Genomic DNA, 57671 nt, shown 5'->3' on the forward strand with positions numbered 1-57671 from the left:
ACGAGCGCGGCCGCCAGCACCGCGGTGACGTGGATGGGCGCCGGCGTGAAGGACGCGGCCAGGACGAGGACCGCCGTCACCGGGAAACCGATGGCGATCGGGCGGCACTCGTTGGTCGGGCCGATGTGCAGCAGCCACACGCTCAGCAGGAACACCGCGACCGGCACCGTGGTCGGCAGCGCCGCGGCCACCCCGCCCAGGTGCAGCTTCCCCGTGTCGTAGGCGACCGCCACCTCGAGCCCCGCGCCGACCGCCGCGGCCGAGCCGAAGATGAAGTAGTGGCCGTAGCCCCAGCTCATCGACGTGAACATGGTCGGGCGGCGGACGAGCCGCGCGTGGCCCGGGCGGTCGAAGTACAGCCACCACATCGAGAACACCAGGACGAGCGCGGCTGCGGCCAGCGAGATCAGCGCGCCGAGGTGGCCCGGCTCGGCGGTCCCCTCCTTGAGCGCGTTCGTCGCGCTGAGGATCACCTCGCCGAGCACGATCAGGGTGAACAGGCCGTACCGCTCGGCGATGTGGTGCGGGTGCCACGTCGTCCCCTGCCGGCGTTCCGCCCACACCGGCACGGCCATCTCCAGGACGGCGAACACGACGAACGCGGCCACCTGGGCACCGTGTGGCACCCACAGGAACGCGACCCACAGCAGCTGGACCCCCGTGATCCCGGCCGCGTACCGCAGCGCGGCCGGCCGGCACGACGGGTCGGACCGCGCGGCGCGCAGCCACTGGACCACCAGGGCGAGCCGCATCAGGACGTAGCCGGCGACCATCAGCCGGAAGTCGCCTTCGAAGGCGCTCGACACCGCCGCCGCCACGGTCAGCCCGCCGGCGATCTGCACGAGCGTCGCCAGCCGGTACGGCACGTCGTCGGTGTCGAACGCCGAGGCGAACCAGCTGAAGTTCAGCCAGCCCCACCAGATCGCGAAGAACACCATCGCGAACGACACGACGCCGTGGCCGGTGTGGCCTTCGGCGAGCGCGTGGTGCAGCTGCGCGGCCGCCTGGCCGACGGCGACCACGAAACAGAGGTCGAACAGGAGTTCCAGCGGCGTCGCGACGCGGTGGTGCTCACCGCGGTCGCGGGATCGCATGGGGCGGCGCCACACCCGGATCTCCGGCCGCGACGGCTGCTCGGTCATCGGTGCTCCCCGGGCTCGTGCCTGTCGGACGCCGTCATCCCACATGATCACGAGCCGGTGCGCAAAGCACGACACGAAGAACGGACGGGCCCGGTTCCCCCTCCCCCGGGCCCGCCCGCGCCGTCACGCGCCGGCGGCACCGGCGGGCAGCCCTTCCGCGAGTGCCGGACGGTCCCCCGCGGACGCCGACGACTCACTGGACGGAAGGTGACCGAGTGTGTCCATTCCCTCGAACTCCGGACGCCTCGATCGCTCAAGCCGGTCACCCCATCCCCGGGTGGCCGACTGATTGCCACTGTCGGTAGCCGAAGCCGCGCAGTGAAGGCTCCATAAGATCTACCCGGTTGCTCTGCGTAGCACCAGGGAATTCGCGCGCTCGTCACCCGGATGGAGCATCGCGAATCTGCGGAAAGTAGTGTCTCAGCCCCGCTGGACGTCCGCGGCCGAGGTTTCGGCCTCCCGCGCCTCGCGCTCCTCTACCGAGGCGCGCTGCCGGCGCGCCCGGAGCTCGGCGACCGCCAGTGCGAGCGCGACGCACGTCATGGCGGCCGCGCAGCCGAGCGCCACGGTCAGCGCGACCGGGTACGCCGACCCCGCGCCCACGACCGCGCCGAACACCGAAGCGAGCACCGCGGTGCCGATCGCGGTGCCGATCCGCTGCCCGGTCTGCAGCGCGCCGCCCGCGACGCCGGCCATCCGGACCGGCACGCATTCGAGCGTCAGCGTCGTGTTCGGCGAGATCACCATCCCGCCGCCGACGCCCGCGAACAGCAGCGGGAGCGCGAAAGCCCAGCCGGACGCCGAGGGCGGGACCAGCTCGGCGAGCAGTGCAACGGCCAGCAGGCCGAGGGCGACCACGCCCAGCCCGGTCACGGTGAGCAGCCTGCCGAAGCGGGGCACCAGCCGCCCGGCGACGGCCGCGGAGACCGCCGAGCCGAGCGCGAACGGCGTCACCGAGAGTCCCGACTGCAGGGGTGAGTAGCCGAGCCCCTGCTGGAAGAACACGGCGAAGACCAGCCAGATCCCGGCGAACCCGCAGAAGTAGAGCGCCCCGACCGCCGCGCCGGCGGCGTAGCCGGGGGTGCCGGTGAACAACCGCGTGTCCAGCAGCGGCGTCCGGCCGCGCCGGGACACCGAGTGCTCCCAGCGCACGAAGACGGCGCCGAAGACGAGGGCGACCGGGAACAGCCACCAGAGCCGCGCGAGACCGCCTTGGTCGGATTCGATCACCGGCAGGAGCACCCCGAGCACCGCGATCGCCAGCAGCACGATGCCGGCGAAGTCGATCTCCGACCGGATCCTGAGCCGCTTCTTCTCGCTGCGCGGCAGCAGCCGCAGGGCCAGCGCGAACGCGAGCACGCCGATCGGGACGTTGACGTAGAACACCCAGCGCCAGCCGTCCTGGGCACCGAAGGCCGCGATGATGGCGCCGCCGAGGATCGGGCCGACCGCCGTCGAGATCCCGACGACCGCGCCGAACATGCCGAACGCGCGGCCGCGCTCGGCGCCGCGGAAGAGGTCCTGGATCAGGCCGGTGTTCTGCGGGGTCAGCATGCCCGCCGCGATGCCCTGGGCGAGGCGGGCGAGGACCAGCGTCGTCTCGTTCGGCGCCGCGCCGGCCAGCGCGCTGGTGATGACGAACGCGGCCAGGGCGCCGAGGAACATGTTCCGGCGGCCGAACGCGTCCCCGAGGCGCCCGCCGGTGACCAGGACCAGGCCGAACGCCAGCGCGTACCCGGACACGACCCAGCGGATGCCGCCGCTGCTCGCGTGCAGGCCGGCCTGCATCGACGGGAGGGCGACGTTGACGATGCTGACGTCGAGCAGGCCCATGAACCCCGCGGTGAGCGAGACGGCAAGCGCTTTCCAGCGGCGGGGGTCGGGTTCGTGGGTCATCGTGTCCAGCAAACACGAAAGGCGGGACCCGCGCGCGTTGTGGCCGCGGATCCCGCCTCGTCGCGGGCTCACGTCGAAGCGGTGATGCCCCGGATGCCCTTGAGCTCGCCGATCAGCATCGAGCTGACCTTCACCGGGTAGTCGTGGAGCGCGAACACCGTCTGGTTCCGCCCCACCAGCTTGAGGTGGACCATCGTGTCGCCCTTGTGCGCCAGCAGCGTGGACCGCAGCTCGCTGACGACCGACTGGTCGATCTTCTCCGCCGCGGCCAGCAGGACCAGCGGCGGTTCGTCGTCGCCGCTGCCGGTGCCGACCTCGGACAGGTCGAGCGTCGCGAGGCCGCCGCCGAAGACCGACATCTTGTCTTCGCGCCAGTTGACCCGGCCTTTGACCAGCACCGCGTTGTCCTCGATCAGCTCACTCGAGAACAGCGCGTACGACTTCGGGAAGAACAGCACCTCGAGCGAGGCGTCCATGTCCTCGACCGTGCAGATCGCCCAGGGCTCGCCCTTCTTGTTGACCCGCCGCTCCAGCGACGTGATCAGCCCGGAGATGACGATCTCGCCTTCCCGCGGCGGATCGGCGAGGATCCCGGCGATCGGCTTCGGGGCGTGCTTGCGCAGGATCCGCTCGGCGCCGTCCAGCGGGTGCGCCGAGACGTACAGGCCGAGCATCTCGCGCTCGTAGGCGAGCAGCTGCTTGCGCGGGTACTCCTCCTCGCCGAACTTCAGGTGCGCGAGCGGCGACGACGAAGGGGCCGCCTCGCCCTCGTCCCCGCCGAAGCCGAACAGGTCGAACTGGCCCATCGCCTCCTGGCGCTTGAGCGGGACGACGGCTTCGACGGCGTCTTCGTGGACCTGGATCATCGACAGCCGCGTGTGGCCGAGCGAATCGAACCCGCCCGCCTTGATCAGCGACTCGATCACCCGCTTGTTACAGGCCACGAGCTCGGACTTGTCGAGGAAGTCGGTGAAGGAGGCGTACTTGCCCTTCTCCTCGCGGGTCTTGATGATCGACTCGACGACGTTCGCCCCGACGTTGCGGACGGCACCCATGCCGAAGCGGATGTCGTCCCCGACGGCCGCGAACCGCAGGGCCGATTCGTTGACGTCCGGCGGCAGCACCTTGATGCCGAGGCGGCGGCACTCGGACAGGTAGACCGCCGACTTGTCCTTGTTGTCGCCGACCGAGGTCAGCAGCGCGGCCATGTACTCCGGCGTGAAGTTCGCCTTGAGGTAGGCGGTCCAGTAGGAGACCAGGCCGTACGCGGCCGCGTGGCTCTTGTTGAACGCGTAGCCGGCGAACGGGAGGATCGTGTCCCAGAGGGCCTTGATCGCCTCTTTGGAGAACCCGCCGGGGACCAGCTCGCTGGCCCGCATGCCGGCTTCGAAGCCCTCGTACTCCTTGTCGAGGACTTCCTTCTTCTTCTTGCCCATCGCGCGGCGGAGCACGTCCGCGCGACCCATCGTGTAGCCGGCCACCTTCTGGCCGATGTGCATGATCTGCTCTTGGTAGACGATCAGGCCGTAGGTGTCGGCCAGGATCTCGCGCAGCGGCTCGTCGAGCTCCGGGTGGATCGGCTTGACCTTCTGCCGGTTGTTCTTACGGTCCGCGTAGTCGTTGTGCGCGTTCATGCCCATCGGGCCGGGGCGGTACAGCGCGCCGACCGCGACGATGTCGTCGAAGACCGTGGGCTCCATGCGGCGGAGCAGGTCGCGCATGGGCCCGCCGTCCAGCTGGAACACGCCGAGCGTGTCGCCGCGGGCGAGCAGCTTGTACGTCTCGGGGTCGTCGACGCCGAGGGTGTCGAGGTCGATGTCGATCCCGCGGTTGGCCTTGATGTTGTCGATCGCGTCGCCGATGACCGTCAGGTTCCGCAGGCCGAGGAAGTCCATCTTCAGCAGGCCGATGGCCTCGCACGACGGGTAGTCCCAGCCGGTGATGATCGAGCCGTCGTCGCGCTGCCAGAGCGGGATCGCGTCGGTCAGCGGGTCGCAGGACATGATGACCGCGCAGGCGTGCACGCCCGCGTTGCGGATCAGGCCTTCGAGGCCTCGGGCGGTCTCGAAGATCGTCTTGCACTCTTCGTCGGTCTCGACGAGCGCGCGGACTTCGGCGGCCTCGCCGTAGCGCTCGTGCTTCGGGTCGACGATGCCCGAGAGCGGGATGTCCTTCGCCATGATCGGCGGCGGCAGCGCCTTGGAGATCTTGTCCGCGATCGCGTACCCGGGCTGGCCGAAGTGGACGCGCGCGGAGTCCTTGATCGCGGCCTTGGTCTTAATGGTGCCGAAGGTGATGACCTGGGCGACCTTGTCCGCGCCGTACTTCTCGGTGGCGTACCGGATCATCTCGCCGCGCCGGCGGTCGTCGAAGTCGATGTCGATATCGGGCATCGAGACGCGCTCGGGGTTCAGGAACCGCTCGAACAGCAGCTTCTGCGGGATCGGGTCCAGGTTGGTGATACCGAGGACGTACGCGACGAGCGAGCCGGCGGCCGAACCACGGCCCGGGCCGACGCGGATGCCGACGCGGCGGGCGTAGCTGATGAGGTCGGCGACGATGAGGAAGTACGCCGGGAAGCCCTTGCCGATGATGACGTCGAGCTCGATCTCGATGCGCTCGTTGTAGTACTCGTCCGGCACGCCGTCCGGGAAGCGCCACTTGAGGCCGCGCTGGACCTCCTCGCGCAGCCAGCCGCCCTGGTCGTAGCCCTCGGGCACCTCGAAGAACGGCAGCCGGTCCTTGTGCGCGTAGACCTCTTCGTAGGACTGGACGCGCTCGGCGATCATCAGGGTGGTGTCGGCCGCGCCGGGGACCTCCTTGTCCCAGTACTCGCGCATGTCGGCGGCGGACTTGAGGTAGTAGCCGTCGCCGTCGAACTTGAACCGCGTCGGGTCGTTGAGGGTCTTGCCCGCCTGGACGCACAGCAGCGCGGAGTGCGTGTCCGCCTGGTCCTTCGTGACGTAGTGCGAGTCGTTCGTGGCGAGCGGCTTGAGGTCGAGCAGGCGGCCGATCTCGAGCAGGCCCTCGCGGACCGACCGCTCGATGGGCAGGCCGTGGTCCATCAGCTCGAGGAAGAAGTTGTCCGCGCCGAAGATGTCCTTGTAGTCGGACGCGGCCTGGATCGCCGCCTCCTTCTGGCCCAGCCGCAGCCGGGTCTGCACCTCGCCGGACGGGCAGCCGGTGGTGGCGATGATGCCGGAGTGGTTCTCGGAGATCAGCTCGCGGTCCATCCGGGGCTTGCGGTAGTAGCCCTGCATGCTGGCCAGCGAGGACAGCTTGAAGAGGTTCCGCAGCCCGGTGGCGTTCTCGGCGAGCATGGTCATGTGCGTGTAGGCACCGCCGCCGGAGACGTCGCCGCCCTCACCGAACTCGTCCGAGCCGCGCTGGTTGGCCTGGCCCCAGAAGACGGGCTTCTTGTGGAACCGGCTCTCCGGCGCGACGTAGGCCTCGATGCCGATGATCGGCTTGATGCCTGCCTTCTTGGCCTGCTGGTAGAACTCGTCGCCGCCGTACATGTTGCCGTGGTCGGTCATCCCGACCGCGGGCATGCCGAGGCGCGCCGCCTCGGCGAAGAGAGGGGCGATCTTCGCCGCACCGTCGAGCATCGAGTACTCGGTGTGGACGTGCAGGTGGACGAAAGAATCGTTCGACACCAGCGAAAACCTCCCCTGTCTGGATCGGACCGGCGCGCCCGGGTCCCCCAGCCTATCCCGCACTCGCCGGGCTCGATTGTGCGCCTCCGGGGCCCGCTCCGGGTGGCGCGACGCGCCCTCATTTCGGGCGGTGGTGATCACGGCACGGGGTGCGGCCGGACGGTCACTGGAGGCTTCCGGTCGGGAGCGTCTTGAATGAGTCATTCAGGTCTTGGGAGGTCCTGAATGACTCATTCAAGACCTTTGCCGGGGAGCCGGGACCGGGGTCGGGGCCGCGGGTGCGCCTCGCCGAGCACGAAGGGCCGGACCGGTCCGACGCCATGAACGAGTCGTTCATGACCTCCGGCGCCAGGGTCCCGGCAAAGTCGCGTCAGCACGGCCGATCCGGGTGCCCGCACGTCATGAACGGGTCGTTCACCTCGCCAGACGACATGAACAAGTCGTTCACGACATCACTGCCGGGGTTCCGGCAAACTCGCGCGGCCGGGCCACTTCGCCGCCGGTAACCCGCTCGCCCCACGTCTTGAATGACTCATTCAGGTCTTCGGACGTCCTGAATGACTCATTCAAGACGCCGGCGCACCGCTGCGGGCCGCACCTACCCGACTTTGCCGGGGCCCTGACCTCCGGCGCGGTGAACGACCCGTTCATGACGTCCGGTGAGGTGGGCCACACCCGCCCGCTCCCGCGTTGACAGCGACACCCCCGGCACCGAGCATTCCCCGCATGAACCTGTCTGACAGCCAGACAGCCGGACAAGGTGGTCCTCGCCGGGTGAGTGCCATGGAAGCCGTGCTGGCCCACCTGCGGCAGCTGATCGAGCGCGGTGACTACCCCGTCGGCGCCAAGCTTCCCTCCGAAGCGTCCCTGAGCAGGGAGTTCGAGGTCAGCCGGTCGGTCATCCGGGAGGCGCTGCGCGGTCTGCAGGCCCTCGGCATGACCGAGTCGAAGACCGGCAAGGGCACCTTCGTCACCGCCACCGGGCCCGCCGAGAACCCGACCTTCGGGCCCTACTCGGCCCGCGACCTCATCGAAGTCCGCCGGCACGTCGAGATCCCCGTCGCGGGCTACGCGGCCGTGCGGCGCAGCCAGGACGACCTCGACCTGCTCGGCCACCTCCTCGACCGGATGGACGCCGAGACCGACAACACCGCGTGGGTCGCGCTCGACTCGCTCTTCCACATCACCATCGCCCAGGCCTCGGGCAACCCCGTCTTCGGGAAGGTGATCGAAGAGATCCGGGACGCGCTGGCCCGCCAGTCCGCCTTCCTCAACCAGCTCGGCGACCGGCGCGCGCAGTCGAACGCCGAGCACCGCGCGATCGTCACGGCCATCGAACGCGGTTCCGAAGAACAAGCCGTCGAAGCCATGACCGCGCACCTCACGCACGTCGAAGCCACTCTCACCAGCATCGTGAACGGGGACCAGTGACCGAGCAGACCCTCACGGCCACCACCGCGGACGCGGGCGACGCCGGCTACCGCAAGGCCCTCAAACCGCGGCACGTGAACATGATCGCCATCGGCGGGGCCATCGGCACCGGCCTGTTCCTCGGCGCCGGCGGCCGGCTCGCCCAGGCCGGGCCGGCGCTGGCCATCGTCTACGCCGTCTGCGGGCTCTTCGCGTTCTTCGTCGTCCGCGCGCTCGGCGAGCTGATCCTGTACCGGCCCTCCAGCGGCGCCTTCGTCTCCTACGCCCGCGAGTTCATGGGCGAGAAGGGCGCGTACGTCGCCGGGTGGATGCACTTCCTCAACTGGTCGACCACCGGCATCGCCGACATCACGGCGATCGCGCTCTACGCGCACTTCTGGTCGTTCTTCTCGCCGGTCCCGCAGTGGGTGCTCGCGCTGATCGCGCTCGCCGTGGTCCTGACGCTGAACCTCGTCTCGGTGAAGCTGTTCGGCGAGATGGAGTTCTGGTTCGCCATCGTCAAGGTCGCCGCGCTCGTGCTGTTCATGGTGATCGGGATCTTCCTGCTGGTGACGCAGACGCCGATCGACGGCGCCGCGGGCGGTCCGCAGCTGATCACCGAGCACGGCGGGATCTTCCCCACCGGCCTGCTGCCGATGGTGCTCATCGTGCAGGGCGTGGTGTTCGCCTACGCGTCGGTCGAGCTGGTCGGCGTCGCGGCCGGCGAGACCCCGAACCCGGAGAAGATCATGCCGAAGGCGATCAACTCAATCATGTGGCGCATCGCGGTCTTCTACGTCGGCTCGGTCGTGCTGCTGACGATGCTGCTGCCGTGGAGCTCCTACACGAAGGACCAGAGCCCGTTCGTCACCGTGCTCTCCCACCTGGGCGTGCCCGCCGCGGACAGCGTGATGAACCTGGTCGTGCTCACCGCCGCGCTGTCCAGCCTGAACTCCGGCCTCTACTCGACCGGCCGGATCCTGCGGTCGATGGCGACGGCGGGCTCCGCGCCGAAGTTCACCGGCGTGATGAACCGCAACCACGTGCCCTACGGCGGGATCCTGCTCACCGCGGCCGTCTGCGTGCTGGGCGTCGGGCTCAACTACGTCGTGCCGAAGGACGCCTTCGACATCGTCCTGAACTTCGCCGCGATCGGCATCCTCGCCACCTGGGCCATCATCGTGCTCTGCCACCTGCTGTTCGTCCGCAAGGCCGAGCGCGAGGGCTTCGAGCGGCCGTCGTTCCGCTTGCCGTTCTCGCCGTACACCGAGATCGCGACGCTGGTGTTCCTCGCCGCCGTCGTCGTCCTGATGGGCTTCGACGAGACCGGCCGGATCACCCTCCTGGCACTGCCCGCCATCCTGGTCGCGCTGGTCGTCGGCTGGTTCGCCGTGCGCAAGCGGATCGACATGCGCGCGTTCGACGAGGAGGGCGTGTGAGCCACGAACCCCTGGTCGAGCTGGTCCGCGACGGTCTCGTCGAGGGCGTGCACCACGGCTCGCTGGTCGTGCTCGCCCCGGACGGCACGACGCTGTTCGCCGCGGGCGACCCGGACGCCGCGATGTACCCCCGTTCGACGGCGAAACCGCTGCAGGCCACGGCGATGGCGCGGCTCGGTCTGCGCCTGTCCCCCGCCGGCTTCGCGATTGCGGCCGCCAGCCACTCCGGCGAGGAGATGCACCTCGACGCCGCGCGGGACGTGCTCGGCGGCCGCTCCCCCGACGTGCTCGGCAACCCGGCCGACTTCCCGTACGACCCCGTCGAGCGCGACCACTGGCTCGCGACCGGCCGCGCGCCGAGCCGCCTGGCGCACAACTGCTCAGGCAAGCACGCGGCGATGCTCGCGACCTGCGAGCTGAACGGCTGGCGCACCGAGGGCTACCTCGACCCGGCCCACCCGCTGCAGCGCGCGATCGCGGCCACCGTCGAGGACCTGACCGGCCGCGGCATCGAGCGCGTGGCGGTCGACGGCTGCGGGGCGCCCCTCTTCGCGACGACCCTGCGCGGGCTCGCGACCGCCGTCTCGAAGATCGCGACCGCCGCGCCCGGCACGCCCGAGCACCTGGTGGCCGACGGGATCCGGAGGCACCCGGCGCTGGTCGGCGGCAGCCGCCGCGACGTCACCGCCGTCATGCGCGCGGTGCCGGGGCTGATCGCGAAGGACGGCTTCGAAGCCGTCCAGGTCGCAGCCCTGCCCGACGGCACGGCGCTCGCGGTCAAGATCGCCGACGGCGGTGACCGGGCGCGGTACCCGGTGCTGGCCGCGGCGCTGAAGCTGTGCGGGGTCGACGTCCCGCCCGGCCCGGACAACCTGCGTTTCACCGGAAACCTTTCTGTGGGGAGCCTGCGATGACCACCCGCCGCGAACACGACCTCCTGGGCGACAAGGACGTTCCCGCCGACGCGTACTGGGGCGTGCACACCGCCCGCGCCCGCGAGAACTTCCCCATCACCGGCACGACGATCGCCGCCTACCCGCACCTGATCGAGGCGCTGGCCGCGGTGAAGGAGGCCGCGGCGCGCGCCAACGCCGAACTGGGTCTGCTCGAACCCGAGATCGCCGACGCCATCTGCGCGGCCAGCCGGGAGATCCGGGAAGGCGCGCTGCACGGCGAGTTCGTCGTCGACGTCATCCAGGGCGGCGCGGGGACCTCGACCAACATGAACGCCAACGAGGTGATCGCCAACCGCGCGCTCGAGCTGCTCGGGCACGCCAAGGGCGACTACGACGTCGTGCACCCCAACGAGCACGTCAACCTCGGACAGTCGACGAACGACGCCTACCCGACCGCGGTCAACGTCGCGACGATCCTCGCCGTGCGCGAGCTGGCCGAGTCGATGGTGGTGCTGGAAAAGGCGTTCGCGGCCAAGGCCGTCGAGTTCCACGACGTGCTGAAGATGGGCCGCACGCAGCTGCAGGACGCGGTGCCGATGACGCTCGGCCAGGAGTTCGGAACGTACGCGGTGATGCTCGGCGAAGACCGGCAGCGGCTGACCGAAGCCGTCGCGCTGCTGCACGAGATCAACCTCGGCGCGACCGCCATCGGCACCGGCCTCAACGCCGCGCCGGGGTACGCCGAAGCCGCGTGCCGCCACCTGCGCGAGATCACCGGGCTGCCGGTCGTCACGGCCGCGGACCTCGTCGAAGCCACCCAGGACTGCGGCGCGTTCGTGCACCTGTCCGGCGTGCTCAAGCGGATCGCCGTCAAGCTCTCGAAGAGCTGCAACGACCTGCGCCTGCTGTCCTCGGGTCCGCGCGCCGGGCTGAACGAGATCAACCTGCCGCCAGTGCAGGCCGGGTCGTCGATCATGCCCGGCAAGATCAACCCGGTGATCCCCGAGGTGGTCAACCAGGTCGCGTTCGAGGTGATCGGCAACGACGTCACCGTGACGATGGCGGCCGAAGCCGGGCAGCTGCAGCTCAACGCGTTCGAGCCGGTCATCCTGCACGCCCTTTCCGAGAGCATCACGCACCTTGGCGCGGCCTGCCGCACCCTGGCCTCGAAGTGCGTCTCGGGGATCACCGCGAACGTCGACGTCATGCGCTCCTACGTCGAGAACTCGATCGGGCTGGTGACGGCGCTGAACCCGAGCATCGGCTACGCGGCCGCGACGGAGATCGCCAAGGAGGCGCTGGCCACCGGCCGGGGCGTGGCCGAGCTCGTCGTCGAGAAGGGCCTGATCCCGGCCGAGGAGCTGGCCAGGCTGCTGCGTCCGGAAACCCTCGCGCGCGCGAACTGAGGTACGGTCGGATCCGGAAGGACCGACTCCACTTCGGATGACCGGGGGGACGCCCGTGCTGGACCGACTTGTCGACAAGCTGCTCGGGCTCCCGCGTGCCGAAGGACCGAAGCCGGTCGTCACGCGTGACCTGGCCGTGCCGATGCCCGACGGCGTCACGCTGCTGGCCGACCGGTACGCCCCGGCGGGCACCACGTCGGCGCCGGTGGTGCTGATCCGCACGCCGTACGGGCGCGCGGGCCTGCTGTCCAAGCTCTTCGGCGACACGTTCGCCCGGCACGGGCTGCAGACGGTCATCCAGAGCACCCGCGGCTCGTTCGGCTCCGGCGGCGAGTTCCGGCCGTTCCACCTCGAGCGCGAGGACGGCGTGGCGACCGCGGAATGGCTGCGCGCCCAGCCGTGGTGCGACGGGACCGTCGCCATGGCGGGCGCCAGCTACCTCGGGCACACGCAGTGGGCGGTCGGCCCGTACCTCGACCCGCCGCTGGCCGCGATGTGCCTCGGCGTGACGGCGTCGGAGTTCGTCTCGACGTTCTACCCGGGCGGCGTGCTCGCGGCGGACAACATGGTGTCGTGGTCGGCGATGATCGGCCGCCAGGAAGAGCGGTTCGCCGCGCTGCCGAACCCGGTCCAGAAGCGGAAGACGCGGCGCGCGATGGCGCACCTGCCGCTCAGCGGCGCCGACGTCGCCGCGATCGGGAAGCCGGTGCAGTTCCTCCAGGACATCACCACGCACTTCGTGCCGGACGACGACTACTGGGTGATGTCCGACCACAGCGCCGAAGTCGCGAAGCTCGACGTCCCGGTGACGATGGTGACCGGCTGGTACGACCTGTTCATCCGTGGGCAGCTGCGCGACTTCCGGATCCTCGCCGAAGCGGGCAAGGAGCCGCGGATCACCATCGGGCCGTGGGCGCACGGCGAGCCGGCGAGCATGGGCCCGATGATCCGCGACCAGCTCGGCTTCCTGCGCGCGCACCTGCTCGGCGACCGTGCCCAGCTGCAGCGCTCGCCGGTCCGGCTGTTCCTGCAGGGCGCGAACTCCTGGCTGGACTTCGAGTCCTGGCCGCCGCCCTCGACGCCGACCGCGTCGCACCTGCGGCCGGTCGGCGGGCTCGGCGAAGTCGCCGAGCGGGCGCTCCCGGCGACGTTCACCTACGACCCGGCCGACCCGACCCCGGCGGTCGGCGGGCCCCTGCTCACCGGCGAGACGAAGCAGCGCGACAACCAGGCGGTCGAGGCCCGCCCGGACGTGCTCGTCTTCACCGGCGAACCGCTGCCCGCGGACCTCGACGTCATCGGCGACGTGGCCGCGACCGTGCACGTGCGCACCGAACTCGGCCACGCCGACGTCTACGTCCGGCTCTGCGACGTCGACCCGGACGGCGTGTCCCGCAACGTGACCGACGGGATCCTGCGGCTGCGCCCGGGCTTCCCCGCGGCGGACGCCGACGGCGTGGTCACGGCGGAGGTCACCCTCGACCCGACGGCGTACCGCTTCCGCCGCGGCCACCGCCTGCGCGTCCAGGTGGCGGGCGGCGGCTTCCCCCGCTTCGCGCGCAACCACGGCACGGGCGAACCGGTCACGTCGGCGGTGGACGGCAAGCCGAACCGCTTCGAGGTCTTCCACGACGCGGCCCGGCCGTCCCGGATCACGCTGCCGGTCTTCAGCCGCTGACCACGCGGTGGTGGCTGGTCACCCGGCCATCGTCGTGCAGGACGTGCAGCAGCAGCCCCGGCGGGCGCTCGTAGTCGAGCGGGCCGCCGTCGTCCCAGCCGCGGTCCGCGCCCGGCTCCACCGGCAGCAACGACTGCGACACCACACCCGGCGCGATGCGCAGCGGCACCCCGGCGAACGTCGTCGACGCGCCGGTGTGCACGTGCCCGGCCAGCAGCGCCTTCACCCGCGGGTGCCGGGCCAGCACGGCGGCCAGCCGGTCTTCGCCGCTCTGGCGGATCCTGTCCACCAACTCCACTCCCACCTCGACCGGCGGGTGGTGGAAGGCGACGATCGCCGGGCCGTCGCCGCCGGCGAGCGTGTCGTCGAGCCACGCCAAGGTCGAGTCGGCCAGGAAACCCGCGCCGCGGCCGGGAATCGTCGAGTCGCACAGCGCGAACAGCACCCCGCCGACCTCCTGGGCGCGGTCGATCGGCTCGTCCGACGGCGGCAGGCCGAGCAGACCGGTCCGGAATTCCGCGCGGACGTCGTGATTCCCCGGGCAGACGAGCACCGGCGCCGGGTACTCGAGCAGCGCGGCGGCACGCGCGTACTCGGTGGCCGCGCCGTGGTCGGTGATGTCCCCGGTGACGACGACGGCATCGACCGGCCGCGCCAGCCCGCCCAGGTAGGCCATCACGGCGGCGACGCGGTCTTCGGCCCGCGGCTCGCCGTCCAGGTGCAGGTCGCTCAGGTGCGCGATGATCATCTTGTGTCCTTCCCCAGGTAGGCCAGGGCTTTCACCCAGTTGCGGACGAGCACCGCGGACGCGGTCGGCAGGTCGCCGTCGCGCAGTGCCGCGGCGATCCGGCGGTGTTCGGCGATGCTCTCCCCGGCGCGGCCCGCACCGCCGAAGTAGCACGATTCATACCGCTTGAGCAGCGGCTTGGTCTGCCCGAGCAGCCGCAGCAGGTGCGGGTTCGGGCAGCGGGACAGCAGCAGCGCGTGCCACCGGTCGTCCACATCGGACAGATCGCCGCCGCCGGCCAGCGCCGCGTCCATCTCGTCGGCGACGGCGTCCAGCGCGTCCGGCAGCCCGGCCAGCTCCAGCGGCGACGTCCAGCGCAGCGCGAGGGCTTCGAGCTCGGCGACCAGCGGGTAGAGGCGGCGGGCCTCGTCCGGGTCGAACGGCGGCACGAGGAACCCGCGGCCGGGCGCGGAGACGAGCAGGCCGCGGTCGGCGAGCCCGATCAGCGCCTCCCGCAGCGGCGTCCGGCTGACACCCAGCTCACGCGCCAGGTGCACCTCGTTGACGCGGCTGCCGGCGGCGAGCCTGCCGTCGAGCACGCGCGTGGTGATCTGCTCGATGAGGTCGCTGCGCAGCGGGGTCCGGGCCATGGCGGCAGTATTGCATACAGTACTGAACTACTGTATTCAGTTGGGCATGACCTTCGACGTCGAACGCGCGCGCCGTGAGACCCCCGGCTGTGCCGAGGTGGTCCACTTCAACAACGCGGGCTCCGCGCTCCCGCCGTCCGTCGTGACCGACACCGTCGTCGACTACCTGCGCCACGAAGCGCTGGTCGGCGGCTACGAAGCAGCCGCGGAGGCGTCCGACAAGCTCGCCGCCGTCTACACGTCCGCGGCGCGGCTGGTCGGTGCCGAAGCCGACGACATCGCGCTCACCGACAACGCGACGCGGTCGTGGCAGGCGGTCTTCTACGCGCTGCCGTTCGGCCCCGGCGACCGGATCCTCACCTCCCGCGCGGAGTACGCCAGCAACGCCATCGCCTTCCTTCAGGTCGCCAAGCGCACCGGCGCGGTCGTCGAGGTGATCGGCGACGACGAATCCGGGCAGCTGGACGTCGAAGAGCTGCGCCGGCGCGTCGGCGACGACGTCAAGCTGATCGCCGTCAGCCACGTCCCCACCCAGGGCGGCCTGGTCAACCCGGCCGAGGAGATCGGCGCGATCGCCCGCTCCGCCGGGATCCCCTTCCTGCTCGACGCCTGCCAGTCCGCGGGCCAGCTCGACCTCGACGTCGCCCGCCTGAACTGCGACGCGCTGTCGGCGACCGGCCGCAAGTACCTGCGCGGCCCGCGCGGCACCGGGTTCCTCTACGTCCACCCGGCGCTGCGGGAGCGCCTGGAGCCCGCGATGCTCGACCTGCACTCGGCGAGCTGGGAGTCGCCGACGGAGTACGTCGTCGACCCGACCGCCAAGCGCTTCGAGGTGTGGGAACGGGACTTCGCCGCCGTGTTCGGCCTCGGCGCCGCCATCGACTACGCGCTCGACTGGGGCCTGCCGGCCATCGAAGCCCAGGTCACGTCCCTGGCCGCGACGCTGCGCGAACGGCTCACCGAAGCCGGCGCCCGCGTGCACGACATCGGGGCCCGCCAGTGCGGCATCGTCACCTTCACCGTCGAGGGCACCCCGGCCAAGGAGATCAAGGCGCGGCTGGCCGCGGCCGGCATCAACACGTCGGTGTCGTCGCGGACGTCGGCCCAGTACGACTTCACCGCGCGCGACCTGCCGGACCTGCTCCGCGCTTCGGTGCACTACTACAACACCGAGGACGAGATCGACCTGCTGGTGCGGCAGGTCGAGAAGCTCTAGAAGGCGTTGACGCCGGTGAGCTCGGCCGACACCGTCCACAGGCGCTCGGCCAGTGCCGGGTCGATCGCGTAGTCCTTGACTCCAGCCCGCACGTCACCGGCGGGTTCCGCGACGTCGCAGTCTTCGAGGTAGAGCCCGCCGAGGCCGTCGAGCTGCGGGGACGTCGCCGCCCAGACCTGCGTCGCGGCGCCCTGCTCCGTGGTCTTCGCGCCGCCGGTCACCCGGCCTTCGGCGTCGACCATCCCGGCGTCGATCAGCTCCTGGCGGTCGAGGTGGCGCACGAGCTCGGTCAGGATCCGGCCCGGGTGCAGGGCGAACGCGCGGACGCGATCACGGGCGAGCCGGTCAAGGTGCACCGCGAAGAGGACGTTCGCGGTCTTCGCCTGGCCGTAGGCGAGCCACTTGTCGTAGCCGGTTTCGAAGTTCAGGTCGTCGAAGCGGACCGGGCCGTAGTGGTGGCCGCGCGAGGACACCGACACGACGCGGGCGCCGTCGCCGAAAGCGGGCCAGAGCCGGTTCACCAGGGCGAAGTGGCCGAGGTGGTTGGTCGCGAACTGCGCCTCCCAGCCCGGTCCGACGCGGGTCTCCGGCAGCGCCATGATCCCGGCGCTGCCGATGAAGACGTCGATCTCCCGGCCCGTGGCGAGGAAGCGCTCGGCGAACGCGCGGACGCTCTCGAGATCGGCGAGGTCCAGCTCGTCGACCTCGACGTTTCCGATGTCCTGCAACGCTTCTTCCGCGGTGGCGCGGCGCCGGGCCGGGACGACGACGTGCGCGCCCGCGGCCGTCAGGGCGCGCGTGGTCTCGAGGCCGATGCCCGAGTAGCCGCCGGTGACGATCGCGAGTTTGCCGGTCAGGTCGATCCCCGCGACGACCTCGGCCGCGGTGGTCTCGGCGCCGAACCCGGAGCCGATCTTGTGCTGTGCGGTGGTCATGCTGCCACGGTAAGAGCTGGAGTGAACTCCAGCGCAACTTCAGTCCTTGAGCAGCTGCCGCGCGATCACAAGCTTCTGGATCTCGCTGGTGCCCTCGTAGATGCGGAACAGCCGCGCGTCCCGGTAGATCCGCTCGACGGTCACGCCGCGGACGTACCCCATCCCGCCGTGCACCTGCACCGCACGGTCGGCGACCCGGCCGAGCATCTCGGTGCAGAACAGCTTCGCCGACGACGGGCCGAGCTTGCGGTCCTCGCCCGAGTCGTACTTCGCGGCGGCTTCGTGCACCATCGCGCGGCCGGCCGCCAGCTCCGCGTGCGACTCCGCGAGCAGCGCCTGGACCAGCTGGTACTCGCCGATCGTCCGGCCGCCCTGGCGCGCGGTCCGCGCGTACTCGACGGCTTCGGCGAGCGCGCGCTCGGCCATGCCGACGCACAGCGCCGCGATGTGCAGCCGGCCCCGGGCGAGCGAGGCCATCGCGATGCCGAAGCCCTTGCCCTCCTCGCCGACCAGCGCGTCCACCGGCAGCTCGACGTCGTCGAAGACCACCTCCGACGTCCACGCGCCGGCCTGGCCCATCTTGGTGTCGTGCGGGCCGACCGTGACGCCGTCCGCCCCCGCGGGGACCAGGAACGCCGAGATGCCGCGGCTGCCGGTGCTGTCGAGGTCGGTGCGCGCGAAGGCGACGAAGACCTCGGCGAGCGGCGCGTTCGTGATGAACCGCTTGGTGCCCGAGAGCCGGTAACGGTCGCCGTCGCGGACCGCGCGGCTGGTCAGGCCGCCCGGATCCGACCCGGCCTCGGCTTCGGTGAGCGCGAAGGAGGCGATCGCCTGCCCCGCCGCCAGCCGCGGCAGCCAGCGGGTGCGCTGGTCCGGCGTCCCGTAGTGCACGATCGCCTGGCCGGCGATGCCGTTGTTGGTGCCGAACAGGGACCGGAACGCGGGCGTCGTCCAGCCGAGCTCGATCGCCAGCCGGACGTCTTCGGCCATGCCGAGCCCCAGGCCGCCGTACTCCTCCGGCAGCGCCCAGCCGAACAGGCCCAGTTCGGCGGCTTTGTCCCGGATTCCGGCCGGGATCTCGTCGTGCTCGTCGATCTCCGCCTCGCGCGGCACGACCTCCTTGCGCACGAACTCCCGCACCGCGCCGAGGACCTGCCCGAAAACGTCCGCGTCCATGCGTCGCACGGTACCCGGTAGCGTGCGGTGCGTGAGCACCTTCTTCGACGTCGCCGAGCAGTACCCGGACCGGCTCGCGGTGCTCGCGCCCGACGGGACCGCCGCGACCTTCGGCGAGCTGGCCGCGCGGGCGAACCGGCTGACGCACGCGCTGCGCCGGCTGGGGCTCGAGCCGGGCGACGGCGTCGTCGCGATCGTCCACAACGGACTCCCGTACTTCGAGTTACTGTTCGCGACGCTGCAGGCCGGGATGTACTTCACGCCGGTCAACTACCGGTCGTCGCCCACCGAAATCGCTTATGTGGTGGCGAACAGCGGCGCGCGGGTGGTCGTCGCCGAGGCGGACATCGCGCGGGAATGCGACGTCGACGTGCCGCGGTTCTCGATCGGCCCGGCCGAGGGCTGGGGCGACTACGCGACCTGGGGCGAGGACGAGCCGTCGTCGCCGCCCGAGCCGCGGACCGCGGGCCAGACGATGCTCTACACGTCGGGGACCACCGGGCGGCCCAAGGGCGTCCGGCGCGCGCTCAGCGGGAAACCGCCGTCGCTGCACCCGATCCACCGGAATCTGCTGGCGATGTTCGACGTTCACCCGGGGACGGGCGTGCACCTGGTGGCGTGCCCGCTTTACCACGCGGCGCCCGGTTCGTTCGCCGTCAACGCGATGCACCTCGGGCACAGCGCGGTGCTGATGGACCGCTTCGACGCCGAAGAGACGTTGCGGCTCGTCGAACGGCACCGCGTCACGAGCACGCACCTGGTGCCGACCATGTTCCACCGGATGCTGCGGCTGCCCGAGGACGTCCGCGCGCGGTACGACCTCTCGAGCCTGGTGAGCGTGATCCACGGGGCGGCGCCGTGCCCGCGCGAGGTCAAGGAACGGATGATCGGCTGGCTCGGCCCGGTGGTGCACGAGTACTACGGCGCTTCGGAAGGGCTGATCTGCGGCGTCACCGCGTCCGAGTGGCTGGCCGCGCCCGGCACCGTGGGACGGCCACTGCCCGGCGTGCGCTTGAAGATCCTCGACGACGACGGCGCCGTGGTGCCCGGCGGCGAACCCGGCACGATCTGGTTCAGCTCGGCCCACACCGCGCTCGACTACCTCGGCGACCCGGAGAAGACCGCGGCGAACCGGTCGGGCGAGTTCATCACCGTCGGCGACTTCGGGTACCGCGACGGCGAAGGCCGCGTCTTCCTGCTCGACCGCCGCACCGACCTGATCCTCTCGGGCGGGGTCAACATCTACCCGGCCGAGGTCGAGGCGCGGCTGCTCACCCACCCCGACGTCGCCGACGCGGCGGTGATCGGCGAGCCGGACGACGAATGGGGGCAGCGCGTGGTCGCCGTCGTCGAACCGGTGCCCGGCGTCGCTCCGGGCGACGAGCTGGCCGCGCGGCTGGCCGAGCACTGCCGTGCCGCGCTGGCGGGGTTCAAGACGCCGAAGCGGTTCGACTTCACCGATCGCCTGCCGCGCACGGAATCGGGCAAGATGGTGCGGCGCACCCTGCGCTCGTCGTGAGGAGTACTGCCCGATGCGCAAGACCTGCACGATCTTCGCCACCGCCGCACTGGCTCTCGCGCTGCTGCCCGGGACCGCGTCCGCGACGCCCGGCAGCGGCGTCACCGGCACCATCCTGGCCCAGAAGACCGTCGGCCACACCGACTACACGCTGCGGGAGATCACCATCCAGCCCGGCGGCTACACCGGCTGGCACTTCCACGACGGCACGCTCTACGCGTACGTCAAAGCCGGGACGCTGACGCACAACCTGGCCGACTGCAGCATCGACGGCATCTTCGGCACCGGGCGCGCGTTCAGCGAAAAGCCCGACCAGGTGCACATCGGCCGCAACCTCGGATCGACGCCGCTGGTGCTCGAAGTCCTGTACGTGCTGCCGGCGGGCAGCCCCCTATCGGAGGACGCGCCGGACCCGGGCTGCGGCTTCTAGCTCGTGAACCACCCCGCGGCGTCCAGGCGGTAGGCCGCGGGCCCGACGACCTTGCGCAGGTCGGCTTCGAGCGCGCCGATCCGCTCGGCGCCGACCGCGCGCGCCCACTCCGCGCGCAGGTCGTCGAAGATTTCCGCCGACTTCGTGAGCGCGTCGATGCCGTGCGCGCTGAGCCGCACGATCTTGCGCCGCGCGTCGGCGGGGTCGTCGGCGCGTTCGGCGTACCCGAGTGCTTCCAGGCGCTCGACGGTCTTGCCCGCCGCCTGCTTGGACACACCGAGGCGGCGGCCGATCTCCGACGCCGTCGCGCCCTGGACGCCGATGGCCTGCATGGCGAAGCCGTACGACGGGCGGACGTCCGGGTGGCCCTGGCGCGCGAGCTCGGCGTGCAGACGGTCGATGAGCGTGCGGAAGCCGCCGAAGAGCAGGAACGGCAGCTCGTAGCCGGGTGGTTCGGCCATTACCCCTTGCCCTTTTCGACAACCAGGTTTACTGTTTCGACAACCACGTTGTCGATAATACGTCTGGAGACGTCTTGTTCCCCGATCACACCCCGGAGTCTGCACCCCCCGCCGCCCGCCCGACGATGGCGGCCACCGCGAAGAAGTTCGGCCACGTTCCCCCGGCCGTCGCCCGGATGGCGACGTCGCCGGAGACGCTGAACGGCTTCCTCAAGCTCAACGCGATCTTCGAGGCCACGACGCTGCCGGCGCTGGAGCGCGAAGTCCTGATCATGACGGTGGCCACGCGCAACGGCTGCCACGTCTGCGTCGCGATGCACACGGCGTCGCTGGAAGCCCTGTCGGCGCCGCCGGAGCTGGTGACGGCGTTGCGGGCGCAGGCTCCCCTGCCGTCCGCGCGGCTGGAAGCGTTGCGGCGGTTCGTCTTGACCGTGATGGACACGACGGGCGACGTCCTGCCCGCGTCGCTGGCCGAGTTCGTGGCGGCCGGGTTCACCCCGCGCAACGCGCTGGAGGTGGTGCTGGGGATCGGGACGTACACGGTTTCGACGTACGCGAACCGGCTCATCCAGGCGCCGCTGGACGAGGCTTTCGCCGGTCACGCCTGGGATCCCGAAACTGTCGGTGCCTCGCGGTAGCTTCCTTCCACCGGCGGCATGGGGCGGCCGGCGAAGGGGGATCCACCATGGAGTTCCGGCGAAGAGCGGCGGTTCTGGGCGCGGTGGCCGCGGTGCTGACGGGCGTGCTGGCCGGCCCGGCCGCGGCGGCGGCGGACATCGGGGAGCTGCACGGGCTGGTCTGGTTCGACCGCGACGGCGACTTCAGCCACGACCCGGGCGACCCCGGCCGGGCGGGCGCCAAGGTCATCGCGCACCTGGTCAGCCCGGCGACGGACTACGTGACCGTCACCGACGCCCAAGGCGGCTACTCGTTCACGGGCTTGCCGTTGGGCGACTACAGCATCCACGCGCCGGACGACGGCTACCGGTCGATCAGCTCGAGCACCCACGACCGGACGCTGACGGAGCAGTACTGGTCCGGGTACGACGAGTTCGCGCAGATCGGCGCCCGCATCCACGGCCGGGCCTGGGACGACACGAACGGCGACGGCATCCGCCAGAGCACGGAACCCCGCCGGGAAACGCAGATTTCCCTGGTGGGACCGAGCGCGTACGAAGGACTGCTGAACCGCACGGTGACCACGACGGGCGGTGAGGACTACTACTTCGAAGACGTCCCGCAGGGCACGTACAAGCTGCGCACCACTCCCCCACCGGGATTGACGGCGACCAAGTTCCACGCGGCCACGGAGTGGTACCTGGACTCCGACTTCCACGGCGGCCTGGGGAGCACGCTGTCGACCGACCCGATTCCGGTCTGGCCGGACGAGTACAAACCCAACAACGACGTGGGCTTCGTGGTGCGCTGACCGGGGTTGCCGCGGGAGGGGTTCCGGGGGCCGGTGGGCAAGGGGGTGGAGGCCGGGGGCTGGGGGCCTGATCCAGCCTCACCGCAGGTGCCGACCCGGTCACCAAGGCAAGTCGGCCGCCGGCCACCTGCGGGCCCCGGCCCACCCGACGGCGGCGACCCGGCGACCGAAGCGGGGGCAAACACCCACCACCTCGCGGCTTACCGACGGGCGTCAGCCGGCCACCTTCGGCCCCCGGCATCCCGGTAGCCCGGCTCGGCGCGCACCCACGCTGAGCCGGGCTACCGGGGAACGACAGTGCTGCCGGTGGCATCCCCTTCGACGAGCCCGCGATAAGCCTCGGCGACGACCGCCACCGGCGTCCCGCGAGCACCGTCCTCGCCCATCGCCTCGAGGGTCTCGCTGATCCACCCCGGGCTCACGAGGTTGATCCGCACCCCCCGCGGCAGCTCCGCGGCGGCCGAATGAACGAACCCTTCGAGCCCGGCGTTCACCAATGCGCCGAGCCCGCTTCCGGGGATCGGCTCGGTGAACGTGCCACCGGTGAGCGTGATCGAGCCACCGTCGGTCAGGTGCGCGGCCGCCCGCCGGGCGAGCGCGACCTGGCCGAGCAGCTTGCCGCGCAGGTCGTCGAGCACCTGCTCGTCGGTCAGCCCGACCAGCGGCCGCAGCGGCACGTTGGCGGCGCAGCACACGACGGCGTCGGCACCGGCGCCGAAGAGCGCGTCGAGCGTCGCGGGTTCCCGGAGGTCGGCGCTCACCGCCGACGTGCGCGAAACGGCGACGAGGTCATGCCGCGTTCCGAGGGCGGCGACGACCGCCCGCCCGACGAGCCCGGTCGCTCCCAGCACGATGATCTTCACCCTGCCGACGCTAGCCGAAAAAAACTTCGGGGCACCGTGTCCGGTCGCCGCGACCGGCTCCGACCTCCTGGTGTGACCGACCACGGAGAAGGAGTCGAAATGGACAAGCCGGCCGGACGGCGGGAGTGGCTGGGCCTGGCGGTGCTGGTACTGCCCACCCTGCTCGTCGCGATGGACATGACCTCGTTGTTCCTCGCGTTGCCGCAGCTCAGCGCCGACCTCGGGGCGAGCGCCACGGAGCAGTTGTGGATCACCGACAGCTACGGCTTCGTGGTCGCCGGGTTCGTCATCACGATGGGCACCCTCGGCGACCGCATCGGCCGCCGGCGGCTGCTGCTCACCGGCGGCGCGGCTTTCGGGATCCTCTCGATCGTCGCCGCGTTCTCGACGAGCCCGGAGATGCTCATCGTGGTCCGCGGCGCGCTCGGCGTGGCGGGGGCGACGCTGATGCCGTCGACACTCGCCCTGATCACCAACATGTTCCGCGACGGCCGCCAGCGCGGAAAGGCCATCTCCATCTGGGCCACGTGCCAGTTCGCGGGCGGCGCGGCCGGCCCGGTGTTCGCCGGATTCCTGCTCCAGCACTTCAGCTGGGGCTCGGTGTTCCTGGTCGCCGTCCCGGCGGTGGCGGTGCTGCTGGCCGCCGGCCCGTTCCTCCTCCCGGAGTTCCGCGCCCCGGCCTCCGGCCGCCTGGACCTCCCCGGCGTCGCGCTCTCCCTGGCCGCGGTGCTGCTGATCGTGTTCGGCCTCAAGCAGCTGACCACGGGCTCGCTGCTCCTGCCCCTGACCGCGATCGCCGCCGGCGCCCTCCTCGGCGCGGCGTTCGCCCACCGCCAGCTGACGACGGCATCCCCGCTGCTGGACCTCCGCCTGTTCCGCAACCGCCCCTTCACGGCGGTCCTGGTGTCCCTGGTCTTCGCGGGCGTCGCGATGGCGGGTGTCGGCCTGCTGGTCACGCAGTACCTGCAGAGCGTCCTGGGCTACTCCCCGCTGCTCTCGGCGGTCCTGTTCGCCCCGATGGGCCTCGGCGTGGCACTGGGCACGATGACGGCCCCCACCCTGACCCGCTGGCTCTCCCCAGCCACCGCAATCGCCGGCGGCCTCCTCATCTCGGCGGCGGGCAGCCTCCTCCTGGTCGTCACCCACGGCCCGGCACTGGTGATGGCGGCCATCGCGATCCTGACCCTGGGCACGGGCCCGCTGTTCGCCCTGGGCATCGGCCTGGTGATGGGCTCGGTCCCGCCGGAGCGAGCGGGTTCAGCGGCCTCGATGGCAGACACCGGCAACTACCTGGGCGGTTCCCTGGGCCTGGCCCTGATCGGCCTGACGGCAACAGCGATCTACCACGCCGTCTTCCCGACCGGCTCGACGCTCGCGGTGGACGTGACGCGCCCGGAGCTGGCGGCCCAGGCGAAGGAAGCGTTCACGACGGCCCTGAACGTGACGGGCGTGATCGCGGCAGTGCTGTTCATCGGCCTGGCGGTGCTGGTCCGGACAATGCGCTCGGCACCCGTTCCGGAAGCCGCGATGGCCGGGTGAAAAACCGGACATCCCGTCATTCCGGCGCTTGCTCGGCAAGCTTTCGATAAGCGGCGAGGTTCCGGGCACCGGCGAGGGTGTCGGGGTGATCGTCGCCCAGGACCCGCTTCGAGCGGATGAAGGTGTCCTCGTCCAGCTCGCGAGCCCGCCGGAACTCGCCCAACGCCCAGAGATCAGCGGCGAGGAAGCCAGCGGATGCGAGGGTTTCGGGATGATCATCGCCCAGAACGCGCCTGCAACGGGCGAAGGTGTCCTCGTCCAGCTCGCGAGCCCGCCGGAACTCGCCCAACGCCCTGAGATCGGCAGCGAGGTGGTTGGCCGCGATGAGGGTATCGGGGTGGTCATCTCCCAGGACGCGCCTGCAACGGGCGAAGGTGTCCTCGTGCAAGTCCCGAGCCTGCTGGTGCTCACCCAATGACCTGAGGCTGGAGGCGAGTTGGTTGGTCGAGATGAGGGTGCTGGGGTGGTCGTCGCCCAAGACGCGCTTGCAACGGGCCAGAGTGTCTTCGTGCAGCTCCCGAGCTTGCTGGTGCTCACCCAACTGTGTCAGGTCGGCCGCGAGGTTGTGGGCTGCGATGAGCGTGCTCGGGTGATCGTCACCCCGCACCCGCTTCGACCGGGCGAAGGTGTCCTCGTGCAAGTCCCGAGCCTGCTGGTACTCACCCAGCGACCTGAGGCTGGAGGCGAGCTGGTTAGCCGAGACGAGCGTGCTGGGGTGATCGTCACCCCGCACCCGCCTCCACCGGGCGAGAGTGTCCTCGTGCAATCCCCGAGCCTGCTGGTGCTCGCCCAAGTCCCGCAGCACGACCGCGAGGTTGTTGGCGGAGGCGAGGGTGCTCGGGTGGTCGTCGCCGAGCAGGTCCTTGTGCCGTTCGTAGGCACGCCGGGTCAGTGGCAAGGCCGCACGGGGATCGCCGTGGCTGTGCACGTAGGTCGCGGCGCAGTCGAGAAGGTGGCTCACCTCTGGGGTCGCCAACTGCCGCGCGTACGCGGGATCGCACACGAAAAGCACGTGCGGCAGGACCGCTCGCCATTGCGGCCAGCCCGACGGATTGCTCGGCGGGCTCTCGGGTAGCCCGGCGTACACCAGACGGATCGCGGTGACGGGCCAGGTGGCATCCTCATCGTCTTCCATCGTGATGTCCCGCCGAGTCCGCGCGCGCAGCAGTGCGGCGGGAACGCGGTGGAGCTGGATGGTCGTCGTGGTGACGTCGGCCATGCCGCGCGTACGCAGGGCTGCGGTGATGTCGGCGAAGGCCAGCGGGTCCCGCGCCGCGGCTCCGGCTTCGCCGGTCTGGTGGGTGAGCAAGGTCAGCGGCACCGGCTCGGGAGCCAGCCAAGCCACCAGGGTGAGTGTGTTCAACGCGGCGGGGTGGTCCCGGGCCAGCTGGTCGAACGACACCGCCCACGCCGCGGCCAGCGAGACCGGGTAGCTGCTGCCGCTTCCGTGGCGAGCCAGCAGTTCTTCGGTGCGCTGGGCCAGCAGCTCGAGGTAAGCGTCAGCCGTCCAGCCGGTCGTCGCCAGGAGGCGAGCGGCCTGGTCGACGGCCAACGGCAGATCGCCCACGGCTTCGGCGACGCGACCGGCGTCGAGATCGGTGAGCTGGGCACAACGCGATCGCAGCAGCTCGACCGACTCCGCACGGGTGAACTCCCGCACCGGCAACGCCGCCCCGACGTCGTCCCATTCGGGGTTGCGGGAGGTGATGACGACGTGCCCGTCCCCGCCGGGCAGCAACCGCCGAAGCGACGCGGCGCCCTCGGCGTTGTCGAACACCAGCAGCCACCGCCCGCGCGACTGCAGCGCACCGCGGAGCCGCGCCAGGGCGACGTCCGGCGGATCCTGGCCGGTGGCCAGGTTCAGCGCCTGGGCTAGGTCGGCCAGGTGACCGGCGACGAGGCCCGGATCTTCCGACGGGATCCACCAGGCCACGTCGTACTCGTCGGCGTAGCGGTGGGCGTACTCGATCGCCGTCGTGGTCTTCCCGACCCCGCCCATCCCGTTCATCGCCTGCACCACCGCCGGCCGGCCCGCGCACAACGCCTCACGAAGCCGCGTCAGGAGCTCGTCTCGCCCGGTGAAGCTGACGCTCCGGGCGGGGATGTTCGAGATCCGGCCCGCGGGCATCGACTGCTGCCGGGGACGGCGGAGTTCGGTCAGCGCCTGAAGCAGCTTCGTCTCCAGCTGCCCCGGCGACGACACCTTCGTGACGGCGACCCCGCTGTCGTGAAGCCGGCGCCGGAAGGCTTCCTGCCGGGCGCCGTGCCGCAGGTCCCGGAACAACGCCGGCGGGCCCTCGGTGTCCTCGGCCAGCACGAACACCAGCCGCGGCAGGCCCGCGTCCGTCGCGATCTGGAACTCCTGCTCGGTGTAGGACACCTCCGGGCGGTCCCGGACCGGCGTGCCGTAGCGGAAGCCCGCGATCAGGACGTACACGTCCGCGTCGGCCAGCATTTCCCGGTCGAGCTGCTCGGGTGTCACGTCCCGGGCGGTGAAGTGGGCCATGTCCACCACCGCGTCCCCGGCCGCGGCCACCGCCGCCTGGGCGGCCGCCACGAACGAGCGCGGCTCGGGCAGCTCACCCAGCTCGCTCGTGTGGCTCAGGAACACCCGCCGAGGTGACGGCTTCCCCGCAGGCACCGCCCGCACCCCCTCACGCAGTCGATCCCTTGGAACAAGTCTCCAAGGTCCGCGCGGGCGTTACGGCAAAAGCCGGAGTGGTGGGCGCAGCAGGGTTCGAACCTGCGACCGCTCGGGTGTAAACCGAGTGCTCTTCCGCTGAGCTATGCGCCCCGCCGGCGGTGGCCCCCACCTGGGGACCACCGCCGGGGAAAACCTCAAGCCGTCAGTTCGGCGACGGCCTTCTTCCAGCCCTGCTGGTCGCGCGCCTCGCCGGGCGCGTTGACCTCGGCGAACCGCACCACGCCGGACGTGTCGATCAAGAACGTCCCGCGCACGGCCAGGCCGGCCTGCTCGTTGAACACGCCGTAGGCCTTGGCCACCTCGCCGTGCGGCCAGAAGTCGGACAGCAGCGGGAACTGGTAGCCCTCCTTCTCGGCCCACGCCTTCAGCGAGAACGGCGTGTCGACCGAGATGCCCAGGACCTGGACGCCCTTGCCGTCGTAGTCCGCGAACTCGTCGCGGAGCTGGCAGAGCTCGCCGGTGCAGATGCCGCTGAACGCGAACGGGTAGAAGACCACCAGTACTGGCTTGTCGCCCCGGAAGGACGACAGCTGGACCGGCTGCTTGTTGTAGTCGTTGAGCGTGAAGTCAGGGGCCTCAGAACCGACCTCGACGGCCATACCGCGTTTCCTCTCCCGTACGGACACGTGCCTGCGACGACAACCCTATCGTGTGCGACGGGCGGGGCCGGGTCAGCGCTGCTTCGACTTCGACTTGGGGGACACCAGCCGGGTGCCGATCCAGTTCGGGCCGACACTCATGTTGGCGGTCTGGGCCAGTCCGACGGCGGGCACCGCTTCGGCGATTTCGCTCGGTTCGACGTGCCCGGGCTGCCCCGTCTTCGGGGTCAGCACCCAGATCACGCCGGTCTCTTCCAGGGGGCCCCTGGCGTCGATGAGCGCGTCCCCGAGATCGCCGTCGTCCTCGCGCCACCACAGCAGCACCACGTCGATGACCTCGTCGGCGTCCTCGTCGAGGATGTCCCCGCCGATCTGCTCCTCGATCGCCGAGCGGACGTCGTCGTCGACGTCTTCGTCCCAGCCGATCTCCTGGACCACCATCTCGGGCTTGATGCCGAGCCTCTCGGCGACGCTGCTCTGATCAGCGTCTCCCGCGGCGACCACTGCTTTCACTCCTCCAACTACGACGGAGTGTGGCGCCGGACACCCTCTTCGAAGGTACGGCGGCGCCACACTCGGCGACCCGGTTGCGAACAGCGAACACTGGTAGGGCTCCGCGCGCAACCGTCCACACCGGATCTTTGACAACTCGTGTCGCAGGATACGGCCCGCGAGGGCCCCTCCGCGACGGCGTTTCGGGTACCTCGGCCGACCGGTCTGCCACCCCTCCGGGTGCCGTCCCCTAGGGTGGGGGAGAAGAAAACGCGCGCGCGATACACCGCGCGCGGGGAGTGGCCCGACCGGGTCGGCCCATGTTACCGCCAAGTAGCGGTGCGGAAGCGGGGACGGAAGACGACGATGGAGAGTCGTACACGCCCGCGCACGAGCACCACCGGCTACAACTTTTCGCAAGGAGACCCCTTGGCCCCGCAGAACGACGGCGCCTCCGGCAAGGAGACCCCGGCACGCGTACGCGTCATCCGTGACGGACTGGCGGCGCACCTGCCCGACATCGACCCGGAGGAGACCGCCGAGTGGCTGGACTCCTTCGACGAGGCTCTGGCGAGGGGCGGGCAGCAGCGGGCCCGGTACCTGATGCTGCGCATCCTCGAGCGGGCCCGGGAGCGGAACGTCGGCGTCCCGGCCCTGACCTCGACGGACTACGTCAACACGATCCCCACCGAGAACGAACCGTGGTTCCCCGGTGACGAGGAGATCGAGCGCCGCTACCGCGCCTACATCCGCTGGAACGCGGCGATCATGGTGCACCGCGCGCAGCGCCCCGGCGTCGGCGTCGGCGGCCACATCTCGACCTACGCCTCCTCGGCCGCGCTCTACGAGGTCGGGTTCAACCACTTCTTCCGAGGCAAGGACCACTCCGGCGGCGGCGACCAGATCTACATCCAGGGCCACGCCTCCCCCGGCATCTACGCCCGCGCGTTCCTCGAGGGCCGGCTGTCCGAGCGGCAGCTCGACGGCTTCCGCCAGGAGTACAGCCACGCCGGCGAGGGCGGCGGCCTGCCGTCGTACCCGCACCCGCGGCTGATGCCGGACTTCTGGGAGAACCCGACGGTGTCGATGGGCCTCGGCCCGATGAACGCCATCTACCAGGCGCGGTTCAACCGCTACCTGCGCGACCGCGGCATCAAGAACACCGACGACCAGCACGTCTGGGCGTTCCTCGGCGACGGCGAGATGGACGAGGCCGAATCGCGCGGCCTGATCCACGTCGCGGCCGGCGAGGGCCTCGACAACCTGACCTTCGTGATCAACTGCAACCTGCAGCGGCTCGACGGCCCGGTGCGCGGCAACGGCAAGATCATCCAGGAGCTGGAGTCGTACTTCCGCGGCGCCGGCTGGAACGTCATCAAGGTCATCTGGGGCCGCGAGTGGGACTCGCTGCTGCACGCCGACCGCGACGGCGCGCTGGTCAACCTGATGAACGTGACGCCCGACGGCGACTACCAGACGTACAAGGCCAACGACGGCGCCTTCGTCCGCGAGCACTTCTTCGGCCGCGACCCGCGGACGAAGGACCTGGTCAAGGACCTCTCCGACGCCGACATCTGGAACCTCAAGCGCGGCGGCCACGACTACCGCAAGGTCTACGCGGCGTACAAGTCGGCGCTGGAGCACCACGGCCAGCCGACGGTGATCCTGGCCCACACCATCAAGGGCTACGGCCTGGGCCCGGCGTTCGAGGGCCGCAACGCCACGCACCAGATGAAGAAGCTCACCCTCGACGACCTGAAGCTGTTCCGCGACTCGCAGCGGATCCCGATCAGCGACGAGGAGCTCGAGCGCGACCCGAAGCTGCCGCCGTACTACCACCCGGGCGCCAACTCGCCCGAGATCGAGTACATGATCGGCCGCCGCAAGGCGCTCGGCGGCTTCCTGCCGGAACGCCGCCCGAAGGCCGCCAAGGCGCTCGTGCTGCCCGGCGACAAGGTCTACGAGGGCATCCGGAAGGGCTCGGGCAAGCAGGAGGTCGCCACGACGATGGCGTTCGTCCGGCTGGTCCGCGAGCTGGCGAAGGACTCCGAGATCGGCAAGCGCGTCGTCCCGATCATCCCGGACGAGGCCCGCACGTTCGGCCTCGACTCGATGTTCCCGACGGCCAAGATCTACAACCCGCACGGCCAGACGTACACCTCGGTCGACGCGAGCCTGATGCTGGCCTACAAGGAGTCCGAGAAGGGCCAGCTGCTGCACGAGGGCATCAACGAAGCGGGCTCGACCGCGTCGTTCACCGCCGTCGGCACGTCGTACGCGACGCACGGCGAGCCGATGATCCCGATCTACATCTTCTACTCGATGTTCGGGTTCCAGCGCACCGGTGACGGCCTCTACGCCGCCGCCGACCAGATGGCCCGCGGGTTCGTCCTCGGCGCCACCGCCGGCCGCACCACGCTGACCGGTGAGGGCCTGCAGCACGCCGACGGGCACTCGCTGCTGCTGGCGGCGACCAACCCGGCCGCGGTCGCCTACGACCCGGCGTGGTCGTTCGAGATCGCGCACATCATCAAGGACGGCCTCCGCCGGATGTACGGCGAGACCGGCCCGGACGGCAACGGCGAGAACGTCTTCTACTACATGACGATCTACAACGAGCCGTACCAGCAGCCCGCCGAGCCGGAGAACCTCGACGTCGACGGCCTGCTGAAGGGTCTGTACAAGTACGCCGACGCCCCCGAAGGCGACGGTCCCGAGGTGCAGATCCTGGTCTCGGGCGTCACGATGCCGGACGCGCTCAAGGCGCAGAAGCTGCTGGCCGAGGAGTGGGGCGTGCGGGCCGCGGTGTGGTCGGCGACGTCGTGGACCGAGCTGCGGCGCGAGGCCGTCGAGATCGACCACGACAACCTGCTCTACCCGGGCAGCGAGCCGCGCGTGCCGTACGTCACCGAGGCGCTGCGGGGCTCGAACGGGCCGGTCGTGGCGGTGTCGGACTGGATGCGCGCGGTGCCGGACCTGATCCGCCCGTACGTGCCGACCGACATGCTCACGCTGGGCACGGACGGCTTCGGCTTCTCCGACACCCGGCCGGCGGCGCGGCGGAAGTTCCTGGTCGACGCCGAGTCGATCACCGTCGGCGCGCTGTCGATCCTCGCCAAGCGCGGCGAGGTCGAGCAGGCGAAGGTCCTCGAAGCGGCCACGAAGTACCGGCTGGACGACATCGCGGCCGCCGGGCCGCAGACGTCGGATTCCGGGAGCGCGTGACCTGGTGCTAGAAAGGAGCCCGGCAGACATCTGATGTCTGCCGGGCTCCTCTTGCCGCATAGTTCGTTAGGGAGTTGATCAAGGTGACCAAGCGCCGCCTGCCGAAGCCGAGCGAGCTGAAGCAGATCCTGCGACCGAAGCCGATCGTGCTGAACCCCACCGAACGGCGGCTGGCGAACGCGCACACCATCGCCGACCTGCGGATGGCCGCGCGCAAGCGCACCCCGCGGGCGGCCTTCGACTACACCGACGGCGCGGCCGAACTGGAAGACAGCCTGCGCCGCGCGCGGCAGGCCTACCGCCGGGTCGAGTTCCACCCGAACGTGCTGCGCGGAGTGTCCGATGTGGACACGACTCGCGAGATCCTCGGCAAGACCTCCGCGCTGCCGTTCGCCTTCGCCCCCACCGGTTTCACCCGGATGATGCAGCACGAGGGCGAGATCGCGGTGGCCCGCGTCGCCGAGCGCAACGGCATCCCGATGGGCCTCTCGACGATGGCGACGACGTCGATCGAGGACCTGGCCACGGCCGCGCCCGGCGCCCGCAAGTGGTTCCAGCTCTACGTCTGGCGCGACCACGGCGCCGGCGAAGATCTGATGAATCGGGCATGGGAGAACGGCTTCGACACGCTCATGCTGACCGTGGACACCCCGGTCGGCGGCGCGCGCCTGCGGGACGTCCGCAACGGCCTGACCATCCCGCCGGCGCTGACCCTCAAGACGTTCCTCGACGGCGCGACGCACCCGGCGTGGTGGTTCAACCTGCTCACCACCGAACCGCTGAACTTCGCCTCGCTGAGCCACTTCGACGGCACCGTCGCCGAGCTGCTGAACAAGCTGTTCGACCCGACGCTGAACTTCGACGACCTCGACTGGGTCCGCCAGACCTGGCCCGGCAAGCTCGTCGTCAAGGGCGTGCAGAACGTCGACGACGCGCGTGACGTCGTCAAGCACGGCGCCGACGCGGTGCTCATCTCGAACCACGGCGGCCGCCAGCTCGACCGCGCGCCGACCCCCCTGGAGCTCCTCCCGGCGGTGCTGGACGAGCTCCAGGGCGGCGCGGAGGTCTGGATCGACACCGGCATCCTGTCCGGCGGCGACATCGTGGCGGCGATCGCCCGCGGCGCCGACGCGGTCCTGGTCGGCCGCGCGTTCCTCTACGGCCTCATGGCCGGCGGCGAGCGCGGCGTGCAGCGGTGCGTGGACATCCTGCGGACGGAAATGGTCCGCACGATGCAGCTGCTGGGCGTCCGGACCCTGAAGGACCTGACGCCGAGCCACGCCACCCTGCGTTAGACCTGCGCCTGGCCGCCGTCGACGAAGAACTCGACGCCGTTGACGAAGCTCGCCTCGTCGGAGGCCAGGAACAGCGCGGCGGCCGCGATCTCCGCCGGGTCGCCGAGGCGACCCAGCGGGACCTCCGCCACGAGCCCGTCGACCAAGCCCTGCTGTGCGTCGTCGGGCACCAGGCCGAGCAGGCCCGGGGTGCGCGTCGGTCCCGGGCTCAGGACGTTGACCCGCGTGCCTGTCCCCTTCAGGTCGACCGCCCAGCTGCGGGCGAAGTTGCGCACCGCCGCCTTCGTCGCCGCGTAGACGCTGAAGGCCGGGCCGACGCGCGTCGACGTCGTCGAGCCGGTGAGGATGATCGACGCGTTCGCGTTCAGCAGCGGCAGCGCCTTCTGGACGGCGAAGAGCACCCCCTTGACGTTGGTGCCGAACGTCGAGTCGAACTGCTCCTCGGTGATCTCGCCGAGCGGGGCGAAGCTCCCGCCGCCGGAGTTGGCGACCACGACGTCCAGCCCGCGGCCGCGCTCGGCCACCGCGCGATAGAGCTCGTCGAGGTCGGCCAGGTTCGCCGAGTCCGCCCGGATCGCCGTCACGCTGCCGCCGATCTCCGCCACCGCGTCGTCGAGCACCTCCTTGCGGCGCCCGGTGATGAAGACGTGCGCCCCTTCGGCCGCGAACCGCTTCGCGACGGCGAGCCCGATGCCGGTGCCGCCACCGGTGACGACGGCCGTCTTGTTTTCCAGCTGCACGATGCCTCCCGAGTTCTTGACTATCTCGTCCAGAACGTACGCCGTTCTGGACGAGATAGTCAAGAACGCTTATCCTGGGCCCATGGCCAGACCCCGGAGCTTCGACGAAGCGGCAGTCCTGCGCACCGCACGGGACCAGTTCTGGGAGACCGGCTACGCAGGCACGAAGGTCGACGACATCGCCGCCGCGACCGGCCTCGGCAAGGGCAGCCTCTACGGCGCCTTCGGCGACAAGCACGCGCTCTTCCTGCGCGTCTTCGACCACTACTGCGCGAAATCGGCCGACGGCGTGCGAGAACAGCTCGAAGGCCCCGACGAGACGGCCTATCAGCGGCTCGGCGACCACGTGCGGGCGATCGCCGAGTCGGTCGCCGCCGACCGGGCACGGCGGGGGTGCCTGATCGCGAAGAGCACGGCCGAATGCGCGGAGCACGACGAGGCGGTCGCGGCCCGCAGCCGGCAGCTGTTCCGCGAAATGCAGGACCACCTGACGGCGTGCATCGCGGGCGCCCAGCGCGCGGGCGACATCGACGCCGGCGCGGACCCCGGCCACCTGGCCGGGCTCGTGCTGGCCGTCTTGCGCGGCCTCGAAGCGCTGGGCAAGGGCGGCGTCGAGCCGGCGGGCATCCGCGCGATCGCCGAGACCGCGATCGCCGTGCTGCCCCGGCCGTGAGCGGCTGACGCGTTGGGCCAACCGGTCTCAACTTCTTGACGGACCGCCTGGTTTGTGACGAAGATCTCGGGCACTCGCCGAAAGGCCGTTTTCGCATCGTGGAAAACGGAGGTCGCCCGTGTTCGTCCAGGATCTCACTCCCCTCGGTTCACTCGGCCTGTCGGCGCTCGTCGCCGTGCTGCCGCTGGCCACCGTCCTCGTCCTCCTCGGCGCCGTCCGGATGCGGGCGCACCACGCCGCCCTCATCGGGCTGCTCGTCGCGCTCGTCGTCGGGGTGGCCGCCTACGGCATGCCGATCGTGCAGGCCGTGTCCGGCGCGCTGTCGGGCGCCGCGTTCGGGCTGTGGCCGATCATGTGGATCGTCGTCAACGCGCTGTGGATCTACCGGCTCACCGTGCGGACCGGGCACTTCGACGTCCTGCGCCGCTCGTTCGGCCGGATCTCCGACGACCCGCGGATCCAGGCCCTGATCATCGCCTTCTGCTTCGGGGCCCTGATGGAGGCGCTGGCGGGCTTCGGCGCGCCGGTCGCGATCAGCGCCGTGATGCTCGTGGCCGTCGGCTTCCACCCGGTGAAGGCCGCGGTCGTCGCGCTCGTCGCGAACACCGCGCCGGTCGCGTTCGGCGCGATGGGCACGCCCGTCGTCACCCTCGCCCAGGTCACCGGCCTGCCGCTGCAGGAGGTGTCCTCGATCGTCGGGCGCCAGACGCCGCTGCTCGCGCTGGTCGTGCCGCTGCTGCTGGTGCTCATCGTCGACGGCAAGCGCGGGCTGAAGGACACCTGGCTGCCCGCGCTGGTCTGCGGGGTCGCGTTCGGGCTCGTGCAGTTCCTCGCGTCCAACTTCGTGTCGCCGCAGCTCGCCGACATCGGCGCCGCGCTCGCCGGGGCCGCCGCGCTCGTGGCGCTCCCGCAGACCCGCCGCCCGGTGCCCGAAGCCGTCCGGACCAGCATCGGCACCGGCGGGACGGCGACCGCGGAAGCGCCGCCGGAAGACTCGCGCGACGACGTCGTCAAGGCGTACCTGCCCTACGCGCTGATCATCGTGATCTTCTCCGTCGCGGTCCTGCCACCGGTCAAGAAGCTGCTGGACAAGGCGACCTGGAAGTTCCACTGGCCCGGGCTGAACGTGGCCGCGCCGAACGGGAAACCGGTCTCCGGCAACACCTTCTCGCTGCCGTTCCTCAACACCGGCGGCACGCTCGTCCTGCTGGCCGGCGTCCTGACGGCGGCGATACTGGCCGTTTCGGCGAGCGGCGCCGCGCAGGAGTGGCTGGCGACGGTCAAGGAGCTGCGGTTCGCGATCCTCACCGTCACCGGGGTGCTCGCGCTGGCCTACGTGATGAACCTGTCCGGCCAGACGAGCACGATCGGCACGTTCATCGCGGCGGCGGGCGCCGGGCTCGCGTTCCTGTCGCCGGTGCTGGGCTGGTTCGGCGTCGCCGTCTCGGGCTCGGACACCTCGGCGAACGCGCTGTTCGGCGCGCTGCAGGTGACGGCGGCGACCAAGACCGGCCTGCCGGCGGACCTGCTGGCCGCGGCCAACAGCTCCGGCGGCGTCCTCGGCAAGATGGTGTCGCCGCAGAACCTCACGATCGCCTGCGTGGCCGCGAACCTGCCCGGTGAGGAGGGAAAGCTGCTGCGGAAGGTGCTGCCGTGGAGCCTGGGGCTGCTGCTGGTGATGTGCCTGATCGTGTGGGGTCAGAGCACGCCGGTGCTCAGCTGGATGCTGCCATGACCCCGGACGAGGCCGCGACGCGCTTGGCGGAGCGGTTCCAGCTCCACCAGCCGTGCACGACGAGCCCGGCGAACACGATGTAGATCGCCGCCGAGAAGTAGAGCCCAGAGGAGATCTGCAGCGGCACGCCGATCGCGTCGACGACCAGCCAGACCAGCCAGAACTCGACGAGTCCCGCGCCCTGCGCGCCGAACGCGACCAGGGTGCCGACGAAGATGGCGGCGTCCGGCCACGGCGCCCAGGACGCGTTCAGCGCGTCCAGGACCAGCGCCATGACGGTCGTGCCGACGACGAAGGCGCCGAGCATGACCAGCCGTTCGGCGAGCCGGCCCGAGCGGACGACGACGCCGAACACCGGGTCCTTGCGGCGCGTCCAGGCCCACCAGCCGTAGAGCGAGATGGCGAGGATGGCGACCTGCCGGGCGGCGAGCCCGCCGAGGTGCGCGGAGACGTAGACGGCGAACAGCAGCACGGTGGCCCCGACCTGCACGGGCCACGTCCACAGGGTGCGACGCTGCGCGAGGAACACGACCGCCAGCGCGAACACCTGCCCGGCGAGCTCCGCGATCGAAATCCACTGGCCCAGCACGGTGATCCCGTGGTGCAGCAGGAAGTCCACGGCACGCCCCTTTCGTCCTACCCGCTCCCAACATGCTCCGCGCGAGGTGAATTCCCTAGGGACTGTGAGGGGCGGTACATCCCACCTCGTGGACGTCCCCGACGCGGAGCACGCCCCCGCGGACGACGCGGGCTTGCACGCCGAAGGTCACCTCGTTCACCTCGGAGATCGTCTTCAGCAGCCCGGGCGCGGCGGGCAGGTCTTCGCACGGCAGGCCGACCATCACGCAGCGGAAGGCCTTGCGGAGGACCTCCAGCTCCACTTCGCCGATCCGCACCCGCTCCCCCACCCAGGACTCCTCGGCGCGCTCGGGCGCCGGTCCGGTGTCGAGCAGGAGGTTGGCCCGGAACCGCCGCTCGTCGAGCGCGACGCCGGGCGCGCGTTCGGTCAGCCAGGCCAGCGAGGACGTCGTGACCAGGTGGACCTCGGCTTCGTCGTGGTGCGGGATCTCCGCTTCCTTGGCCAGCTCGACCCCGGGGAACTCCAGCGCGGCGGCGAGCTCGGCGTGCACGCCGCTGTCGTCACCGCGGAGCACACGCCCGTCCGGGAAGGTCAGCACCGGGACGTCGCCGTCGTAGCGGGCGGCGAAGGCGTGCAGGCCCGGCATCCGCCGGAACCGGGTGGTGTTCTTGCCGCTGCCGAACTTGCCGCCGGGATCCCGGACGGCGTACAGGCGGTCGCCCTCGAGCCCGCGCTCCCCGACCGCGACCTCGGTCAGCCGTTCGCCCGCCATCGACTTCACCGGATAGCGCCAGAGCGCCGCCACGACCCCCATCGCCCCAGGGTAGTGCCCGCCGCGACGTCTTGAATGAGTCATTCAGGTCTTCGGAGGTCCTGAATGACTCATTCAAGACAGCCGGGAACGCGAAAACGGGCCCGGCGGCTTCCTCGCCCGCCGGGCCCGTTCCCGGATTCCCGCTACCGCGTCACATCTGGGGACGCGGGGTGCCGGCCGGCGGCGTCGGGGTGTTGTCCGCGCCCACCGGGGTCCGCGGCCGCTCGGCCGTGCCCATCTCGCCGGTGCGCTGCTTCGGCGTCTCGAGCTGGTGCTCCATGTTCGCCATCCAGCCGCGCCAGCGGTCCTGCGCCGGCTTGATCAGGCCACCGCCGAAGCCGACGACGATCACGCCGCCGATCGTGGCCAGTACCGCGATCAGGACCGGGCCGGTGATCGCCGTCGCGATGTTCACCTGGCCCAGCGCCGCGATGATGCCGAACGCCATGATCAGCCAGTAGGCCGCCATCGACAGCGGGCGTGCCGCGCCCCGGCCGGACAGCGCCGACGCGACGACGTCCCGCACGACCTTCGCGATCGCCGCGGCCACCACCACGAGCACCAGCGCGACCACGATCCGCGGCAGGAACGCGATGATGTCGTTGAGCAGCTGGCTCACCGGGTTCGTCGGCCCGAACACGCCGAACGCCAGCTGCAGCGCGATCAGCAGGACGAAGTAGTACACCAATTTGACGAGGATCCCGGCCGCGTCGATCTTCTGGCTGCCGACGTTCCCGGAAAGGCCGGTCTTCTCGACCAGTTTCCCGAACCCCACTTTGCCGAGGACGAGCCCCAGCGCTTTCGAAATCGCCTTCGCGATCAGCCAGCCGATCAGCAGGATGATCAAGAATCCGACGAGTTTCGGGACGAACGTGGCCACCAGGTTCCACGCCTGCCCGAGCCCGTCTTTCAGTTGCTGGCCCATACCGACTCCCTCCACGGGTTTTGCGCCCGAATCTCCACCCGCAGATTCGGGGTGGTGCCGCTGTGTTGCACCGGATCGTCGATCAGGTACCCAGCGGCGGCAACTCGTGCGCCCCACGATCGAGTGAGACGACTGGCGCGGAAAGATCACCGGTGGCCATACTGGTTCTACCGGTGGGGACCGGGGAGACGAGGCCGTCCGGCGCAGCGTAAACCGCGAGCGCCGGGCGGCCTCGAGCATTCGGTGGACACTCGAGCGCGGACAACAGTGTTCCGGCCCCCGGACACCGAAGCGTCCGAGGGCCGGATGAACAATCGGCGAACCTCAGGCGGCGCGCAGGGCGTCGCGCAGTTTCACCTTCGCGCCACTGCGCATGACCGCGTTCCGGTAGATCCGCGCGGCGAGCCAGATCAGCCCCGGAATCATCAGCACCACCAGCCCCACCGACAACACGGCTTCCCACACCGGAACCCCGCCCATCGCCAGCCGCATCGGCATCAGCGTCGGCGCGAAGACCGGGATCACGGAAAGCACCTCGACGAACGTGTTTCCCGGGTCCGACGGCAGCACGGAAATGCCGACGACGTATCCGGCGATCACGAACATCAGCGCGGGCATCGTCGCGCCGCCGACGTCTTCCTGGCGCGAAACGAGCGCGCCCAGCGCGGCGAACACGATCGAGTACATGAAGAACCCGAGCAGGTACCAGACGATCAGCCAGACGACCGTGCCGACCGCGGCCGAAACGGAAATGGTGAGCACCCCGGACGCCAGCCCGGCGATCACCCCGCCGGCCCCGATGACGAGCATTTGGATCAGCCCGACCACGCCGATGCCCAGCACCTTCCCGGCCATCAGCTGCCACGGCTTGATCGTCGACAGCAGCAGTTCCACGACCCGCGAGGTCTTTTCCTCGACCACGCCCTGCGCCACGCTCTGGCCGTTGATCATCAGCGAGAGGTAGATCAGGATGCCGGCCGCGATGCCCAGCACCAGCTGCTGGCCGTTGTAGTCGTACGGCTGCTCCAGCGGCGGGTCTTCGACGAACTTCGCGGCCGCGACGGCGGATTCGAACTGCGCGGGGTTGCCGCCCAGCGCGGTGATCTGCTGGTCGAGCGCGACCTGGCGGGCCAGCAGCTGGAGCACGTTCGAGAGCTTGCCGTCGAGGTCCTTCTTCACCTGGACGTGCACGGTCTTGCCGTCGCCGGTGAGCAGCGCGTCGATCGAGCCGTCGGCCAGCTTGGCGCGCCCGGCGGCGTCGTCGGCGACCTGGGTGACGTCGATGGTCTCGTCGACGGCCTGGCCACCGGCCTTGAGCGGCGCCGCGAACGGCGCCGTCGCCGGGGTGTAGCCGACCGTCGAGTCGGCGCCGCCGCCACCCGAGAGCAGCTTGATCAGCAGAATGCCGACCACGATCAGCAGCAACATGACCACGGTGGCGACGCGGAAGGCCTTCGACTTCACGCGGGTGCTGATCTCGCGGGAGGCGACCAGCCCCACCGCCGCGGCCGGGCTCATCCGGACGTCCGGGAGCGGGCTGTTCATGCGGGAACCTCCTCGGTCGTCACGACGGAACGGAACAGGTCGGCCAGCGAAGGCTGCTCGCGCGCGAACTCGCGCACCGGCCCGGTGGCCAGCGCGGCCTTGAGGACGTCCTGGTCGTCCGCGCCCTCACCCAGCTCCAGCTCGGTGACCGTGCCCTTGCGGCCGAGCACCCGCACGCCCGCGACGCCGTCGGCCCAGCCGTCGCCGGCCTCCGGGACGTCGACGCGCAGCCGCACGGCGCCGCCGGAGCGCAACTCGCCGACCGTGCCGACCTCGACCATCTGTCCACTCCGGACGATCCCGACCCGGTCGCACAGCCGCTCGACGAGGTCGAGCTGGTGGCTGGAGAACACGACCGGCACGCCCTCGGCGGCCTTTTCCTTGAGCACCGCGCTCATCACGTCGACCGCGACCGGGTCGAGGCCGGAGAACGGCTCGTCGAGCACCAGGATCCGCGGCTCGTGCACCAGCGCCGCGGCCAGCTGGACGCGCTGCTGGTTGCCGAGGCTGAGCTTCTGCACCTCGTCGTCGCGGCGGGCGGCGACGCCCAGCCGTTCGGTCCACTTCTCCGCCGACGACCGCGCCGCGGCCGCGGACATGCCGTGCAGCCGCGCGAGGTACGTCAGCTGCTCGGCCACCTTCATCTTCGGGTAGAGCCCGCGTTCCTCGGGCATGTACCCGATGTGGCGCCGCGTTTCGTGCGTCACCGGCTGCCCGTCGTAGCGCACTTCGCCGCCGTCGGCGGACAGCACGCCGAGCGCGATGCGCATGGTCGTGGTCTTGCCTGCCCCGTTGCTGCCGACGAACCCGAACAATTCGCCCGGCCGGACGTCGAAGGTCATTTCGCGCAATGCGACCACGTCGCCGTAGCGTTTGGAGATCGCGTCGATCTCTAAACCGGTCATTCCGGTTCCCCCATTTCTCTCCTGCTTCCCCGGTGCCCGCGATCCTAGGCAGTACTGACACGCTCCGCCTACCTTCCCGCGTTGCCGCCGGGGGCTACGAAAGTTGCGGAGCACGTAGGATCGCTCCAACCATGGACGGAACCACCACCCCGCGCCGGGTGCCGAAGCACCACGGACTGTCCGCGAAGACGCTCCGGCGGCTCGAGCACGCGTCCGGCAGCCTGGCCAGCGCCAGCATCGCGGTGATGGAGCGGCGGCTGACCTGGTTCGCCCGGCTGCCCGCCGACCAGCGCGCGAGCGTGCTGCTGATCACCCAGGCGGGCGCCGCGGGCTTCGTCGACTGGCTGCGGGACTCGAAGGAAGCCCTGCAGCTGACGACCGAGGCGTTCCGCGACGCCCCGGCCGAGCTGTCGCGGTGGGTCAGCCTCCGCCAGGCAGTCGGCATGGTGCGCCTGGCGATCGAGGTTTTCGAAGAGCAATTGCCGGAGTTCGCCGCGAATGAAGCGGAACGGGCGGCACTGATCGAAGGAATCCTCCGTTACGGCCGGGAAATCGCGTTCGCGGCGGCCAACTCGTACGCGGCCGCGGCGGAAGCGCGCGGCGCGTGGGACGCCCGGCTGGAGGCGCTGGTCGTCGACGGCATCGTCCGCGGCGACGCCGAGGAGTCGGTGCTCTCCCGCGCCACGGCGCTGGGCTGGGACCCGACCGCGGCGGCGACCGTCCTGGTCGGCAACCCGCCGTCGGACGACCCGCCCGCCGTCGTGTTCGAGGTCCGCAGCCGCGCCGCCCGCGTCGGCCGCCCGGTGCTGCTGTCGGTCCAGGGCTCCCGGCTGGTCGTCGTGGTCGGCGGGCCGACCGACGGCGGCGTCAAGGAGCGGGAAATCCTGGCCCGCATGTCGGTCGCGTTCGCCGAGGGCCCGGTGGTCGCCGGCCCGACGGTCCCGTCGCTGGCCGAAGCCCACCACAGCGCGACCGAGGCGCTCTCCGGGCTGCGCGCGGTGGTCGGCTGGCCGGGCGCGCCCCGGCCGGTCCGGTCGGAAGACCTGCTGCCCGAGCGCGCCCTGTCCGGGGACGCGGAGGCCGAGCGCCTGCTGGTGGACTCGATCGCGCGGCCGCTGGAGGAGGCGGGCCCGACGCTGCAGCGGACCGTGGAGGCCTACCTGGAGAGCGGGGGCGTGCTGGAGACGTGCGCGAAGACGTTGTTCGTGCACCCGAACACGGTCCGCTACCGGTTGCGGAAGGCGGCGGAGCTGACCGGCTGCCAGCCGACCGACCCCCGCGACGCGCTGGTGCTGCGGATCGCGCTCACGGTGGGCAGGCTGGCCCGCGCCCGCGGCCTCTGGTGAGGGCCGCGTCACGTGATGGACTTAACAGCGAAAGGTGATTGAACCCGACAAGGCATCCGGGTTACGCGCGAGCTTCTCCGGCGCGTCTTTGGAGGGTTCCGACAAAGACGCCGCGTAGACACTGTGAGCGTCGGCATCCCCGGAAAGGCCCGTCGCCGTGTTGTCTTGAAGGGTGACAGCAGCAGTCCTCGCTCCCGGTCAGGGGTCCCAGGCCCCCGGTATGTTCACGCCCTGGCTCGACCTCGACGGCGCGCGCGAGCGCGTCGCCCAGTGGTCCGACCGCGCCGGGCTCGACCTGCTCCGCCTCGGCACCGAGGCGGACGCGGACGAGATCCAGGACACCGCGGTCGCGCAGCCGCTGATCGTCGCGCTCTCGCTGCTCACCTTCGAGCACCTGCAGGCCACCGCGCCGGTCCCCGCGGACGCGCCGGTCGCCGGCCACTCCGTCGGCGAACTCGCCGCGGCCGCGATCGCCGGGGTGCTGAAGCCCGAGGACGCCGTCGCGCTCGCCGCCGTCCGCGGGGCCGAGATGGCCAAGGCCTGCGCGCTCGAACCGACGTCGATGGCCGCGGTCATGCTCGGGGACCCCGAGCAGGTCGTCGCGTGGCTGGAAGAACGCGGCCTGACCGCCGCGAACCGCAACGGAGCGGGGCAGATCGTCGCCTCCGGCGCGGCCGACGCCGTCGCGCAGATCGTCGCCGAGCCCCTGGAAGGCACGAAGATCCGCGCCCTCAAGGTCGCCGGCGCGTTCCACACGCAGTACATGGCGCCCGCCGAAGAGGCGTTGCGCGCCCACGCCGCCGGGCTGACCCCGGCCGACCCCACCCGGCCGCTGCTGTCCAATGCGGACGGCGCCGTCGTCACCAGCGGAGCCGAGTACCTGGAGCGGCTCGTTTCCCAGGTCACCCGGTCGGTCCGCTGGGACCTGACGATGGACGGCCTGGTCTCGCTCGGCGTCACCCGCACCGTCGAACTCGCGCCCGCGGGCACCCTGACCGGACTGGTCAAGCGGCAGCTCAAGGGCGTCGTCACCACTACCACCGCGCTGAAGTCGCCCGCCGAACTGGCGGCGCTGCGCCAGGAGGACGCCTCGTGACCGACCGACCGGCCCTGAGCCTCAACCCGGGCTCCCGCGGCAGCCGCGTGCTGGGCGTCGGCAGCTACCAGCCCGAGCGGATCGTCACCAACGACGACCTCTCGAAGATCATGGAAACCAACGACGAGTGGATCCGCACGCGCGTCGGCATCATCGAGCGCCGCTTCGCCGACAAGGGTGAGCTGCTGACCGACATGGCCGTCGCCGCCGGCACCGCCGCGCTGGCCGACGCCGGCGTCGATCCGTCCGAAGTGGACACGGTCATCCTGCCGAACTGCACGATGCCGACCCCGATCCCGAACGCGGCCGCCCAGGTCGCCGCCCGGATCGGCATCCCGAGCCCCGGCGCGTTCGACCTCAACGCCGCGTGCGCCGGGTTCTGCTACGGCCTGGGCGTCGCCTCCGACCTGATCCGCGGCGGCTCGGCCAAGAAGGTCCTCGTGATCGGCGCCGAGAAGCTCACCGATTCGGTGAACCCGACCGACCGCGCGAACGCGATCATCTTCGCCGACGGCGCGGGCGCCGCGGTCGTCGGCGCGTCCGACGAGCCGCAGATCGGCCCGGTTTCCTGGGGCAGCGCCGGCGACCTCGTCGACCTGATCGGGATGACCGAGGACGAGTTCATCTACCAGGAGGGCCAGTCGGTCTTCCGGTGGGCGACCACGAAGATCGCGCCGATCGCGATGCAGGCGCTCGACGTCGCCGGGCTGAAGCCGTCCGATGTGGACGTGCTGATCCCGCACCAGGCGAACCTGCGCATCGTCGAGGCGATCGCGAAGAAGCTGCGGGCCAACGGCGCCCGCGAGGACATGGTCGTCGCGGACGACATCAAGTACTCCGGCAACACCTCGTCGGCGTCCATCCCCCTCGCGCTGGACCACATGCGCAAGGCCGGGACGGCGAAGTCCGGCGACGTGGTGCTGGCGGTCGGGTTCGGCGCGGGCCTGTCCTACGCCGGGCAGGCGTTCGTCTGCCCCTGATCACCGTTACGCTCCCCGCGGGCGCTCGCCCGAGGGAATACAGACCCCCAGAAAGACCGAGAAGGGAACAACCCCATGGCTGACAACGCTGAGATCCTCGCCGGCCTCGCCGAGATCGTCGAAGAGGTGGCCGGTGTGGCTCAGGACGACGTCACCGCCGAGAAGTCGTTCGTGGACGACCTGGACATCGACTCGCTGTCGATGGTCGAGATCGCCGTGCAGGCCGAGGACAAGTTCGGCGTCAAGATCCCGGACGACGAGCTCGCCAACCTCAAGACCGTGGGCGACGCCGTGAACTACGTTTCGGCCAACTCCAAGTAAGTCCTCTTCCCCTCCTTGAGGAGACTCCCATGAGCAACATCGACGTCGTGATCACCGGTCTCGGCGCCACCACACCGCTCGGCGGGGACGTCACGTCCACCTGGGACGGTCTGCTGGCCGGGCGGAGCGGGATCCGGGCGATCGAGGCCGACTGGGTCGAGGAGCTGCAGCTGCCCGTGAAGATCGGCGGTCAGCTGGCCGTCGATCCGTCGGAGGTCCTCCCGCGGGTGCAGGCCCGCCGGCTCGACCGCTGCGAGCAGGTCGCGCTGATCGCCGCCCGCCAGGCGTGGGCCGACGCCGGGTACACCGAGCCGACCGACGAGCACACCGACGTCGACCCCGACCGCCTCGGCGTGTCGATCGGCACCGGGGTCGGCGGGCCGGTCACCCTGCTCACCCAGAACGACCTGTTGCACCAGCAGGGTCTCCGCAAGGTGTCGCCGCTGACCGTGCCGATGCTGATGCCGAACGGCCCGGCCGCGCACGTCGGCATCGACCTGAAGGCGCGGGCCGGTGTGCATTCGCCGGCTTCGGCCTGCGCCTCGGGAGCCGAAGGCATCGCGAGCGGGGTCGAGATGATCCGCTCCGGCCGCGCCGACGTCGTGGTCGCCGGTGGTGCCGAAGCGTGCATCCACCCGATCACGCTGGCCGGGTTCGCCCAGGCCCGCACGGTGTCCACGCGCAACGACGACCCGGGCGCGGCTTCGCGGCCGTTCGACGCCAACCGGGACGGCTTCGTCCTCGGCGAGGGCGCCGGCGTGGTCATCCTGGAGCGCGCGGACCTGGCGAAGGCCCGCGGGGCGCGCGTCTACGCGACGATCGCCGGGCACGGCATCACCTCGGACGCCTACCACATCACCGGCAACCACCCCGAGGGCATCGGCCAGATCGCCGCCATGCGCGCGGCGATGAAGATGGCCGGCGTCACCGCGGCGGACGTCGGGCACGTGAACGCCCACGCGACGTCCACTGTGGTCGGTGACATCGGCGAGGCGGCGGCGATCCGCAACGCGGTCGGGGAACACCCGGTCGTGACGGCGCCGAAGGGCGCGCTCGGCCACCTCGTCGGCGGCGCCGGCGCGGTCGAGGGGATCATCACGATCCTGTCGCTCTACCACGGCATCGTGCCGGCCACCATGAACCTGACCGACCTGGACCCGCGGGTGCAGCTGGACGTCGTTTCGGGTGAGCCGCGCAAGGTCGAGCTGACCGCGGCGATCAGCAACTCGTTCGGCTTCGGCGGTCACAACACCGCTCTGCTGTTCACCCCCGCGGCCTGACGGACGCTCAAAAAAGGGGCCCGGCTTTGAACCGCTCCCCGGAAGTTGGACTGGGAATCCAGTTCCGACTTTCCGGGGAGCGGTTTGGTGTATCCAGGAAGTTCGTTGTCTGAGCAGCAGCGGGAGTCCGCTGTTGCGTTGTTCGAGGCCGGGTATGGCGCGAAGGTGGTCGCGACCCGGTTGGGCGTGTCGCCGATGGCGGTGCGACGCTTGCGTGATCGTTGGAGGTTGCGGAGCGCGGGAGCGCTGATGAGGGAGCCGGGTAAGCGGTCGTTCACCTTCGAGTTCAAGCGTGAGGTCGTGCGCCGGTTCGTCGATGGTGAGGCGTCGGCGATGGAGCTGGCGCGTGAGCATGATCTGTCGTCGCCGAAGCTGCTGGAAAACTGGGTCAGGGTGTACCGGCGTGAGGGCGAGGACGCGTTGCGGCCCAAGCCGAAAGGCCGGCCGGGCAAGCCGGTTGACCCAGCCGGGCTCAGCGAGCTGGATCGCCTGCGGCAGGAGAACCTGGAGTTGTCGGCGAAGGTGGCGTTGCTGGAAAAATTGCGGGCCTTGAAGGAGCAGGGGCGAGGGTGAAAACCCAGGTCATCGCCACCCTCAAGGCCGAGTATCCGCTGGCGGTGCTGCTGGCGGCCGCCGGGCTGGCACGCTCGACGTTCTTCTACCACCAGGCCCGGCTGACCCGGCCCGACCCGCAGGTCGAGCTGAAGGCGGCGGTCACCGAGCAGTTCGAGGCCGCCCGCGGCCGCTACGGGCATCGGCGTGTGCACGCGATGCTGCGCCGCGGGGGCTGGCGGGTAGCCAAGAAGACGGTGTTGAAGCTGATGAACATGCTGGGCCTGTTCTGCCAGGTCCGGCGGCCGCGCCGCTATCGGTCCTGGCTCGGGCAGATCGGCACGGTCGCGGCCAACGTGCTGAATCGCCAGTTCACCGCGGCGGCTCCGGACACGAAATGGGTCACCGACGTGACCGAGTTCCGTATCGGCGACCGCAAGGTCTACCTGTCCCCGGTGATCGACTTGTTCGACCGATCCGTGATCGCCTACAGCCATGGCCCGTCCCCGAGTTTGGAACTGACGAACTCGTCGCTGCGCGCGGCGATCGCGACCCTCGACGGCGCCGCCAGGCCGTTGGTGCACTCCGACCAGGGGTTCCAGTACCAGCACGTCTCCTGGCGGAGGTTGATCGAGGACGCGGGCCTGGCCCAGTCGATGTCCCGGCGAGCGAACTGCCTGGACAACTCCATGGCCGAGAACTTCTTCGGTCATTTGAAGGAAGAACTGTTCCACCACAACAGCTTCGACACCGTCGAGGAGTTCACCGCCGAGCTGGACGAGTACATCGACTGGTACAACACGATCCGCATCTCGACCACGCTTGAAGGCCTGAGCCCGGCCGAATACCGAGCCCAGGCCCTCAAGCCCTAGCTTTACCTAGCCAGTCCAACTTCCAGGGGTCAGTTCACTTCGGCCGGGCCCCTTTTTTCGTCAGCATTTTTCGTGTTCGGGTGGCGGGCCCTTGTCGATCGAATCGATCTTCAGCGCGGCCTGCTCGACGACCATCGGCAGCACCAGCCGCCACTTGATGCACGGCTCCTGGAAGAACGGCGGGGCGTCCTCGGGGTTCTGCACGCTGGTGAACCCGACCAGGACGCGCAGCGACGAGCCGGAGCCGCGCTCGATCCGGTAGACGACGGCGTCTCTGTCCTTTGTGGTGCGGACGCCGTTCTTCCAGGTGGTGAGCGACTGCTCGGCCACCCGCTGCGCGCTGACGACGCTCGTCCACTGCTGGTACTGCTTGTTGTTGATGGCCGAGAAGTACGTCTCGATGACCCGGCGGACGGCGTCGGCCTGCGGGTGGGCCCGGGCGTCGTCGGTCATCCGCACGGCGTCCGCGGCGGCCGGCTCGCCGCTGCCCGACGTCGGCGGCGTCGCGACGGCGGCGGAGGTGTCGTCGGCGGGCTGGTCGGGACGGCGGTAGAGCTCACGCGCGAGCAGGCCGGCCCCGACGGTCACGGACAGCACGACGACCACGACGGGCACCAGCCAGCGCTGGCGAGAGCTGGGGGCGGGGGCGGTCACGCCGTGAGCGTACCGGCCCCCGTCCCGCGGCTAGCCGACCTGGTGCAGCCAGGTCACCGGAGCGCCGTCGCCGGCGTGGCGGAAGGGCTCGAGCGCCTCGTCCCAGCTCGCGGCGAGGAGTTCGTCGAGCTTGTGCGCGAGGGACTCACCCCCGCGGGTCATGGCGACGAGGGCGCGCAGCTGGTCTTCGCCCACCACGATGTCGCCGTTGGCACTGGTCCGGCCGTGCCACAGGCCGAGGCCGGGCGCGAAGCAGTACCGTTCGCCGTCGACGCCCGCGCTGGGCTCTTCGGTCACTTCGAACCGGATCATCGGCCACGCCTTGAGGGCGGACGCCAGTCTGGCGCCGGTGCCCGCGGGCGCGCGCCAACCGCATTCGGCGCGAAGCTGACCCGGACTGGCCGGCTGCGCCGTCCACTTCAGGTCAACGCGGGCACCCAGGGTGCCCGAAATGGCCCACTCGACGTGCGGACACACCGCAGACGGCGACGAGTGGACGTACACCACACCTCGGGTGCTGCCACGGGTGCTCACTGCTACCTCCGCTTGTTGCTCGACGAGGGACGTCTTCCCCTACGCCCTGACTCGAGCTGCGGAACGGCTTCAGTGCGGCTCCCGAATGCCGCCTCCGATGCGTTGTAGCACATTCTGCACCCCAACCGTGCTGTTTGGCCACATGAACACCACAAGTCACCCGGGGCACCACTTTCGGAGGGCACGCGGCCGCGTCGTCCCCGTGTCGCACGATGGATACGGCCACGCGCGCTAGCGTGATGACCCGGAACGACGAGCAGGGAGGGGTTTTCGGTGCGACTGGTGCGCCTTGAGCGGCAGCAGTCCCGGGTGGCGGACGACATCCGGGCGGCACTGGCATCCCTGGGCCGCGGCAGCACCGTGATCGGCGGCATCGCCCTGATCGGCGTCGGCTCGGTGACGGACCGCCCGATCGAGGCGGTGGTCATCCTGCCGCACGGCGTGATCATCGTCATCGGCGTGGACCTCCCGGACCCGGCCCTGCGCCTGGAAGCCCCGCTGGGAGCGTCGTGGGTCGCGGACGGCTGGCCATTGGTGGCCGACGACGACGCGGTCAACCCGGCCACGGAGGCTTTGGACGTCTCCCAGGCGTGCGAGCGGAGGATCGCCGCCCTGGTCCCGGGCACGGCCCCGGTGGGCACGATCATCGCGGTGGGCCCGTACGTGGAGACGGTCGACCAGCCGGCGGGCGACCTGGCCGGCCCGGTCCGCGTCCTGCACCCGACCCCGACCACGATGCTGGCGGCGACGGTATCGCTGGCGACAGCGCACCGGCCGCGGTCGGTCGACCAGGTGCGCACGCTGATCCGGGGGCTGGCTCCGGACGCCCCGGAGTTTTCGGACGACATCCTGGTGGGGGAAGGCTTCAGCCGGTTCACGGACGACTCGCCCCCGGAGTCCCTTTGGGACAGCGGCCCGGAGGTCCCGGCGCAGGCGGCTTCTTCGGTCGCGGGCTTGGGTGCTGGGTCCGCTGCTGCTCCGAGTGCTGCGGGTGCGGAAGCAGCCTCCGGGTGGCGGACGGAGACGCCGGTGCCGCCGGTGCCTGTTGCGGCCTCAGAGCCGGTTGTCGAGCCGGAACCTCCCGCCGCGACCGAACCGCCCACCGAAGCCGAGCGTGAGCCGGAACCACCCGCGACGCCCGAAACCGCACCCGCCGAACCCACGGCGGCCACCGAAGCCGAGCCGACGCTTGTCTCGGTCTCCGAGCCGGTTGCCGAAGCCGAGCCGGAACCACCCGCCGCGACCGAACCGCCCACCGAAGCCGAGCCGGAGCCTGGCCCAGCCGCAGAACCGGTTGCCCAAGCCGAACCGCAACCCGCCGCCGCGCCGACCGCCCAAGCCGGGCCGGAGCCGAAACTCACCGCCGCCTCCGCAACCACTTCCGCCCGGCCGACCGCGCCCGCCAAAGCCGCGCCGGGGCCGAAACTTCCCCTCGCCTCCGAAATCACGCTCCCCGCGGTCTCCTCACCCCCGGAAACCGCCCCCGCGGAAGCCGAACGCACCGAAGTCCTCCGCTACCCGGCACCACCGGTCTTCCCCGGCAGCGAAGCACCCCACCTCACCCGGCCGAGTGAGGCCGAACCGTCCACCCCGGACACCGAACGAACCGAAACCCTCACCCCGGAAACCGAGCGCACTGAGCGCACCCCACCGCCGCCGCAACCCCGGCCCGCGGCCCACCAACCGGTCCCGCCGTCCGCTCCCCCGCCGCAGCCCCGGCCCACGGCGGCCCGCCCCCGTCCGGAGCCCGAAACCGCCTCCCGCACCGTCCGCTGGCTTCCCCTCGGCGCCATCGGCCTGCTCGTCCTGCTGGTCGTCGCCGCGATCGCCGTCGCCACCACCGGGGACGACACCGCCGCCGCGCCGACCGGGCCGCCCACGCCCGCCACCCAGCCGCCGCCCGCCAGTTCCAGCACTGCCGCTCCGGCGCCGAGCCTGCAGTTCGCCCTGCGCGCCGCCGACGGCGATCAGCGGTGTGCGTCGCACGCCTTCGGGGACGCCCAGGCCAGCCTGCAGCAGACCAGCTGCTCCGGGGTGCGGCGGGCCAGCTACGCCGCCACCGTCGACGGGCGGCCCGGGGCCGTCACCGTCGGGATCGTCGAGTTCCCCGACGCTTCGCAGGCGGCCGCCTTCAAGGCCATCGCCGACACGCCGGGCGGGGGCGGGATCCTCGACCTCGCCACCGAGACCGGCAAGTGGGGCGACACCGCCCCGCCGCGGTTCGAGAACGCCGCCTACGCCTCCAAGGTCGAAGGCACGTCCGTGCGGCTGGTGCAGGCCGTCTGGGCGCCGGGACCGTCCACTCCGGACGATCCCGGCCTCGCCCGCGCCGCCAAGGCGGCGCTGGACCTGCCCGCGCAGTGACTCAGAGCCCGTAGGCCTCGAGCAGCCGCAGCCACACCTCGCTGATCGTCGGGAACGACGGCACCGCGTGCCACAGCCGGTCGAGCGGCACCTCCCCGACGATCGCGACGGTCGCCGAGTGCACCAGCTCCGAGACGTCCTGGCCGACGAACGTCACGCCGAGCAGCACGTTCCGCTCGGTGTCGACGACGATCCGGGCCTTGCCGGTGTAGCCGTCCGCGTGCAGCGACGAGCCCGCCACCGCGATGTCGATGTCGACGACCCGGTCGGCCGACCCCGGCCGCGCGTCCGCGAGGCCGACCGCCGCGACCTCCGGGTCGGTGAACACGACCTGCGGCACCGCGTGGTGGTCGGCGGTCGCGGTGAACTTGCTCCACGCCTCGGCCGAGACCGGCTTGCCCGCGGCCAGCGCCGCCACCGTGTCGCCCGCCGCGCGGGCGCCGTACTTGCCCTGGTGGGTCAGCGGTGCGCGGCCGGTGACGTCGCCCGCCGCGTACAGCCAACCACCGTCCACTGCGGACACCCGGCCGGTGTCGTCGACCTCCAGCGCGGAGCCCGGCTCGACGCCGAGCGTCTCCAGGCCGAGCTTGGCGGTCGCCGGACGGCGCCCGGTCGCGACCAGGAACTCGTCGACGACGAGCGTTTCGCCGTCCTTCAGCGTCAGCTCGGTGCCGGATTCGCCCGCGGCGACCCGCTCGACCCTCGACTCCGTGTGGACGTAGACCCCGGCTTCGCGCAGCCCGTGCAGCACGAGGTCGCCGGCGAAGTGCGCGTTGCGCGGCAGCGGGCGCTCGCCGGTGATCACCAGGTGGACTTCCGAGCCGAGCGAGGCGAACGCCTGCGCCATCTCGACGCCGACCACGCCACCGCCGAGGACGCCGAGCCGCGCCGGCACCGATTCCGCCGACGTCGCTTCGCGCGAACCCCACGGCCGGATCGTGTCGAGGCCCGGGATCTTCGGCGTGTTCGGCACGCTGCCGGTGCACACGATCACCGCGTGCCGCGCGGTCAGCACGCGATCGCCGTCGACGGTCACCTCCCGCTCACCGGTGATCGCGCCGTGCCCGCGGACCGGCTCGATGCCGACGCCGCGCGCCCATTCGACCTGCCCCGAGTCGTCGCCCTTGCCGGTGAACCAGTCACGGCGGGCGAAGACGGCCGCCGGGTCGATCCGGTCGCCGACCGGCACGCCGGGCACCCGCTTGGCGGCGGCGAGGAGATTTCCCGGCCGCAGCAAGGCCTTGCTCGGGATGCAGGCCCAGTACGAGCACTCGCCGCCGAAGCGTTCGTGCTCGACGAGGGCGACCTTCAGCCCGCCGCGGGCCGCCCGTTCGGCGGCCACCTCCCCCACCGGACCCGCGCCGATCACCACTACGTCAAAAGTCTGTGCAGCCATGGGTTCAGCGCACACCACCGCGCGGGATCGCGCAAGCCAACGGCTATCCTCGTCGGGAGAAGCTGCAAGGTCTATCGGCGGCACCGGGTGCCGCCGCCCCGGTGCGCCCGAAGAGCACGGGAGGTTGTCGTGGCCAAGAACACGGCTGTGCGGGTGCTGGACGATCTGACCGGCGAGGCCGCCGCGGAGACGGTCGGGTTCGGGCTGGACGGCATCGACTACGACATCGACCTCTCCTTCGCCAACGCCGACGCGCTGCGCGAGCTCCTGCAGCGCTACGCCGACGCCGGCCGCCGCACCGGAGGCCGCAAGCGCCGCCCGCGAATCGTGCCGGGCGCTAAGCGGCCGCGCGCGAAGACCGCGGCGAAGACGGCCACCAAGACCACGAAGGCGACGACCGCCAAGGCCGCACCGAAGGCCGCCGCCAAGGCGAAGACGACCACGGCGAAGGCCGAACCGGCGAAGACCACCCGCGCCCGGAAGACGGCGGAGCCGAAGAAGACCACGCGAGCCACGACGCGCAAGGTGCCCGGCATCACGTTCTCGGCCGCCGAGTAAGTCCACAGTAGACAGCGGCAGGAACTCAAGCCGCGCGCTGCGCACCGTCCGCGTGCCACAGCGGGTAGTGGTAGCGGGTGTGCAGCAACGCCCGCTGCCGGTCCCGTTCGGCCGAAGTCGGCGGGCGCGGCACGAACGTCCCGAGGATCTGCGAAGCCGCCGCCCGCACCGCGGCCTCGACCGCCGGGAAGCCGGGCCGGATGCCGTGCTCGGCCAGCGACGCCACCGGGCTGCGGTGCGAATCGAGCGGCCGCGGGTCCGGCGGCGCGCTCGTCAGGTAGCGGCCGACGAGCGCGGCCGACGTCTCGACCAGCAGCGTCGAGTGGGCCAGCAGCCCGGTCTTCGTGCGGAACACGGCGAACCCGCACAGCTTCGCGTCGCCGACGAACAGCCCGCGGTCGCCGATCCGCGGCACCAGGCCGAGGTGGTCGACGGCGGCGCTCATCACCTGGCCGAGCGTCTCCAGGGGCCGGTCGGTGGGCCCGGGCAGCACCAGGGTCACGTTCAGGTTCCCCGGGTCGTGGAACACGGTGCCGCCGCCGCTGGCCCGCCGCAGCACCGGGACGCCGTCGCGGGCGCACTCCTCGACGCGCACCTCGCGCGCGATCCGCTGCCCGCGCCCCACCACGACGCAAACCGGGTTGCGCCAGAGCCACAGCACCGGTGACTCGGGCGCAACCCGGAGGAGCGCTTCGTCGAACGCGAGGTTCTCGGCGGGGTCGGTGAACGCCGCACGCACATCCGACCCGGCTGTCATAACGCCTTGAGTTCCTCCACGATCTCGCCCACCGACGACTTGGCGTCCCCGAAGAGCATGCTGGTCTTCGGATCGTAGAACAGGTCGTTGTCGATCCCGGCGAAGCCGGAGCTCATACTGCGTTTCAAGACGATCACGGACCGGCTTTCGTTGACCTTGAGGATCGGCATCCCGTAGATCGGCGAGCTGGGGTCGGTCTGCGCGGCCGGGTTCGTGACGTCGTTCGCGCCGATCACGAGCGCGACGTCGGTCTGGGCGAACTCGGAGTTGATCTCGTCCATCTCCTTGAGCTGCTCGTAGGGCACGTCGGCCTCGGCGAGCAGCACGTTCATGTGCCCGGGCATCCGGCCGGCCACCGGGTGGATGGCGTATTCGACGGTGATGCCCTTCTTCTCCAGCAGCTTCGCCATCTCGCGGACGGTGTGCTGCGCCTGGGCCACGGCCATGCCGTAGCCGGGCACCACGACGACCGTGCTGGCGTAGGCCATCTGGATCGCGGTGTCGGCCGCACTGGTCGAGCGCACCGGGCGCGCCTCCTTGGTGCCCCCGCCGGCCGCGACCGCCGGGCCGCCGCCGAAGCCGCCCGCGACGATCGCCGGGATGGACCGGTTCATCGCCTTGGCCATCAGGTTGGTCAGGATCGAGCCGGACGCGCCGACGATCATGCCCGCCACGATCAGCGCCGTGTTGTCCAGCGCCAGGCCCATCGCCGCCGCCGACAGGCCGGTGAAGGCGTTGAGCAGCGAGATGACGACCGGCATGTCCGCGCCGCCGATCGGCAGCACGACGGTGAGGCCGAGGACGCCGGCCGCGACGAGCAGCCCGACGATGAGCAGCCAGGAGTCGCCGCCGGCGATGATGGCCGCCGCGCAGCCGAGCGCGATCAGCAGGAGCAGCGCGTTGACCGGCTGCTGCAGCTTGCCCATGGTGATCGGGCGGCCGCTGATCAGCTCCTGCAGCTTGCCGAACGCGATGTTCGAGCCCCAGAAGGAGATCGACCCGATGATCGCGGCGAACAGCGACGCGATCGCGATGTACGCCGGTTCGTGCGCGTAGCCGTCGGTCGAGTTGAACTCCACCCACGCGATGAGCGCGACCGCGCCGCCGCCGACGCCGTTGAACAGCGCCACCATCTGCGGCATCGCGGTCATCTTGACCTTGCGCGCCGACGGGACGCCGACCACCGCGCCGATCGCGACGCCGAGGACGATGAGCAGCCAGTTGCCCATGCCCGGGGTGAGCAGGGTGGCGAGCACCGCGATGCCCATGCCGACCGCGGCGATCCAGTTGCCGCGGACCGCGGTGCGCGGGCCGGTCAGGCCCATCAGGCCGTAGATGAAGAGGGCGAACGCGATGATGTAGAGGATCGCGACGAAGTCGGTCACTTGTCGTCCTCCTCGGCGGGTGCGGGCTTCTTGCCCTTGAACATCGACAGCATCCGGTCGGTGACCAGGAAGCCGCCGACGACGTTGATCGTGCCGAAGGCGATGGCGATCACCAGCAGGATCTTGTTGAAGACGCCGTCGACGCCGAGCCCGAGCACGACCAGGCCGCCGAGCAGCACGATGCCGTGGATGGCGTTCGTGCCGGACATCAGCGGCGTGTGCAGGGTGTTGGGCACCTTGGAGATGACGGCGAAGCCGACGAACCCGGCGAGCACCAGCACGGCCAGGTTCTGCACGAGTGGGCTCACGACGGGCTCCCTTCGCGCCCGGCCACGCAGGCACCGGCGACGATCTCGTCTTCGAAGTTCAGCTCCAGCGCGCCTTCCTTCGTCACCAGCAGCTCCAGCAGCTCGGTGACGTTGCGGGCATACAGCTCGCTGGCGTGCGAAGGCATTTCGGCGGGCAGGTTCAGCGGGGACGAGATGGTGACGTCGTGCTCCACGACGTCCTCGCCCGGCTTGGTCAGCTCGCAGTTGCCGCCGGTCTCGCCCGCGAGGTCGACCACGACCGACCCGGCCGGCATGCCCTTGACGGCGTCCGCGGTGACCAGCGTCGGCGCCTTGCGGCCCGGCACCAGCGCGGTGGTGATCACGACGTCGAACTTCGTGATGGCCTCGGTGAGCCGCCGCTGCTGCTCCTCGCGCTCTTCCGGCGTCAGCTCGCGGGCGTACCCGCCTTCGCCGACCGCTTCGATGCCGAGGTCGAGGAACTGCGCGCCGAGCGACTTGACCTGCTCGGCGACCTCGGGCCGCACGTCGTAGCCGGTGGTCTGCGCGCCGAGCCGCTTGGCCGTGGCGAGCGCCTGCAGGCCGGCGACGCCGGCGCCGAGCACCAGCACCTTGGCCGGCGGGACGGTGCCCGCCGCGGTGGTGAGCATCGGGAAGAAGCGCGGGAGCTTCTGCGCCGCGAGCAGCACGGCGCGGTAGCCGCCGATGCTGGCCTGCGACGACAGCGCGTCCATCGCCTGGGCCCGGGAGATCCGCGGGATCGCCTCCATCGCGAACGCGCGAAGGCCCGCTTCTTCGAGCTTCGCGAGCCCGTCCGGGTTTCCGCGCGGATCGAGGAAGCCGACGAGCACGGATCCCCGGCTCAGCTTCGCGACCTCGTCCGGCGTGGGCGGGTTGACCTTCACGACGATCGGCGCGCCCCACGCGTCGCCGAGTTCGGCGCCCGCCTGGGTGTACGCGTCGTCACTCAGGTGCGCCCCGGCCCCGGCACCCGGTTCGACGACCACGCGCAGCCCTCGCTGCGCCAGCCGCCCGACCAGTTTGGGCACCATGGCGACCCGGCGCTCCCCGGGGCGTGACTCCGTCACCACACCCACGGTGAGCTGCTGACTCTGTTCGCTGTCCGTCACACGACCTCCTCATCGGCGAGGCACGATCCGAGGGTTGTACCACGCCGGACCGACACTCCCCAGTGACGTGAGTCGCAAGTCTCGGGGTTCCCCCGGGAAATACGAACGTCGTGCGGGAAACGTTCAGCGAGTTTTCCAGTGCGGGATGCCGAGCAGGATCAACCGCAGCCGTTTTTCCGCCGTTCCGGTGATTTTCACGTCTTCACCTGGGCGGGCTTCCAGCAGTTCGACGGTCGTCGTGATCATCACGGAAACGATCAAGTCGGCCAGCATGTGGAGGTCTTCGGTGCTCCACGACCGCAGCGGGGTGAACCGGGCGAGGTCGATCGCGAGATCACCGGAGAACATGCGCAGTTCGACGGCGATGGCGCGGGCGAGCGGCCCGCCGCCGTAGCGCTCGCGGGTCAGGAACCGGAAATGGTCCTCGTTCGCCCGCACGAATTGGTGCACCGTGGCCACCGAGGCGCTGATCATGCCCTGGTAGGTGTCCGGGTCGGTGCGCGCCGAGCGCATCATGCCGCGCAGCGTGCGCGTCGCTTCTTCGACTAGCGCGACGCCGAGTTCCTCCATCGTGGCGAAGTGCCGGTAGAACGCCGTCGGCACCAGTCCCGCGCCCTTCGCGACCTCGCGCAGGGAAAGCGTGGCGAACGGGCGGTCCGCCAGCAGGTCCAAGGCGGTGTCCAGCAACGCCTGGCGCGTGCGCTGCTTGCGCTCCTGGCGGCTCACCGGCTCCTCTGACACGTCCACCAGCGTACGGATGTCCACCGCGTTGCTCACGTCACATCCTCGCCTCTCCGCGTTGACAGCGGCTCCACTCCTGCAGTGCACTGTTCAGTGTACAGTCGTTCACTGTAACCGAGGAGGACCGATGACGGCGCTCATCCCCCGGCGGGTGCGCAGCCTCGCCTCGCTGGCCGAGGCACTGCTGACGCCGCACGGGATGGACCGGTACCTGGAGCTCGTCGACCCGATGCTGGTCCGCCGCGAGATCCGCGGGCTGGTCACGGCGGTGCGCAAGCAGACGCCGGACAGCGTCACCCTCACGGTGAAGCCCAGCCGCGCGTGGCCGGGTTTCACCGCCGGCCAGTACGTCCGCCTGCAGGTGGAGATCGACGGCGTCCGGCGCACGCGGTGCTATTCGCCGTGCGGTTCGCAGTACGACGGCGAACTGGAGTTCACGGTCAAGGAGCAGGGCCTGGTGTCCGGCTACCTGAACCGCGCGATCGGCGTCGGCTCGGTGGTCAACCTGTCCACTCCGGACGGGAGCTTCACCTTGCCCGCCACCCGGCCCGGCCGCGTGCTGCTGATCGCCGGCGGCAGCGGCATCACGCCGGTGCTCGCGATGGCCCGCACGCTCGTGGCCGAGGGTCACGACGGCGAGATCGTGTTCGTGCAGTACTCGAACGGGCCGGCCGACGCGCTGTACCGCACCGAACTGGCCGAGCTCGCCGAGCGGCAC

51 protein-coding genes and 1 tRNA gene (2 of these 52 cut by a window edge) are annotated in these 57671 nt (G+C 70.9%); 25 read left to right on the top strand and 27 right to left on the bottom strand.

Annotated features, from left to right (window positions below; all coding sequences use genetic code 11):
* The 3 genes from H4696_RS22650 to dnaE all read right to left on the bottom strand — a co-directional run.
* Positions 1-1142, bottom strand: partial view of a low temperature requirement protein A gene (locus tag H4696_RS22650; RefSeq protein WP_086865409.1) — the 5' portion only. The gene continues 46 nt to the left of window position 1, outside the view; 1142 of the gene's 1188 nt are visible here — the first part of the coding sequence; its start codon is at positions 1140-1142; its stop codon lies beyond the left edge, outside the window.
* 420 nt (positions 1143-1562) lie between these two features.
* On the bottom strand, positions 1563-3038 hold the full coding sequence (locus H4696_RS22655) for an MFS transporter (RefSeq protein ID WP_192782483.1): 1476 nt from the start codon (positions 3036-3038) through the stop codon (positions 1563-1565).
* Positions 3039-3106: 68 nt separating this feature from the next.
* Positions 3107-6694: a DNA polymerase III subunit alpha gene (dnaE, locus tag H4696_RS22660; RefSeq protein ID WP_086863223.1), complete on the bottom strand. Its 3588-nt coding sequence runs from the start codon at positions 6692-6694 to the stop codon at positions 3107-3109.
* Between the two features lie 783 nt (positions 6695-7477).
* Here dnaE and H4696_RS22665 point away from each other — a divergent pair.
* The 5 genes from H4696_RS22665 to H4696_RS22685 are packed head-to-tail and all read left to right on the top strand — an operon-like array spanning position 7478 to position 13523.
* The gene (locus H4696_RS22665) at positions 7478-8125 is read left to right on the top strand and encodes a FadR/GntR family transcriptional regulator (protein WP_086862057.1); all 648 of its coding nucleotides are present in this window, start codon (positions 7478-7480) and stop codon (positions 8123-8125) included.
* Positions 8122-9543 (top strand): amino acid permease, encoded by a 1422-nt coding sequence (locus tag H4696_RS22670; protein ID WP_086862056.1) that lies wholly within the window; start codon positions 8122-8124, stop codon positions 9541-9543. Before H4696_RS22665 ends, H4696_RS22670 begins: the two co-directional genes overlap by 4 nt.
* A complete protein-coding gene (locus tag H4696_RS22675; RefSeq protein ID WP_086862055.1) occupies positions 9540-10457 on the top strand; it encodes an asparaginase in 918 nt (305 codons plus the stop codon). Before H4696_RS22670 ends, H4696_RS22675 begins: the two co-directional genes overlap by 4 nt.
* Positions 10454-11845, top strand: a complete 1392-nt coding sequence (gene aspA, locus H4696_RS22680) for an aspartate ammonia-lyase (RefSeq protein ID WP_086862054.1) — start codon at positions 10454-10456, stop codon at positions 11843-11845. Before H4696_RS22675 ends, aspA begins: the two co-directional genes overlap by 4 nt.
* A gap of 55 nt (positions 11846-11900) precedes the next feature.
* Positions 11901-13523, top strand: a complete 1623-nt coding sequence (locus H4696_RS22685) for a CocE/NonD family hydrolase (protein WP_086862059.1) — start codon at positions 11901-11903, stop codon at positions 13521-13523.
* Here the strand turns inward: H4696_RS22685 and H4696_RS22690 are convergent.
* Positions 13513-14271, bottom strand: coding sequence for a metallophosphoesterase (locus tag H4696_RS22690; protein WP_086862053.1), 759 nt, complete (start codon positions 14269-14271; stop codon positions 13513-13515). The two genes, H4696_RS22685 and H4696_RS22690, sit on opposite strands and share 11 nt — an antisense overlap.
* The gene (locus tag H4696_RS22695) at positions 14268-14900 is read right to left on the bottom strand and encodes a GntR family transcriptional regulator (protein WP_086862052.1); all 633 of its coding nucleotides are present in this window, start codon (positions 14898-14900) and stop codon (positions 14268-14270) included. The genes H4696_RS22690 and H4696_RS22695 overlap by 4 nt, the downstream gene beginning before the upstream one ends.
* A gap of 46 nt (positions 14901-14946) precedes the next feature.
* On the opposite strand from H4696_RS22695, the gene H4696_RS22700 reads away from it, so the two are divergent.
* Positions 14947-16116, top strand: coding sequence for an aminotransferase class V-fold PLP-dependent enzyme (locus H4696_RS22700; RefSeq protein ID WP_086862051.1), 1170 nt, complete (start codon positions 14947-14949; stop codon positions 16114-16116).
* Here the strand turns inward: H4696_RS22700 and H4696_RS22705 are convergent.
* A complete protein-coding gene (locus H4696_RS22705; RefSeq protein WP_086862050.1) occupies positions 16113-17051 on the bottom strand; it encodes an SDR family NAD(P)-dependent oxidoreductase in 939 nt (312 codons plus the stop codon). The two genes, H4696_RS22700 and H4696_RS22705, sit on opposite strands and share 4 nt — an antisense overlap.
* A gap of 39 nt (positions 17052-17090) precedes the next feature.
* Positions 17091-18227 carry an acyl-CoA dehydrogenase family protein gene (locus H4696_RS22710; RefSeq protein ID WP_086862058.1) on the bottom strand — a complete coding sequence of 379 codons (1137 nt, stop codon included), beginning with the start codon at positions 18225-18227 and terminating at the stop codon, positions 17091-17093.
* 31 nt (positions 18228-18258) lie between these two features.
* Between H4696_RS22710 and H4696_RS22715 the strand changes: the two genes are divergently transcribed.
* Positions 18259-19746: an AMP-binding protein gene (locus H4696_RS22715; protein ID WP_086862049.1), complete on the top strand. Its 1488-nt coding sequence runs from the start codon at positions 18259-18261 to the stop codon at positions 19744-19746.
* A 13-nt stretch (positions 19747-19759) separates the two neighbouring features.
* Positions 19760-20176, top strand: coding sequence for a cupin domain-containing protein (locus H4696_RS22720; RefSeq protein ID WP_086862048.1), 417 nt, complete (start codon positions 19760-19762; stop codon positions 20174-20176).
* On the opposite strand, the gene H4696_RS22725 is transcribed toward H4696_RS22720, so the two are convergent.
* On the bottom strand, positions 20173-20637 hold the full coding sequence (locus H4696_RS22725) for a MarR family winged helix-turn-helix transcriptional regulator (RefSeq protein WP_086862047.1): 465 nt from the start codon (positions 20635-20637) through the stop codon (positions 20173-20175). The genes H4696_RS22720 and H4696_RS22725 overlap by 4 nt on opposite strands.
* A gap of 74 nt (positions 20638-20711) precedes the next feature.
* Between H4696_RS22725 and H4696_RS22730 the strand changes: the two genes are divergently transcribed.
* Complete coding sequence (locus H4696_RS22730; RefSeq protein WP_086862046.1) at positions 20712-21275, top strand: carboxymuconolactone decarboxylase family protein; 564 nt, start codon at positions 20712-20714, stop codon at positions 21273-21275.
* Between the two features lie 47 nt (positions 21276-21322).
* A complete protein-coding gene (locus H4696_RS22735) occupies positions 21323-22066 on the top strand; it encodes an SdrD B-like domain-containing protein (RefSeq protein ID WP_192782484.1) in 744 nt (247 codons plus the stop codon).
* Between the two features lie 281 nt (positions 22067-22347).
* Here H4696_RS22735 and H4696_RS22740 read toward each other — a convergent pair whose 3' ends face one another.
* Complete coding sequence (locus H4696_RS22740) at positions 22348-22929, bottom strand: short chain dehydrogenase (protein ID WP_192782485.1); 582 nt, start codon at positions 22927-22929, stop codon at positions 22348-22350.
* Positions 22930-23028: 99 nt separating this feature from the next.
* Here H4696_RS22740 and H4696_RS22745 point away from each other — a divergent pair, with 99 nt between their 5' ends.
* Positions 23029-24468: an MFS transporter gene (locus tag H4696_RS22745; RefSeq protein ID WP_086865011.1), complete on the top strand. Its 1440-nt coding sequence runs from the start codon at positions 23029-23031 to the stop codon at positions 24466-24468.
* Positions 24469-24484: 16 nt separating this feature from the next.
* On the opposite strand, the gene fxsT is transcribed toward H4696_RS22745, so the two are convergent.
* The 4 genes from fxsT to H4696_RS22765 all read right to left on the bottom strand — a co-directional run bounded on the left by fxsT (position 24485) and on the right by H4696_RS22765 (position 28275).
* Complete coding sequence (fxsT, locus tag H4696_RS22750; protein ID WP_086865010.1) at positions 24485-27079, bottom strand: FxSxx-COOH system tetratricopeptide repeat protein; 2595 nt, start codon at positions 27077-27079, stop codon at positions 24485-24487.
* 108 nt (positions 27080-27187) lie between these two features.
* A tRNA-Val gene (locus H4696_RS22755) sits at positions 27188-27262 on the bottom strand.
* 44 nt (positions 27263-27306) lie between these two features.
* On the bottom strand, positions 27307-27771 hold the full coding sequence (locus H4696_RS22760) for a peroxiredoxin (protein ID WP_086862655.1): 465 nt from the start codon (positions 27769-27771) through the stop codon (positions 27307-27309).
* A gap of 72 nt (positions 27772-27843) precedes the next feature.
* A complete protein-coding gene (locus tag H4696_RS22765) occupies positions 27844-28275 on the bottom strand; it encodes a DUF3052 domain-containing protein (protein ID WP_086862656.1) in 432 nt (143 codons plus the stop codon).
* Between the two features lie 417 nt (positions 28276-28692).
* Between H4696_RS22765 and aceE the strand changes: the two genes are divergently transcribed.
* Both aceE and H4696_RS22775 read left to right on the top strand, forming a co-directional pair.
* Entirely contained in the window at positions 28693-31488 is a 2796-nt protein-coding gene (aceE, locus tag H4696_RS22770; RefSeq protein WP_086862657.1) for a pyruvate dehydrogenase (acetyl-transferring), homodimeric type, read from the top strand.
* Between the two features lie 83 nt (positions 31489-31571).
* The gene (locus H4696_RS22775; protein ID WP_086862658.1) at positions 31572-32783 is read left to right on the top strand and encodes an alpha-hydroxy acid oxidase; all 1212 of its coding nucleotides are present in this window, start codon (positions 31572-31574) and stop codon (positions 32781-32783) included.
* On the opposite strand, the gene H4696_RS22780 is transcribed toward H4696_RS22775, so the two are convergent.
* Positions 32780-33526 (bottom strand): SDR family oxidoreductase, encoded by a 747-nt coding sequence (locus tag H4696_RS22780; RefSeq protein ID WP_211299850.1) that lies wholly within the window; start codon positions 33524-33526, stop codon positions 32780-32782. The genes H4696_RS22775 and H4696_RS22780 overlap by 4 nt on opposite strands.
* Before the next feature lie 79 nt (positions 33527-33605).
* Between H4696_RS22780 and H4696_RS22785 the strand changes: the two genes are divergently transcribed.
* Both H4696_RS22785 and H4696_RS22790 read left to right on the top strand, forming a co-directional pair.
* On the top strand, positions 33606-34196 hold the full coding sequence (locus H4696_RS22785) for a TetR/AcrR family transcriptional regulator (RefSeq protein ID WP_086864393.1): 591 nt from the start codon (positions 33606-33608) through the stop codon (positions 34194-34196).
* Between the two features lie 118 nt (positions 34197-34314).
* On the top strand, positions 34315-35931 hold the full coding sequence (locus H4696_RS22790; protein WP_086864394.1) for an L-lactate permease: 1617 nt from the start codon (positions 34315-34317) through the stop codon (positions 35929-35931).
* On the opposite strand, the gene H4696_RS22795 is transcribed toward H4696_RS22790, so the two are convergent.
* The 5 genes from H4696_RS22795 to H4696_RS22815 form a co-directional block, all read right to left on the bottom strand.
* A complete protein-coding gene (locus H4696_RS22795) occupies positions 35912-36550 on the bottom strand; it encodes a nicotinamide mononucleotide transporter family protein (RefSeq protein ID WP_086864395.1) in 639 nt (212 codons plus the stop codon). The two genes, H4696_RS22790 and H4696_RS22795, sit on opposite strands and share 20 nt — an antisense overlap.
* Before the next feature lie 55 nt (positions 36551-36605).
* Positions 36606-37325 (bottom strand): MOSC domain-containing protein, encoded by a 720-nt coding sequence (locus H4696_RS22800; protein ID WP_158104414.1) that lies wholly within the window; start codon positions 37323-37325, stop codon positions 36606-36608.
* 151 nt (positions 37326-37476) lie between these two features.
* A complete protein-coding gene (locus H4696_RS22805) occupies positions 37477-38250 on the bottom strand; it encodes a mechanosensitive ion channel family protein (RefSeq protein ID WP_086864397.1) in 774 nt (257 codons plus the stop codon).
* Between the two features lie 324 nt (positions 38251-38574).
* Positions 38575-39795, bottom strand: a complete 1221-nt coding sequence (locus H4696_RS22810; RefSeq protein WP_225955780.1) for an ABC transporter permease — start codon at positions 39793-39795, stop codon at positions 38575-38577.
* On the bottom strand, positions 39792-40700 hold the full coding sequence (locus H4696_RS22815; protein ID WP_086864398.1) for an ABC transporter ATP-binding protein: 909 nt from the start codon (positions 40698-40700) through the stop codon (positions 39792-39794). Before H4696_RS22815 ends, H4696_RS22810 begins: the two co-directional genes overlap by 4 nt.
* A gap of 131 nt (positions 40701-40831) precedes the next feature.
* On the opposite strand from H4696_RS22815, the gene H4696_RS22820 reads away from it, so the two are divergent.
* The 7 genes from H4696_RS22820 to H4696_RS22850 all read left to right on the top strand — a co-directional run bounded on the left by H4696_RS22820 (position 40832) and on the right by H4696_RS22850 (position 47147).
* Positions 40832-42046 carry a PucR family transcriptional regulator gene (locus tag H4696_RS22820; protein ID WP_086864399.1) on the top strand — a complete coding sequence of 405 codons (1215 nt, stop codon included), beginning with the start codon at positions 40832-40834 and terminating at the stop codon, positions 42044-42046.
* A 172-nt stretch (positions 42047-42218) separates the two neighbouring features.
* Entirely contained in the window at positions 42219-43142 is a 924-nt protein-coding gene (locus H4696_RS22825) for an ACP S-malonyltransferase (RefSeq protein WP_086864400.1), read from the top strand.
* Positions 43139-44122 (top strand): beta-ketoacyl-ACP synthase III, encoded by a 984-nt coding sequence (locus H4696_RS22830; RefSeq protein WP_086864401.1) that lies wholly within the window; start codon positions 43139-43141, stop codon positions 44120-44122. Before H4696_RS22825 ends, H4696_RS22830 begins: the two co-directional genes overlap by 4 nt.
* Positions 44123-44197: 75 nt before the next feature.
* Positions 44198-44443, top strand: coding sequence for an acyl carrier protein (locus H4696_RS22835; protein WP_004559006.1), 246 nt, complete (start codon positions 44198-44200; stop codon positions 44441-44443).
* A gap of 29 nt (positions 44444-44472) precedes the next feature.
* Entirely contained in the window at positions 44473-45723 is a 1251-nt protein-coding gene (locus H4696_RS22840; RefSeq protein ID WP_086864402.1) for a beta-ketoacyl-[acyl-carrier-protein] synthase family protein, read from the top strand.
* A 105-nt stretch (positions 45724-45828) separates the two neighbouring features.
* A complete protein-coding gene (locus tag H4696_RS50270) occupies positions 45829-46296 on the top strand; it encodes a transposase (RefSeq protein WP_225955749.1) in 468 nt (155 codons plus the stop codon).
* A complete protein-coding gene (locus tag H4696_RS22850; RefSeq protein ID WP_338078697.1) occupies positions 46293-47147 on the top strand; it encodes an IS3 family transposase in 855 nt (284 codons plus the stop codon). Before H4696_RS50270 ends, H4696_RS22850 begins: the two co-directional genes overlap by 4 nt.
* Positions 47148-47207: 60 nt before the next feature.
* Here H4696_RS22850 and H4696_RS22855 read toward each other — a convergent pair whose 3' ends face one another.
* Positions 47208-47801, bottom strand: coding sequence for a hypothetical protein (locus H4696_RS22855; protein ID WP_086864794.1), 594 nt, complete (start codon positions 47799-47801; stop codon positions 47208-47210).
* Between the two features lie 30 nt (positions 47802-47831).
* Positions 47832-48335 (bottom strand): DUF3145 domain-containing protein, encoded by a 504-nt coding sequence (locus H4696_RS22860; protein ID WP_086864795.1) that lies wholly within the window; start codon positions 48333-48335, stop codon positions 47832-47834.
* Between the two features lie 273 nt (positions 48336-48608).
* On the opposite strand from H4696_RS22860, the gene H4696_RS22865 reads away from it, so the two are divergent.
* Positions 48609-50699 (top strand): hypothetical protein, encoded by a 2091-nt coding sequence (locus H4696_RS22865; RefSeq protein ID WP_192782487.1) that lies wholly within the window; start codon positions 48609-48611, stop codon positions 50697-50699.
* Between the two features lies 1 nt (position 50700).
* Here the strand turns inward: H4696_RS22865 and H4696_RS22870 are convergent, their stop codons facing one another.
* Entirely contained in the window at positions 50701-52095 is a 1395-nt protein-coding gene (locus H4696_RS22870; RefSeq protein WP_169735237.1) for a dihydrolipoyl dehydrogenase family protein, read from the bottom strand.
* A gap of 129 nt (positions 52096-52224) precedes the next feature.
* On the opposite strand from H4696_RS22870, the gene H4696_RS22875 reads away from it, so the two are divergent.
* Positions 52225-52653 carry an Lsr2 dimerization domain-containing protein gene (locus H4696_RS22875; protein ID WP_249026992.1) on the top strand — a complete coding sequence of 143 codons (429 nt, stop codon included), beginning with the start codon at positions 52225-52227 and terminating at the stop codon, positions 52651-52653.
* Between the two features lie 25 nt (positions 52654-52678).
* Here H4696_RS22875 and H4696_RS22880 read toward each other — a convergent pair whose 3' ends face one another.
* From H4696_RS22880 to H4696_RS22900, 5 genes are all read right to left on the bottom strand, one after another.
* Positions 52679-53410, bottom strand: coding sequence for a lipoate--protein ligase family protein (locus H4696_RS22880; RefSeq protein WP_086859923.1), 732 nt, complete (start codon positions 53408-53410; stop codon positions 52679-52681).
* Positions 53407-54795 (bottom strand): NAD(P)(+) transhydrogenase (Re/Si-specific) subunit beta, encoded by a 1389-nt coding sequence (locus H4696_RS22885; protein ID WP_086859925.1) that lies wholly within the window; start codon positions 54793-54795, stop codon positions 53407-53409. Before H4696_RS22885 ends, H4696_RS22880 begins: the two co-directional genes overlap by 4 nt.
* Entirely contained in the window at positions 54792-55103 is a 312-nt protein-coding gene (locus H4696_RS22890; protein ID WP_086859927.1) for an NAD(P) transhydrogenase subunit alpha part 2, read from the bottom strand. The genes H4696_RS22885 and H4696_RS22890 overlap by 4 nt, the downstream gene beginning before the upstream one ends.
* Positions 55100-56212 carry a Re/Si-specific NAD(P)(+) transhydrogenase subunit alpha gene (locus H4696_RS22895; protein WP_086859929.1) on the bottom strand — a complete coding sequence of 371 codons (1113 nt, stop codon included), beginning with the start codon at positions 56210-56212 and terminating at the stop codon, positions 55100-55102. The genes H4696_RS22890 and H4696_RS22895 overlap by 4 nt, the downstream gene beginning before the upstream one ends.
* A gap of 123 nt (positions 56213-56335) precedes the next feature.
* Complete coding sequence (locus H4696_RS22900) at positions 56336-56989, bottom strand: TetR family transcriptional regulator (RefSeq protein WP_086859931.1); 654 nt, start codon at positions 56987-56989, stop codon at positions 56336-56338.
* A 91-nt stretch (positions 56990-57080) separates the two neighbouring features.
* Here H4696_RS22900 and H4696_RS22905 point away from each other — a divergent pair, with 91 nt between their 5' ends.
* Positions 57081-57671, top strand: the 5' portion of a protein-coding gene (locus H4696_RS22905; RefSeq protein WP_086859933.1) for a ferredoxin reductase. 477 nt of this gene lie beyond the right edge of the window; 591 of the gene's 1068 nt are visible here — the first part of the coding sequence; the start codon lies at positions 57081-57083; its stop codon lies off the right edge, out of view.

The organism is Amycolatopsis lexingtonensis (assembly GCF_014873755.1).
GTDB lineage: Bacteria > Actinomycetota > Actinomycetes > Mycobacteriales > Pseudonocardiaceae > Amycolatopsis > Amycolatopsis lexingtonensis.

Bases quoted from the DNA above. Each gene is read 5' to 3' on its own strand.
- H4696_RS22655 (WP_192782483.1), bottom strand. From the start codon at position 3,038: ATGACCCACGAACCCGACCCCCGCCGCTGGAAAGCGCTTGCCGTCTCG.
- H4696_RS22665 (WP_086862057.1), top strand. From the start codon at position 7,478: ATGGAAGCCGTGCTGGCCCACCTGCGGCAGCTGATCGAGCGCGGTGAC.
- aspA (WP_086862054.1), top strand. From the start codon at position 10,454: ATGACCACCCGCCGCGAACACGACCTCCTGGGCGACAAGGACGTTCCC.
- H4696_RS22690 (WP_086862053.1), bottom strand. From the start codon at position 14,271: ATGATCATCGCGCACCTGAGCGACCTGCACCTGGACGGCGAGCCGCGG.
- H4696_RS22695 (WP_086862052.1), bottom strand. From the start codon at position 14,900: ATGGCCCGGACCCCGCTGCGCAGCGACCTCATCGAGCAGATCACCACG.
- H4696_RS22700 (WP_086862051.1), top strand. From the start codon at position 14,947: ATGACCTTCGACGTCGAACGCGCGCGCCGTGAGACCCCCGGCTGTGCC.
- H4696_RS22705 (WP_086862050.1), bottom strand. From the start codon at position 17,051: ATGACCACCGCACAGCACAAGATCGGCTCCGGGTTCGGCGCCGAGACC.
- H4696_RS22710 (WP_086862058.1), bottom strand. From the start codon at position 18,227: ATGGACGCGGACGTTTTCGGGCAGGTCCTCGGCGCGGTGCGGGAGTTC.
- H4696_RS22720 (WP_086862048.1), top strand. From the start codon at position 19,760: ATGCGCAAGACCTGCACGATCTTCGCCACCGCCGCACTGGCTCTCGCG.
- H4696_RS22725 (WP_086862047.1), bottom strand. From the start codon at position 20,637: ATGGCCGAACCACCCGGCTACGAGCTGCCGTTCCTGCTCTTCGGCGGC.
- H4696_RS22735 (WP_192782484.1), top strand. From the start codon at position 21,323: ATGGAGTTCCGGCGAAGAGCGGCGGTTCTGGGCGCGGTGGCCGCGGTG.
- H4696_RS22745 (WP_086865011.1), top strand. From the start codon at position 23,029: ATGGACAAGCCGGCCGGACGGCGGGAGTGGCTGGGCCTGGCGGTGCTG.
- H4696_RS22760 (WP_086862655.1), bottom strand. From the start codon at position 27,771: ATGGCCGTCGAGGTCGGTTCTGAGGCCCCTGACTTCACGCTCAACGAC.
- H4696_RS22785 (WP_086864393.1), top strand. From the start codon at position 33,606: ATGGCCAGACCCCGGAGCTTCGACGAAGCGGCAGTCCTGCGCACCGCA.
- H4696_RS22800 (WP_158104414.1), bottom strand. From the start codon at position 37,325: ATGGGGGTCGTGGCGGCGCTCTGGCGCTATCCGGTGAAGTCGATGGCG.
- H4696_RS22805 (WP_086864397.1), bottom strand. From the start codon at position 38,250: ATGGGCCAGCAACTGAAAGACGGGCTCGGGCAGGCGTGGAACCTGGTG.
- H4696_RS22810 (WP_225955780.1), bottom strand. From the start codon at position 39,795: ATGAACAGCCCGCTCCCGGACGTCCGGATGAGCCCGGCCGCGGCGGTG.
- H4696_RS22815 (WP_086864398.1), bottom strand. From the start codon at position 40,700: ATGACCGGTTTAGAGATCGACGCGATCTCCAAACGCTACGGCGACGTG.
- H4696_RS22820 (WP_086864399.1), top strand. From the start codon at position 40,832: ATGGACGGAACCACCACCCCGCGCCGGGTGCCGAAGCACCACGGACTG.
- H4696_RS22835 (WP_004559006.1), top strand. From the start codon at position 44,198: ATGGCTGACAACGCTGAGATCCTCGCCGGCCTCGCCGAGATCGTCGAA.
- H4696_RS22840 (WP_086864402.1), top strand. From the start codon at position 44,473: ATGAGCAACATCGACGTCGTGATCACCGGTCTCGGCGCCACCACACCG.
- H4696_RS22870 (WP_169735237.1), bottom strand. From the start codon at position 52,095: ATGGCTGCACAGACTTTTGACGTAGTGGTGATCGGCGCGGGTCCGGTG.
- H4696_RS22880 (WP_086859923.1), bottom strand. From the start codon at position 53,410: ATGACAGCCGGGTCGGATGTGCGTGCGGCGTTCACCGACCCCGCCGAG.